The organism is Parvibaculum sp. (genome assembly GCF_040882025.1).
GTDB lineage: Bacteria > Pseudomonadota > Alphaproteobacteria > Parvibaculales > Parvibaculaceae > Parvibaculum.
The window spans coordinates 1-53,582 of sequence record NZ_JBBECC010000202.1; the positions used below are offsets into that span (position 1 = coordinate 1).

The 53,582-nt window shown below is 61.5% G+C and carries 51 protein-coding genes, 1 tRNA gene and 1 riboswitch; of the genes, 34 read left to right on the forward strand and 18 right to left on the reverse strand.

What is annotated here, in order from left to right; genetic code table 11:
- Positions 1-180 precede the first annotated feature (180 nt).
- The 3 genes from WEB61_RS15280 to WEB61_RS15290 are packed head-to-tail and all read right to left on the reverse strand — an operon-like array spanning position 181 to position 2,475.
- Positions 181-708 (reverse strand): hypothetical protein, encoded by a 528-nt coding sequence (locus WEB61_RS15280; protein WP_368065201.1) that lies wholly within the window; start codon positions 706-708, stop codon positions 181-183.
- A complete protein-coding gene (locus WEB61_RS15285; protein WP_368065202.1) occupies positions 705-1,607 on the reverse strand; it encodes a metal-dependent hydrolase in 903 nt (300 codons plus the stop codon). The genes WEB61_RS15280 and WEB61_RS15285 overlap by 4 nt, the downstream gene beginning before the upstream one ends.
- Before the next feature lie 28 nt (positions 1,608-1,635).
- Complete coding sequence (locus WEB61_RS15290; RefSeq protein ID WP_368065203.1) at positions 1,636-2,475, reverse strand: SDR family NAD(P)-dependent oxidoreductase; 840 nt, start codon at positions 2,473-2,475, stop codon at positions 1,636-1,638.
- A gap of 170 nt (positions 2,476-2,645) precedes the next feature.
- On the opposite strand from WEB61_RS15290, the gene WEB61_RS15295 reads away from it, so the two are divergent.
- From WEB61_RS15295 to phoB, 8 genes are all read left to right on the forward strand, one after another.
- A complete protein-coding gene (locus WEB61_RS15295; protein WP_368065204.1) occupies positions 2,646-3,863 on the forward strand; it encodes an acyl-CoA dehydrogenase family protein in 1,218 nt (405 codons plus the stop codon).
- Between the two features lie 57 nt (positions 3,864-3,920).
- Positions 3,921-5,180: an ATP-binding protein gene (locus tag WEB61_RS15300; protein WP_368065205.1), complete on the forward strand. Its 1,260-nt coding sequence runs from the start codon at positions 3,921-3,923 to the stop codon at positions 5,178-5,180.
- A 190-nt stretch (positions 5,181-5,370) separates the two neighbouring features.
- The gene (locus WEB61_RS15305; protein ID WP_368065206.1) at positions 5,371-6,351 is read left to right on the forward strand and encodes a PstS family phosphate ABC transporter substrate-binding protein; all 981 of its coding nucleotides are present in this window, start codon (positions 5,371-5,373) and stop codon (positions 6,349-6,351) included.
- Positions 6,352-6,486: 135 nt separating this feature from the next.
- Positions 6,487-9,105, forward strand: coding sequence for an ABC transporter permease subunit (locus tag WEB61_RS15310; protein WP_368065207.1), 2,619 nt, complete (start codon positions 6,487-6,489; stop codon positions 9,103-9,105).
- A gap of 25 nt (positions 9,106-9,130) precedes the next feature.
- Positions 9,131-10,876, forward strand: coding sequence for a phosphate ABC transporter permease PstA (pstA, locus tag WEB61_RS15315; RefSeq protein WP_368065208.1), 1,746 nt, complete (start codon positions 9,131-9,133; stop codon positions 10,874-10,876).
- A 22-nt stretch (positions 10,877-10,898) separates the two neighbouring features.
- Complete coding sequence (pstB, locus tag WEB61_RS15320; RefSeq protein WP_368065209.1) at positions 10,899-11,732, forward strand: phosphate ABC transporter ATP-binding protein PstB; 834 nt, start codon at positions 10,899-10,901, stop codon at positions 11,730-11,732.
- A 76-nt stretch (positions 11,733-11,808) separates the two neighbouring features.
- On the forward strand, positions 11,809-12,525 hold the full coding sequence (phoU, locus tag WEB61_RS15325) for a phosphate signaling complex protein PhoU (protein ID WP_368065210.1): 717 nt from the start codon (positions 11,809-11,811) through the stop codon (positions 12,523-12,525).
- Between the two features lie 94 nt (positions 12,526-12,619).
- Positions 12,620-13,315 carry a phosphate regulon transcriptional regulator PhoB gene (phoB, locus tag WEB61_RS15330; RefSeq protein WP_368065250.1) on the forward strand — a complete coding sequence of 232 codons (696 nt, stop codon included), beginning with the start codon at positions 12,620-12,622 and terminating at the stop codon, positions 13,313-13,315.
- Positions 13,316-13,406: 91 nt separating this feature from the next.
- Here phoB and WEB61_RS15335 read toward each other — a convergent pair whose 3' ends face one another.
- Positions 13,407-13,925 (reverse strand): GcrA family cell cycle regulator, encoded by a 519-nt coding sequence (locus tag WEB61_RS15335; RefSeq protein WP_368065251.1) that lies wholly within the window; start codon positions 13,923-13,925, stop codon positions 13,407-13,409.
- A 230-nt stretch (positions 13,926-14,155) separates the two neighbouring features.
- Here WEB61_RS15335 and WEB61_RS15340 point away from each other — a divergent pair, with 230 nt between their 5' ends.
- The 6 genes from WEB61_RS15340 to WEB61_RS15365 all read left to right on the forward strand — a co-directional run bounded on the left by WEB61_RS15340 (position 14,156) and on the right by WEB61_RS15365 (position 19,405).
- Positions 14,156-14,977, forward strand: coding sequence for an ABC transporter permease (locus WEB61_RS15340; RefSeq protein ID WP_368065211.1), 822 nt, complete (start codon positions 14,156-14,158; stop codon positions 14,975-14,977).
- Positions 14,978-14,988: 11 nt separating this feature from the next.
- Complete coding sequence (locus WEB61_RS15345; protein ID WP_368065212.1) at positions 14,989-15,396, forward strand: MliC family protein; 408 nt, start codon at positions 14,989-14,991, stop codon at positions 15,394-15,396.
- A 331-nt stretch (positions 15,397-15,727) separates the two neighbouring features.
- A complete protein-coding gene (locus WEB61_RS15350; RefSeq protein ID WP_368065213.1) occupies positions 15,728-16,939 on the forward strand; it encodes an aspartate aminotransferase family protein in 1,212 nt (403 codons plus the stop codon).
- Positions 16,936-17,865, forward strand: a complete 930-nt coding sequence (argF, locus tag WEB61_RS15355; RefSeq protein ID WP_368065214.1) for an ornithine carbamoyltransferase — start codon at positions 16,936-16,938, stop codon at positions 17,863-17,865. The genes WEB61_RS15350 and argF overlap by 4 nt, the downstream gene beginning before the upstream one ends.
- The gene (locus WEB61_RS15360) at positions 17,862-18,812 is read left to right on the forward strand and encodes an Hsp33 family molecular chaperone (RefSeq protein WP_368065215.1); all 951 of its coding nucleotides are present in this window, start codon (positions 17,862-17,864) and stop codon (positions 18,810-18,812) included. Before argF ends, WEB61_RS15360 begins: the two co-directional genes overlap by 4 nt.
- On the forward strand, positions 18,809-19,405 hold the full coding sequence (locus WEB61_RS15365) for a hypothetical protein (RefSeq protein WP_368065216.1): 597 nt from the start codon (positions 18,809-18,811) through the stop codon (positions 19,403-19,405). Before WEB61_RS15360 ends, WEB61_RS15365 begins: the two co-directional genes overlap by 4 nt.
- Positions 19,406-19,414: 9 nt before the next feature.
- On the opposite strand, the gene argE is transcribed toward WEB61_RS15365, so the two are convergent.
- The 3 genes from argE to metZ form a co-directional block, all read right to left on the reverse strand.
- A complete protein-coding gene (argE, locus tag WEB61_RS15370; protein WP_368065217.1) occupies positions 19,415-20,593 on the reverse strand; it encodes an acetylornithine deacetylase in 1,179 nt (392 codons plus the stop codon).
- Between the two features lie 91 nt (positions 20,594-20,684).
- On the reverse strand, positions 20,685-21,077 hold the full coding sequence (apaG, locus tag WEB61_RS15375) for a Co2+/Mg2+ efflux protein ApaG (protein WP_368065218.1): 393 nt from the start codon (positions 21,075-21,077) through the stop codon (positions 20,685-20,687).
- 154 nt (positions 21,078-21,231) lie between these two features.
- Positions 21,232-22,431: an O-succinylhomoserine sulfhydrylase gene (gene metZ / locus WEB61_RS15380; protein WP_368065219.1), complete on the reverse strand. Its 1,200-nt coding sequence runs from the start codon at positions 22,429-22,431 to the stop codon at positions 21,232-21,234.
- Between the two features lie 40 nt (positions 22,432-22,471).
- A riboswitch (SAM riboswitch) is annotated at positions 22,472-22,551 on the reverse strand.
- A 543-nt stretch (positions 22,552-23,094) separates the two neighbouring features.
- Here metZ and WEB61_RS15385 point away from each other — a divergent pair.
- On the forward strand, positions 23,095-24,255 hold the full coding sequence (locus WEB61_RS15385) for a 2'-deoxycytidine 5'-triphosphate deaminase (protein ID WP_368065220.1): 1,161 nt from the start codon (positions 23,095-23,097) through the stop codon (positions 24,253-24,255).
- On the opposite strand, the gene WEB61_RS15390 is transcribed toward WEB61_RS15385, so the two are convergent.
- Together WEB61_RS15390 and WEB61_RS15395 are read right to left on the reverse strand one after the other, a co-directional pair.
- Positions 24,256-24,897 carry a GNAT family N-acetyltransferase gene (locus tag WEB61_RS15390; protein ID WP_368065221.1) on the reverse strand — a complete coding sequence of 214 codons (642 nt, stop codon included), beginning with the start codon at positions 24,895-24,897 and terminating at the stop codon, positions 24,256-24,258.
- 115 nt (positions 24,898-25,012) lie between these two features.
- Entirely contained in the window at positions 25,013-25,744 is a 732-nt protein-coding gene (locus tag WEB61_RS15395; RefSeq protein WP_368065222.1) for a dienelactone hydrolase family protein, read from the reverse strand.
- A gap of 226 nt (positions 25,745-25,970) precedes the next feature.
- Here WEB61_RS15395 and WEB61_RS15400 point away from each other — a divergent pair, with 226 nt between their 5' ends.
- The gene (locus tag WEB61_RS15400) at positions 25,971-27,119 is read left to right on the forward strand and encodes an alpha-hydroxy acid oxidase (RefSeq protein ID WP_368065223.1); all 1,149 of its coding nucleotides are present in this window, start codon (positions 25,971-25,973) and stop codon (positions 27,117-27,119) included.
- On the opposite strand, the gene WEB61_RS15405 is transcribed toward WEB61_RS15400, so the two are convergent.
- Positions 27,116-28,060 carry a radical SAM protein gene (locus tag WEB61_RS15405; RefSeq protein WP_368065224.1) on the reverse strand — a complete coding sequence of 315 codons (945 nt, stop codon included), beginning with the start codon at positions 28,058-28,060 and terminating at the stop codon, positions 27,116-27,118. The genes WEB61_RS15400 and WEB61_RS15405 overlap by 4 nt on opposite strands.
- An 89-nt stretch (positions 28,061-28,149) precedes the next feature.
- Between WEB61_RS15405 and WEB61_RS15410 the strand changes: the two genes are divergently transcribed.
- From WEB61_RS15410 to WEB61_RS15420, 3 genes are all read left to right on the forward strand, one after another.
- Positions 28,150-29,169, forward strand: a complete 1,020-nt coding sequence (locus tag WEB61_RS15410; protein WP_368065225.1) for a DUF2804 domain-containing protein — start codon at positions 28,150-28,152, stop codon at positions 29,167-29,169.
- Between the two features lie 43 nt (positions 29,170-29,212).
- Positions 29,213-29,286, forward strand: a tRNA-Gly gene (locus WEB61_RS15415).
- 412 nt (positions 29,287-29,698) lie between these two features.
- A complete protein-coding gene (locus WEB61_RS15420) occupies positions 29,699-30,175 on the forward strand; it encodes a transposase (protein ID WP_368065226.1) in 477 nt (158 codons plus the stop codon).
- A gap of 54 nt (positions 30,176-30,229) precedes the next feature.
- On the opposite strand, the gene WEB61_RS15425 is transcribed toward WEB61_RS15420, so the two are convergent.
- The 3 genes from WEB61_RS15425 to WEB61_RS15435 all read right to left on the reverse strand — a co-directional run bounded on the left by WEB61_RS15425 (position 30,230) and on the right by WEB61_RS15435 (position 32,949).
- Entirely contained in the window at positions 30,230-30,604 is a 375-nt protein-coding gene (locus tag WEB61_RS15425; protein WP_368065227.1) for a response regulator, read from the reverse strand.
- 140 nt (positions 30,605-30,744) lie between these two features.
- A complete protein-coding gene (locus WEB61_RS15430; RefSeq protein ID WP_368065228.1) occupies positions 30,745-31,128 on the reverse strand; it encodes a PleD family two-component system response regulator in 384 nt (127 codons plus the stop codon).
- A gap of 111 nt (positions 31,129-31,239) precedes the next feature.
- Complete coding sequence (locus WEB61_RS15435) at positions 31,240-32,949, reverse strand: TadG family pilus assembly protein (RefSeq protein WP_368065229.1); 1,710 nt, start codon at positions 32,947-32,949, stop codon at positions 31,240-31,242.
- 264 nt (positions 32,950-33,213) lie between these two features.
- Here WEB61_RS15435 and WEB61_RS15440 point away from each other — a divergent pair, with 264 nt between their 5' ends.
- Positions 33,214-34,275: a hypothetical protein gene (locus tag WEB61_RS15440; protein ID WP_368065230.1), complete on the forward strand. Its 1,062-nt coding sequence runs from the start codon at positions 33,214-33,216 to the stop codon at positions 34,273-34,275.
- A gap of 122 nt (positions 34,276-34,397) precedes the next feature.
- Here WEB61_RS15440 and WEB61_RS15445 read toward each other — a convergent pair whose 3' ends face one another.
- A complete protein-coding gene (locus WEB61_RS15445) occupies positions 34,398-36,074 on the reverse strand; it encodes a ShlB/FhaC/HecB family hemolysin secretion/activation protein (protein ID WP_368065231.1) in 1,677 nt (558 codons plus the stop codon).
- Between the two features lie 645 nt (positions 36,075-36,719).
- Between WEB61_RS15445 and cpaB the strand changes: the two genes are divergently transcribed.
- The 11 genes from cpaB to WEB61_RS15500 all read left to right on the forward strand — a co-directional run bounded on the left by cpaB (position 36,720) and on the right by WEB61_RS15500 (position 47,281).
- Positions 36,720-37,655 (forward strand): Flp pilus assembly protein CpaB, encoded by a 936-nt coding sequence (gene cpaB / locus WEB61_RS15450; RefSeq protein ID WP_368065232.1) that lies wholly within the window; start codon positions 36,720-36,722, stop codon positions 37,653-37,655.
- Positions 37,656-37,695: 40 nt separating this feature from the next.
- Entirely contained in the window at positions 37,696-39,066 is a 1,371-nt protein-coding gene (locus WEB61_RS15455; RefSeq protein WP_368065233.1) for a type II and III secretion system protein family protein, read from the forward strand.
- A gap of 7 nt (positions 39,067-39,073) precedes the next feature.
- Positions 39,074-40,264, forward strand: a complete 1,191-nt coding sequence (locus WEB61_RS15460) for a CpaE family protein (protein WP_368065234.1) — start codon at positions 39,074-39,076, stop codon at positions 40,262-40,264.
- Positions 40,261-41,484 (forward strand): CpaF family protein, encoded by a 1,224-nt coding sequence (locus tag WEB61_RS15465; protein ID WP_368065235.1) that lies wholly within the window; start codon positions 40,261-40,263, stop codon positions 41,482-41,484. Before WEB61_RS15460 ends, WEB61_RS15465 begins: the two co-directional genes overlap by 4 nt.
- Positions 41,485-41,500: 16 nt before the next feature.
- Complete coding sequence (locus WEB61_RS15470) at positions 41,501-42,427, forward strand: type II secretion system F family protein (RefSeq protein WP_368065236.1); 927 nt, start codon at positions 41,501-41,503, stop codon at positions 42,425-42,427.
- Positions 42,364-43,383 carry a type II secretion system F family protein gene (locus WEB61_RS15475; protein WP_368065237.1) on the forward strand — a complete coding sequence of 340 codons (1,020 nt, stop codon included), beginning with the start codon at positions 42,364-42,366 and terminating at the stop codon, positions 43,381-43,383. Before WEB61_RS15470 ends, WEB61_RS15475 begins: the two co-directional genes overlap by 64 nt.
- Positions 43,380-44,096, forward strand: a complete 717-nt coding sequence (locus tag WEB61_RS15480) for a tetratricopeptide repeat protein (protein WP_368065238.1) — start codon at positions 43,380-43,382, stop codon at positions 44,094-44,096. The genes WEB61_RS15475 and WEB61_RS15480 overlap by 4 nt, the downstream gene beginning before the upstream one ends.
- Entirely contained in the window at positions 44,096-44,350 is a 255-nt protein-coding gene (locus tag WEB61_RS15485; protein ID WP_368065239.1) for a hypothetical protein, read from the forward strand. Before WEB61_RS15480 ends, WEB61_RS15485 begins: the two co-directional genes overlap by 1 nt.
- An 88-nt stretch (positions 44,351-44,438) precedes the next feature.
- A complete protein-coding gene (locus tag WEB61_RS15490) occupies positions 44,439-44,630 on the forward strand; it encodes a Flp family type IVb pilin (protein ID WP_368065240.1) in 192 nt (63 codons plus the stop codon).
- A gap of 20 nt (positions 44,631-44,650) precedes the next feature.
- Positions 44,651-45,139 carry a TadE/TadG family type IV pilus assembly protein gene (locus tag WEB61_RS15495; RefSeq protein ID WP_368065241.1) on the forward strand — a complete coding sequence of 163 codons (489 nt, stop codon included), beginning with the start codon at positions 44,651-44,653 and terminating at the stop codon, positions 45,137-45,139.
- Positions 45,140-45,148: 9 nt separating this feature from the next.
- Entirely contained in the window at positions 45,149-47,281 is a 2,133-nt protein-coding gene (locus WEB61_RS15500; protein ID WP_368065242.1) for a sensor histidine kinase, read from the forward strand.
- Between the two features lie 12 nt (positions 47,282-47,293).
- On the opposite strand, the gene WEB61_RS15505 is transcribed toward WEB61_RS15500, so the two are convergent.
- Positions 47,294-48,070, reverse strand: a complete 777-nt coding sequence (locus WEB61_RS15505; RefSeq protein WP_368065243.1) for a response regulator transcription factor — start codon at positions 48,068-48,070, stop codon at positions 47,294-47,296.
- Between the two features lie 376 nt (positions 48,071-48,446).
- Between WEB61_RS15505 and WEB61_RS15510 the strand changes: the two genes are divergently transcribed.
- Positions 48,447-48,620: a hypothetical protein gene (locus WEB61_RS15510; protein ID WP_368065244.1), complete on the forward strand. Its 174-nt coding sequence runs from the start codon at positions 48,447-48,449 to the stop codon at positions 48,618-48,620.
- Positions 48,621-48,671: 51 nt separating this feature from the next.
- Here the strand turns inward: WEB61_RS15510 and WEB61_RS15515 are convergent, their stop codons facing one another.
- The 3 genes from WEB61_RS15515 to WEB61_RS15525 form a co-directional block, all read right to left on the reverse strand.
- Positions 48,672-49,079, reverse strand: a complete 408-nt coding sequence (locus tag WEB61_RS15515; RefSeq protein WP_368065245.1) for a Rap1a/Tai family immunity protein — start codon at positions 49,077-49,079, stop codon at positions 48,672-48,674.
- 129 nt (positions 49,080-49,208) lie between these two features.
- Positions 49,209-50,624: a cytochrome P450 gene (locus tag WEB61_RS15520; RefSeq protein WP_368065246.1), complete on the reverse strand. Its 1,416-nt coding sequence runs from the start codon at positions 50,622-50,624 to the stop codon at positions 49,209-49,211.
- A gap of 34 nt (positions 50,625-50,658) precedes the next feature.
- The gene (locus WEB61_RS15525; RefSeq protein ID WP_368065247.1) at positions 50,659-51,507 is read right to left on the reverse strand and encodes a metal-dependent hydrolase; all 849 of its coding nucleotides are present in this window, start codon (positions 51,505-51,507) and stop codon (positions 50,659-50,661) included.
- 118 nt (positions 51,508-51,625) lie between these two features.
- Between WEB61_RS15525 and WEB61_RS15530 the strand changes: the two genes are divergently transcribed.
- Together WEB61_RS15530 and WEB61_RS15535 are read left to right on the forward strand one after the other, a co-directional pair.
- A complete protein-coding gene (locus WEB61_RS15530) occupies positions 51,626-52,690 on the forward strand; it encodes an AraC family transcriptional regulator (protein WP_368065248.1) in 1,065 nt (354 codons plus the stop codon).
- Positions 52,691-52,776: 86 nt separating this feature from the next.
- On the forward strand, positions 52,777-53,526 hold the full coding sequence (locus tag WEB61_RS15535) for a hypothetical protein (protein ID WP_368065249.1): 750 nt from the start codon (positions 52,777-52,779) through the stop codon (positions 53,524-53,526).
- Positions 53,527-53,582: the final 56 nt, after the last annotated feature.

Below are 53,582 nucleotides of genomic sequence, written 5' to 3' on the forward strand. Positions count from 1 at the left end.
CCTGCCACGGCCCGCCCGGCCGGAGATAAATCGCACTTGTCCCCGGGGATAAGTGCCCCTTCGTCTCGGGGATAAATTCGTTTGTGACAGTTTTATGACAGTTCCGTGACAGAGGGGGTCATAACGGGAAAATAACGCTGTCACAATCGGGTAAAAACCGCCTGATCCTCCGTACCGGGACTATCCTTTTTCGGCCTTCAGATGCCGCCACACGCCCAGCACCGCCAGCCCCAGCATGATATGCACCGCGATCACCGGCGGCCAGCCAAACAGGTAGATCACATCGTTCGCCAGCCCGCCCTTGAAGGGTCCGCCGCCAAACGCAAGTCCGCGCGTGCCGAACAGCGCGTTGAAGATCGGCGGGATCGTGAACAGCCACGCCGTCACCAGCGCCGACCAGAAGAACCAGGTGAACTGTTTCCGCGTCAACCGCATGAACGTTCCGCCGAGACCGAGCGCTATCAGCATCAGCCCTTGCGTGATCCCTTCCATATGCGCCATGCGCCAGGCGCGTCCGTCGTCGGGAATCGAAACCGGAATGTCGATCGGCAGCGGCCACAACACGACGCGGCCGAGCAGTGCGACGAACCAGATCCAGCCGATGACGATCGCCAGCACGAACAAGCCGACGCCGTTGAAGAACAGCAGCGCGCGCATCCGCGCCGCCATGTTGGTCGTGCCGGCGGATGCCGATGGCTCTAGGCTCATTTTGTTTCTCCAGTGGAAAGGGCAACGGGTTCCGGCGCGTCGAGGCGGCGCGTGTCGAGCCGTCCGGCGCCGTCATTATCGGCCTTGAAGAGGCGCGCCCAGGAAAGCGCCCAGGCGGGATCCTTCACCTGGCGCGGATTGTAGAACGGCACCAGGATGCGCAGCATCTTCGGTGTCAGTCGCGCGAAAATCCGTAGAAGGAGCAGTGCCAGCGCGACGCGCGAGCGCCGGTCGTGCCACAGCCCGTCTTCCTTCAGCAGCGCCTGATAGCCGCCGCGCGTGCGCCACATGATGTGTATTGTCGCATAGAGAAGCCCATGGACGCGGCGGAAATAATTGCCGGCCAGATGGTCGAACACATCGTAAGCGACATTCTTGTGCTCGATCTCCTCGACGAAATGCCACAATATCAGCGAAGCGACGCCGCTCTCGCTGCCGCCGAAAAGGAATTTCCGGTCCTCGATCAGCATCCGCCCGAGCGCCAGCGCCATCGATTCGAAGCCCTCCGCATAGGCCAGGTTGAACGCCAGCGAGCGCGTCTCGCCGAGCTTGCGGTAATCGGACGCAAGCGCCGCTTCAATCTTTTCGATCGAGCTGTAGCCGCGTGCCTTCAATTCATTGTTGAATTTGCGATGCTGTTGGAAATGCATCGCCTCCTGCGCCACATAATCGTCGAGCGCGGCAAGCAATGCTTCGTCGCGGATTTGCGGTCGCGCTTCGCGCATCGTCTTGATCAGATAGGGTTCGAGATAGGGCATCGCCAGCGACGCCGCATTGACGATCTGCGAGAATTCGGGCCGGCCTTTGTTCCAGTGGCCGCTCATCGCCGGCGGATAGGCAAAGCCCATGCGCCGCACCGTCATGCGCGCCGCGCCGTCGCTTGCTGTCGTCTCGCTCATCGATGCCTCCCCCCTCGTCAGTGCTTGGCTAATTCGTCTCCGCCTGTCCGGTCAGCGGGCTGCCCGCGCGGCGGAACATGATCCGCCCGTAGGAAACCGGCATCAGCCGTTGCAGCCAATCGACAATTTTAGCATCGAACCCGATCAGGATGCGCGGTTTGTTGCGCGCGATCCCCTTGGCGATCACTTCGCCCGCGCGTTCCGGCGTCGTCCGCGCAAGTCTGTCGAAGCCCGATGCGGCGTCCTCGCGCACCGTTGCCTGCGTGCTCTGCAGAAAACGGGCATTACGGACGATATTCGTTTTGATCCCGCCCGGATGCACGCAGGACACGTTTATCTCTGTGCCTTTCATCTCGTGCCGCAGCGCTTCGGTGAAGCCGCGAATGGCGAACTTCGCCGAGTTGTAGGCGGCTTGCGTCGGCACCGAAATCAATCCGAAAATGCTCGACACATTGACGATGTGGCCGCCGCCCTTCGCCTGCAGTTGCGGCAGGAAGGCTTTCGTTCCGTAGACCATCCCCCAGAAGTCGATATTCATCACCCATTCGAAATCGTCATAGGAGAGTTCGTCGACGCGCGCGATCTGCGCGACGCCGGCATTGTTGACGACGATATCGGCGCCGCCATGCGCCGCCTCGATCTCGTGTGCGAAGGCGTAAACCGCGTCGCGGTCGGCGACGTCGACGAGATAGGTCGTGACCTTCGCCCCCAGCGCCTCGATCCGCGCCGCGGTCTCGGCAAGTCCCGCCCGGTCGAGATCGGTGATCGCCAGCCGCGCGCCGCGTTTCGCCAGCGCCAGCGCCGTCCCCCGTCCAATGCCGCTCGCCGCGCCCGTCACCACCGCCAGTTTGCCGCTGATCTCCGTCATCTGTCTGCCGTCCTTATCGCAATAACTGAAAAGCCGAATTGGCCTTAAACTATGGCAATTCAGAAAAATGTCACGGCTTTCGACGGCCCTTTCCGCATCGCGTTGGACCTCGCCCGCCCGGCCCCCTTATGCTGGCGCAAACGCAATCGAAAAGAGGGAGGGAACTTCAAATGCAGGTACAGCCCATTTCCGGTCTCGACGACGGCATCAACGAGATCAGGCTTCGCACCGCCAAAATCGTCACCGCCGACATCATCCCGGCCGAGCCCGTTCTCTACAAGGGCGGCGAGGAAGCCGAAGCCGTCCGCACGAGGATCAAGACGAAGGTCAAGGAGGAAGGCCTCTGGGCGCCGCACCTGCCGGAAGATTATGGCGGCATGGGCATCGGCTTTCTGAAGCACGCCTATATGAACGAGATCATGGCCTGGTCGCCTTTCTCGGCGCGGCTCTTCGGCGTCGTCGCGCCGAATTCCGGCAACCAGAAAATCCTGCTGAAATACGGCACGCCCGAACAGAAGAAGAAGTGGCTGGAGCCGCTCATTGCCGGCGACATCGAAAGCTGTTTCTCGATGACGGAACCCGATCAGCCGGGCTCCGATCCTTACGCGATCCAGACCCGCGCCGTGAAGGACGGCGATCACTGGGTCATCAACGGCCACAAATGGTTCACCTCCAACGGCCGCCGCGCCGACATCGCCATCGTCATGTGCCGCACCGAAGAGAAGGACGGCAAGGGCGGTGTGAAAGACAAGATGACCCAGATCATCGTGCCGATGAAGACGCCGGGCGTGAACATCATCCGCTCCGTTCCCGTCTGGGGCCACACCGGCGGCGATCATTGCGAAATCAAATACGAGAATGTGCGCGTGCCGGTCGACAACCAGTTGGGCCGCACCGGCACCGGCCATCAGGCGGCGCAGGACCGTCTCGGTGAGGGCCGCGTCTTCCACTGTATGAATTCGATCGGCCAGATGTGGCGCGCCTTCGACCTGATGTGCAAACGCGCCATCAGCCGCAACGTGCATGGCGGCAAGCTCGAAACGAAACAGTTCATCCAGGGCTTCATCGCCGACAGCTACATGGACATTCAGGCCGCCCGCCTGATGACCATTCACTGCGCCCACCGCATGGAGGAAGGCGCGAGCGCCCGCGTCGACATTTCGGCGATCAAGGTTTTCGTGCCCGCCGCCTTCGAGCGCGTCGTCGACCGCGCGATCCAGGTTCACGGCGCGCTCGGCGTTTCCGGCGATACGCCGCTTGCCGGCATGTATCAGGGCGCCCGCACGCTGCGTCTCGCCGACGGGCCGGACGAGGTTCATCGTATTGTCATCGCGAAAAGTGTCCTCAAGTGCTACCACGAAGGCATGAGTTGGGATTTCGGAGCCTGAAGAAAACGAATGGCGGCGGCGGAAGACGGATCGGGATGGCGACGGGGCAGGATGTGGTTGCGTGACTTCTGGGCGCGCTGGACCGGCACACGCACCTTTGTCGTGACGGCTGCCGTCATCTTCCTCACGCTGACGCTGACCGGCGCCCTTCACGTCACGGCCGCTTTCGTTTCCTTTCTGCTGCTCGCGGGCGTCGCGGTCGCCCGCGCCATCGCCATGGGCGAAACGGCACCGATCCGCATCCAGTCGCGCGCGGATGACGGCGCGCCGTCAGCCTTCGAAGCGGGTCCCGCGCTTGCCATTCTGCATCGCCTGCCCGATCCGCTTTTCGTGCTCGACGGCACGGGCCGCGTCACCTTCGGCAACCGCGCGGCCGAGCCGCTCATCGGCGCCGCGGCCGCCGGCAAACATGTGGCGACTGTGTTGCGCGTCGCGCCGCTCATCGCGACGATCGAAAGCGTGATCGCCGACGGCGTTGCGCGCTCGGTCGAATATGCGATGCCGGTTCCCATCGAGCGGCATTTCAGCGCCTTCGTCGTGCCCATCGCAGCCGCCGGCGCCGGCGAGCCGTCGCTCTATCTCGTTCTGCTGCACGATCTGACGGACGCCAAACGGGTCGAGGCGATGCGGGTTGATTTCGTCGCCTTCGCCAGCCATGAGTTGAAAACGCCGCTCGCCTCGCTTTCCGGTTTCATCGATACCCTGCGCGGTCACGCGAAGGACGATCCGGAGGCGCGCGAAAAGTTTCTGGAAATCATGGCCGACCAGGCCGGCCGCATGCGCCGCCTGATCGAGGATTTGCTCTCGCTCTCGCGCATCGAGTTGCGCGAACACATGCGGCCCTCCGACGCGGTCGATCTTCTGGGCGTCGTCAGCGATGTGACCGACGGGCTCACGCCGGCGGCGGAGCAATATGGCGTCGAGCTTGCCGTCACCGCGCCGGCCGGCCTGCCGCGCGTGCGCGGCGATCGCGAGGAGCTCGCCCAGGTCGTCCAGAACCTCGCCGACAACGCCCTGCGCTACGGCCGCGCGGGCAAGCGCGTCGAGATTTCGCTCGCGCCGGACGAGAAGCTCGGCCGCCCCATGGTGCGGCTTTCGGTGCGCGATTTCGGCCCCGGAATCGCAAAGGAACACCTGCCGCGCCTCACCGAACGCTTCTATCGGGTCGACGCCGCCGCCTCGCGCGCGAGGGGTGGAACGGGATTGGGACTGGCGATCGTGAAACACATCGTCAATCGTCATCAGGGGACTCTGCAGGTCGAAAGTGAAATCGGACAAGGTTCTGTTTTTACAGTCCTTTTTCCAGTTGCCGTCTGAAGCGGGCAGGCCGAAAGCGCCCGACTGTCACAAAACTGTCATGTAACTGTCGTAAAGCTTTCGTGACACTCCGCTAGCGTCCGCCGGCCTGAAGGTTAAGCCACTTCAAAAAACCGGAACGGCTTGGGCGCGCCAGGGGGGCTTCAGTGGCTGCTTGGCGCCCGGCATTCACAAGACTGGAGAATTTACCGTGAAACTCATCACCATCAAGAAGGCGGCTGCTGCTACGGTCGCGGCATCGTTGATGCTCGGCACCGCCGCGCACAGCGCAGGCATCGATCCGGCATTGGGTGACTACAAGCCGGTGTCCGGCGTTTCGGGCACCCTGAAATCGATCGGTTCGGACACGCTCAACAACCTGATGACGCTGTGGGCCGAGGGCTACAACGCCATGTACCCGAACGTGAAGATCGAGATCGAAGGCAAGGGTTCGAGCACCGCGCCACCCGCGCTGATCGCCGGCACCTCGCAGTTCGGCCCGATGTCGCGTCCGATGAAGTCGGCCGAGATCGAGGAGTTCGAGAAGAAGTACGGCTACAAGCCGCTCGCCATTCGCGGCGCGCTCGATTCGCTCGCCGTCTACGTCCACAAGGACAACCCGATCGAATGCCTGTCGATGCAGCAGGTCGACGCGATCTTCTCGAAGACGCGCAATGGCGGCCACGACAAGAACATCGTCACCTGGGGCGATGTCGGCATGACCGGCGAATGGGCCTCGCGCCCGATCTCGCTCTACGGCCGCAACTCGGCGTCCGGCACCTATGGCTACTTCAAGGAAGTCGCGCTCTTCAACGGCGACTACAAGGATGAAGTGAAAGAGCAGCCGGGTTCCTCGACGGTCGTTCAGGGCGTGGCCTCCGACCTGCCCGGCATCGGCTATTCGGGCGTCGGCTACAAGACCGCCGACGTGCGCTCGGTGCCGCTGAAGGCGACCGCCGATGGCACCTGCTATGACGCGACCGCCGACAATGCGGCCTCGGGCGACTACCCGATCGCGCGCTTCCTCTACATCTACGTCAACAAGAACCCGAACCAGGCGCTTGAGCCGCTGCGCGGCGAGTTCATCCGCTTCGTATACTCCAAGCAGGGCCAGGAAGCGGTCGTGAAGGACGGCTACTTCCCGCTGACCAAGTTCGTGGCCGACGAAGACCTCAAGGCTTTCGGCCTCTGAGCGACAATACCGGCACCGGGGACAAGGCAACTTATCCCCGGTGCTCCCGTCCCATGCGATACTTGCGGGTGTCTCGGCGTCGCTTGAAATGACGGACAGCGGGCACACAACTTCCAGTTCAGGGGCTGAGCGACAATGAGCGATCCGGCGGCAACCCAAAGCGATGCCAAATCCTTTCTTGCGCACCGCCGCAAAAAGGAAACCAGTGCCGCCGTCCTGATCGGCGACAAGGTCGCCAACTGGGTGATCACGGTGGGCGGTTTGCTCGTCATCTTCGCGGTCATCGGCATTCTGGTCTTTCTGGTCCGCGTCGTCATGCCGCTCGCCGGCTCGGGCGAGATTGCACCGCCTATTGGCTACAAGCTCGATAGCAAGAAGGCTGTCTGGCTCAACGCCGACGAATACAGCACGATCGGCGCGCGTGTTGCGTCCGACGGTCAGGTCAGCGCCTTCCACATTCCCACCGGCCGCCCGATCTCGGCAGCGCCCTTCGACTTCGAAGGCGCTGTCGCGACCGCTGTCGGCGGCGTTATCCGGCGCGACCAGGTTGCTTTTGGCTTTGCCGACGGCACGGTCCGCTTCGCCGATTTCGGCTTCGACATTTCGGTTGTCGTGCCGCGCAACATGCCGCGCGGGCTACAGCGCCTTGACGAAACCGCGCAGCTCGCCGCGGACGGCGCCGTTTTCACCGACTTGCCGCGCGACCAGTTCCGGCGCGTCGCGCTCAGCACCAGCCTGGCCGATCCGCAGCAGATTTCCGAACATGCCATCATTGCGATCGACTATCGCGTCGGTGGCACGGTCGAACGCCCGACGCGCTCCTTTGTCACCTTCGACGCGGAAGGCGTTGGCCGCCTCAGCCGCGCCGAGACGCAAAGGAACCTTCTGACCGGCACCGAACAGGTGCGCGTCCTGACGTCGACACTGCCGCCGCTGCCGGCCGGGGTCGAGGTCAATTCGGTGGTGATGACCAGTACCGCCGACGCGGTCTATGTCGCCGGTAGCGACGGCAACATGTACCGCTTCGACACGCGCGATTTCAGTGCGCCGGTGCTCGCCGAGACGCGCCGCATCTTCGACAGCGGCGTTGAGGTGACGCGCATGGCGTTCCTGACCGGCGAACAGGCACTGGTTGTCGGCGGCTCGAACGGCGCCGTGGACGTGTTCTTCCGGCTACAACAGGAGGGCGCCCGCACCGCCGACGGCTATGCGATGGAACGGGCTCGCATTCACGAGCCCAATCCTGCCGCGATTGTCGACATCGCCGTCAGCCCGCGTTCCAAGGCGCTGGTGACGCAGGATGAGGCCGGCAACATCTGGGTCCGTCATTCGACAAGCGACCAGGTTCTTGCGCGCTTCGAAAGGACCGGCAATCCGGCGACGGCGTCGATCGCCATGATGATGGCGCGCGTCGATGGCGCGCTGGTGCTGTCCGACGAAGGCACGGTTGACTATTTCCGCTTCAAGTTTCCGCACTACGAGACGACGCTGCAGACGATTTTCGGCAAGGTCTGGTACGAGGGCTATTCGGAGCCGAGCTATACTTGGCAGTCGTCGTCCGGCACCGACGTTTTCGAGCCGAAATTCTCGCTGATACCGCTGATCTTCGGCACCCTGAAGGCGACCGTTTATGCGCTGCTCTTCGCCTTGCCGATTGCCTTGATGGGTGCCATCTATACATCGGAATTCGTTCACCGGCGTGTGCGCGCCACCGTCAAGCCGGTGATGGAAATGATGGAGTCGCTGCCGACGGTGGTGCTCGGCTTCGTCGCGGCTCTTATTCTCGCGCCCATCGTCGAAACCTGGATCGGTGCGGTTCTTCTGGCTTTCATCGCCTTGCCGCTCGGTTTGATGCTCGGCGCCTTCACCTGGCAATCGTTGCCGGTCAATGTCGCGCTTCGTCTCGACGGCATTCCGAAATTCGTCCTGATGTTCGCGGTCGTCATACTGACAGGATACTTCGCCTACAAAGCTGGCCCTGTCTTCGAGGCGGTCTTGTTCTCCGGCGACTTCAAGGCCTGGGTCAACGGCGATGTCGGCACCGGCTTTCCGATGATCTTCATCGTCCTGCTGCCGCTCTCCTTCATGTTCGTGACCTGGGCGTTCAATCGCGCCGTCGGCCACAAATATCGCGAGCGCGAGCGCGAACTCGACCGCGCCGCCGCCGGACGTCTCGACTTCATGCGTTGGGGCCTGCTGATCGCGGCGGCGACGGTGACGAGCCTGATCGTCGCGTCTCTGCTTTCCGCAACGGGGTTCGACCTGCGGGGCGGCGTGTTCGACACCTATGTGCAACGAAATGCACTGGTCGTCGGCTTTGTGATGGGCTTCGCGGTGATTCCCAACATCTACACGCTCGCCGAGGACGCGATGAACTCGGTACCTTCGCATCTGAGAGCCGCAAGCCTGGCCACCGGCGCCACGCCCTGGCAGACAGCCATGTGGGTGGTCATCCCGACGGCGATGTCCGGCATCTTCGCCGCCGTGATGATCGGCATGGGCCGCGCCGTCGGCGAAACCATGATCGTCGTGATGGCGGCGGGCAACACGCCGGTTCTCGACTGGAACATCTTCAACGGGCTGCGTACGCTCTCGGCCAACATCGCGGTCGAATTGCCCGAGGCCGTCGTCAACGGCTCGCTCTACCGCATGCTGTTCCTCGCCGCTCTGACACTGTTCGTGATGACCTTCGTCATCAACACGGTCGCCGAGATTATCCGCCAGCGCTTCCGCAAGCGCGCCTTCCAGCTCTGACAGCTATAGCCTCGGGACCGAACAAATGAGTATTGCGATCATGGGAAAAGACAAGGCGGGCGCACAGGTGGTGGCGAAAGGCCGGGTGGTGCGGAAATACACCGCCGACATTTCCGCCATCGGCGAGCCCTGGCTCTGGGCGCTGGGCGGCGCGCTGGCCATCGGCATCATCCTGATTGCCGGCTTCCTGTTCATGATTTTCTGGAATGGGGTCGCGACCTTCTGGCCGCAGCCGATCCATGTCGTGACGCTCGTGGATGGACAGATGGTTGCCGGTGAGCCGACCCGCGAAAGCACCTATCGTGTCGGACCTGAATTGCTGGCAACCTTGTCGCCGGAAGCACGTGCTGAGGTCGAGGACAGCGGCGGCTACGCCGATCGCATCCTCTACCGGACCGGCAATTACGATCTTTACAACGAGGATTTCCGCTGGGTCAGCCAGTTCGAGGTTGCATCGGTCGAAGCGCCGTCGGGCTTCTATCTGTTCGAGCGGCAGGAATGGGGCCGCTTCGTCGGCAAGATCGCGGGGCTGACGCTCGATGAGGACCGGAAGGACATTTCGTCGCTTTCCTACGGCGAAATCCGGCGCCATCAGGCCGAGGCCCGCAAGCGCTGGGATGCGATCCGATACATCGAAAAATCCGAAATCGGCCGGGTCAACCACTATATCGAGCAGGAGCGATTGAAACTGCGCAAGGCGGAATTGCGCTACGGCGTCGATGCGCCTCTCTATGCCAGTGCCGCCGCCGAAGCCGAGCCGCATATCGCCGAGCTGCAGCGTGAATTCGCGGCGCTGGCCGAACGCGCCGCGACGCTGAAGGCCGAAGATGCGCGCTATCGCATCGTGCTTGAGGAAATAGGCGGCCGTACCAAGGAAACGAACCTGTCGCAGATCGTCCGGCTCTATCCGGCCAACGATGTATCGAGCCCGCAGAAAGTCGGCATATATCTCTCACGCTGGGGCGAGTTCCTGGGCAGCGAGCCGCGCGAGGCCAACACCGAGGGCGGCGTGCTGCCGGCGATTTTCGGCACGGTGGTGATGACGCTGATCATGGTCGTGATCGTCGCGCCTTTCGGCGTCGTCACGGCGCTCTATCTGCGCGAATATGCGACACAAGGAAAACTGGTCGCGGCCGTGCGTATCGCCGTCAACAATCTCGCCGGCGTGCCGTCGATCGTTTACGGCGTTTTCGGCGTCGGCTTTTTCGCCTACACGATGGGCGCCTCGATCGACCAGCTCTTCTATCCCGAACGGCTCCCCAGTCCGACCTTCGGCACGGGCGGCATTTTGTGGGCGGCGCTGACGCTGGCGCTGTTGACCGTGCCGGTCGTGATCGTCGCCTCCGAGGAAGCACTGGCTGCCGTGCCGCGCTCGATGCGCGAGGGTTCGCTCGCCTGTGGCGCCTCGAAATGGCAGACCATCCGCTATGTCGTGCTGCCGCGGGCCTTGCCCGGCGTGATGACCGGCCTGATCCTCGCCATGGCGCGCGGTGCCGGCGAGGTGGCGCCGCTGATGCTGATCGGCGTCGTAAAGCTTGCGCCCGAACTGCCGATCGACGGGTTCGCGCCGTTCATTCATCTCGAACGCAGCTTCATGCATCTCGGTTTCCACATCTTCGATGTGGGCTTCCAGTCGCGCAATTCCGAAGCCGGAAAGCCGATGGTCTTCGTGACCACGTTGCTGCTGCTCTTCCTGATTGTCGCCATGAACTCCTCGGCCATTTACATCCGCAACCGGCTGAAGCGGAAGTTCGCCGTCGGTCAGTTCTGATCCTGAAATCGGAGTACGTTCCATGAATGCCGTTCTTGCCCGGAAAAAAGACCAGGCGCCGCAATTCGAACCGACCGCCTATCACATCGTCGAAACGCCCGAAGGCGCCGCACTCGACATCCAGAAGTTCAATCTCTGGTATGGCGAGGCGCAGGCCCTGTTCGACATCGACATGAAAATCCAGAAGGGTGCGGTGACGGCGCTGATTGGTCCGTCCGGTTGCGGCAAGTCGACCCTGTTGCGTTGTCTGAACCGGATGAACGACCTGGTCGACGACCTGACGATCACCGGCAAGGTCATGGTCGGCGGCGAGGACATCTATCGCACCGGCATCGACGTGATTGCGCTTCGCAAGCGCATGGGCATGGTGTTTCAGAAGCCCAACCCCTTCGCCATGTCGATCTACGACAATGTCGTGTATCCCCTGCGTGTCGACGGCGTGACCAACCGCAAGGTGCTGGACGAGACTTGCGAGCGCGCGCTGAAGGGCGCGGCGCTGTGGGACGAGGCCAAGGACCGGTTGAAGGAAAGCGCGCTTGGACTTTCGGGCGGTCAGCAGCAGCGTCTTTGCATTGCCCGCGCCATCGCCTCGGATCCGGAAGTTCTGCTGATGGACGAGCCCTGTTCGGCGCTCGATCCGATCGCGACCGCCAAGATCGAGGAACTGATCGACGAGCTGAAAGGGCACTACACGATTGTGATCGTGACCCACAACATGCAGCAAGCGGCGCGCGTGTCGCAGAACACCGCCTTCATGTATCTGGGCCGCCTGATCGAATATGGAAACACCGAAACGATCTTCCAGAACCCGAAGCAGAAGCGGACCAGCGACTATGTGACCGGCCGCTTCGGCTGATCTGCGACACGGAACGACGGAAAAATTTTCGGGCGCATCCGGACGGAAGCGGCCCGAGGCACAAGGAGAGCGGCACGTGACCGAACATACGCTGAAAGCATTCGAAGATGAGCTGCATGCGCTTTCCGTCAGCATCGCCCAGATGGGTGGATTGACGGAGGCCCAGCTCGGCACGGCGCTTGACGCCATCGTCCGGCGCGACACGCAGCTCGCCGAACGGGCCATCGCCAGCGACGCGGCCATCGACGATCTCGAACACAAGATCGAGGCGGCGACCGTGCGCCTGATTGCGCTGCACCAGCCGATGGCCGTCGATCTGCGCGAGGCGATTGCCGCCATCAAGATTTCGATCGATCTCGAACGCATCGGCGACCTGGCCAAGAACATCGCCAAGCGCGCGCTGGTGCTGCAGAACGATTTCGAGGGCGCCAACAGACTGATCCAGGGCATCGCGCGGATGGGGCGTCTCGCCCAGCGGCAATTGAAGCAGGTGCTCGATGCCTATGCCAATCGCGATGCGGCTGCGGCCATGGAAGTCTGGCGCGAGGACGAGGAAATCGACGCCATGTACAACTCGGTCTTCCGCGAGCTTCTGACCTACATGATGGAAGATCCGCGCACCATCGGCGTCTCGACCCACCTGCTGTTTGTCGCCAAGAACATCGAACGCATCGGCGACCACGCGACCAACATCGCCGAAACGGTCGGCTATCTGGTCACCGGCGAGTGGGTGCATGACGAAAGACCCAAGGGCGACACGACGAGCACGACCGCCGTCGGCGCCGGGAACTGAGCAAAAAGGAGGAATCATGTCCATGATGCTTGCCCATAACGGCGAAGAGGATCAGGATTCCGTCGGAAACGACCGGAACCAGTTCGAGAGGCGCATGAAACCGACCGTGATGATCGTCGAGGACGAGGAGGCGCTGCTGACGCTCCTCCAGTACAATCTCGACAAGGAAGGCTACAAGGTCGTGACCGCCTCCGACGGCGAGGAAGCGGTTTTGATGATCAAGGAGACGGCGCCCGATCTCGTGCTGCTGGACTGGATGCTGCCGAGCCTGTCGGGCATCGAGGTCTGCCGGCAGCTGCGGGCCCGAAACGAGACGCGCAACCTGCCGATCATCATGATCACGGCGCGCGGCGAGGAGGGCGACCGCATTCGCGGCCTCGACACCGGCGCCGACGACTATCTGACCAAGCCCTTCTCGATGACCGAACTGCTGGCCCGCGTCCGCGCCGTGATGCGCCGCATCCGGCCGGCGCTGACGGAAGACCTGGTGACATTCGGCGACATCGTCGTCGACCGGGCCGCCCACCGGGTACGCCGCGGCGAACGCGAGGTGCATCTCGGGCCGACCGAATACCGCCTGCTCGATCACCTGATCCAGCATCCGGGCCGCGTCTTCAGCCGCGAGCAGTTGCTCGATGCGGTCTGGGGCTCGGACGTCTATGTCGAGGCGCGCACCGTCGACGTTCATGTCGGCCGCCTGCGCCGGGCGCTGAACGACCGGGGCGAGAAGGACCCGATCCGCACCGTCCGCTCGGCCGGTTATTCGCTCGACGAACAGTTCGACGCTTGACGGCTTGCGCTTCGCGGCAACGAAAAACCGGCACACGCGATAATCGCGGTGCCGGTTTCCCTTTCCCCTCGACGCCCCGAAAGGCGCTGGCCTAGCTGACCAGCCGGTGGTCCTTGCTGCGCTGCCGCTCGCGGTTGCGCCGCGCCTGCGCCGGCTGATAGGCCATCCGCGCATGGTCGGTGCAATAGGGCGAACCGTTGTCGGCGCCGCGGCCGCAGAAATGGAAGCCCGGCCGTCCCGGATCGCCGATCGGCCATTTGCAGGTGTGCTCGGTCAACGTCAGCACGGTGGCGCGCTCGCTCGGATCGAGCAGACGTTCTTCCTCCACCGCCTCGCTGCGCGCCTCCGTTTCGCGGGCCGTGCGCTCCTCGGCGGCGCGCGCCTCGCCGGTCAGCGGGTCCGGCCGGCCGCGCAGCAGCGCCCGCGGGCCCGGGGCGCGGGTCCGCGCCGGCCGGCTCGGCGTTGCCCGGCCCGACAGGCCGAGACGATGTACCTTGCCGATCACGGCATTACGGGTGACGCCGCCAAGCTGCTTGGCGACCTGGCTGGCGCTCAGACCGTCGGCCCAGAGCTTCTTCAGCAGTTCCACGCGTTCGTCGGTCCACATGATGCTTTTCCCCTTGGGGCCCCCTCATGGCCCGGTTGGACGCCTGTCGCTGAAACCCGACCCCACTAGATTTCGTAGGCGTTAAGCAAAAATATACAATATAAAGCGCAATTGCCGCAACCGGTCGCGGCGTGACGCAGTGCCTTAACCACACAAAACAACCGCCCGGGCCGCTTGTTTGCGGCCCTCCACTCCCTTAAGTCTCCGATATCTTTCCGCGACAGGAGCGCTCCATGACCCTCACCCCCCGGCCCGCCCCGTGGCCCGCGGAAGGCGCCCGCCGCTTCGGTGCTGTCAACTGGCTCGGCATGTGGACGCTCTATCTGAAGGAAGTCCGCCGCTTCTGGAAGGTGATGACGCAAACCATCGCCGCGCCGGTCATCACGACATTGCTCTATCTGGCGATTTTCGCGCTCGCCATCGGCAAGTTCCGCCCCGACGTCCACGGCGTTCCCTTTGTCGAATTCCTGGCGCCCGGCCTCATCATGATGACGATGATCCAGAACGCCTTCGCCAACACCTCCTCCTCGCTGCTGATCTCGAAGATTCAGGGCAACATCGTCGATCTGCTGATGCCACCCCTGTCGCCGATGGAACAGACGATCGGGATCGCGCTTGCGGGTGTCACGCGCGGCCTTGTCTGCGGCGGCGCGACCGCGCTCGCCATGCTGCCTTTTGTCGAGTTGGGGCTCGCGCATCTCTGGGCGCTGCTTTTCTTCGCCACAGGCGCTTCGCTGATGCTGTCGCTGTTCGGCATTCTGGGCGGCATCTGGTCGGAGAAATTCGACCACTTGCAGGCGGTGACCAATTTCGTGCTGCTGCCGCTGACTTTCCTGTCGGGCACATTCTATTCCGTGACCCAGCTGCCTGACTTCGCCCACAGCATCACGCTCTGGAATCCGGTCTTCTACCTGATCGACGGCTTCCGCTATGGCATCACCGGCCATGCCGACGGTGCGCTCGAAACGGGCGTGGCGCTGGTCATCGGCATCAACCTCGCGCTCTGGATTATCTGTCATATGCTCTTCCGCACAGGCTTCCGTCTCAAGGCCTGAGGAGAACCGACATGCCCGCTCGCCTGCTCGCTCCGCTGCTCGCCCTTGCGCTGCTGGTGCCGCCTGGGGCCGCCTGCGCCGAAGAGGCCGGACAGCCCGGCGAAACGATGCCCGGCGAAACGATGCCCGGCGAAACGATGGATGTCAGCGGCCCGCTCCTCTCCTTTCACTGCGAAAGCGGCGCCGAGGTGCAACTGGCCGAACTGACGCTCGAAACGGGCGAGGTCCTGATCTTGCTGTTCCTTGACGGCGAGGAAATCCAGATGCGGGCCGAAGCCGTCGCCTCCGGCGCGAAATACCGTTCCCTCGACCCCGAACTGGCCCTCGTCTGGCACGGCGAGGGGGCAGGGGGCCTCCTCTATCGCGAAGAAGCGGATGGCGAGATCGAAACGCTCGAGAGGGGCTGCCGGCAGCTTTAGGGGCCGAAATCCGGCCCCAAAACCCCGATTGACAGCCCCCGGCCCCTCCGCAATACTCCGCTGCTTCCCGGACTGCCGCCCTTTTCAGGCGGCTTTTTCTATTGGGCGCGAGCCCGGCCGGAGGGGCCACAAGGTGATCGAGATGATCTTGAACGGGAAACGACGACGCTGACAGCGAGGATGCCGTGGCCATTGAGGGTTGCGGCCGCAGGAAACTGCCGTCTCGCATGGAAGGTCCGGAGCCCGTTCGTCGCGCATTGACCGCGATGTCCGCTCCTTCCTTTCCCCGAGACGGTTTTGACGGAAAAGCTGTGAGAAGGACAAGATTCCCGTGATTACTCCCGTTTTGCCGACCTATGCGCGGGCCGACCTCGAATTCGAGCGTGGCGAAGGCCCCTGGCTCGTCACGACGACAGGCGAGCGCTATCTCGATTTCGGCGCCGGCATCGCCGTCAACGCCTTCGGCCATGCCCATCCCCATCTCGTCGCCGCGCTCAATGAGCAGGCCGGGAAAGTCTGGCACACCTCCAATGTCTATCGCATCCCCGGCCAGGAAAGGCTGGCGCAGCGCCTGGTCGAGGCCACCTTCGCCGACACGGTCTTCTTCACCAATTCCGGCGCCGAGGCGCTCGAATGCGCGATCAAGATGGCGCGCAAATATCATGCGGTGGCGGGCGCGCCGGAGCGTTACGAACTGATCACCATGGAAGGCGCTTTCCACGGCCGGACGCTGGCGACGCTCGCCGCCGGCGGCCAGCAGAAATATCTCGACGGATTCGGCCCCGCGACGCCGGGCTTCCCGCAAGTGCCCTTCGGCGATTTGAAGGCGCTCAAGGAAGCGATCGGCCCGGCAACGGCCGGCGTACTGATCGAACCGATCCAGGGCGAGGGCGGCATCCGCGTCATCCCTTCGGAAGATCTGCGGCGTATCCGCGACATCTGCGACGAGGCCGGCATCCTGCTCGTGCTCGACGAGGTGCAGACCGGCATGGGCCGCACCGGCAAATTGTTCGCGCATGAGCTGGCGGGCGTGACGCCGGACATCATGGCCATTGCGAAGGCGCTCGGCGGCGGTTTTCCGGTCGGCGCCTGTCTGGCGACCGAACCGGCCGCGCGCGGCATGACGGCCGGCACGCATGGCTCGACCTTCGGCGGCAATCCGCTGGCGATGGCGGTCGCCAATGCGGTGCTCGACCTTGCGCTCGACCCGGCCTTCCTGCCGCATGTGCGCGCGCTCGGCCTGAAGCTGAAACAGAAACTCGCCATGCTGGCCGACCAGCATCCGCGCATCGTCGCAAGCGTGCGCGGCGAGGGGTTGATGCTCGGGCTGAAATGCCGGGTGCCCAACACCGATCTGGTGGCCGCGCTGCGTGGAGAACACATGCTGACGGTCGGCGCCGGCGACAATGTGGTGCGCCTGCTGCCGCCGCTCATCATCGGCGAGGCTCATCTCGACGAGGCGGTCGAGAAACTGTCGCGGGCCTGCACCGTGCTCGAAGCCGCGCTTGACGCCGAAACGAAAAAAGCGGGAGCGGCATCATGAGCCTGCGGCATTTCCTCGATCTCCATGAAGTGTCGCCCGCCGCCTTGCGCGCGATCCTCGACGATTCGGCAGCCCGCAAGACCGCACGAACAGGGCTTGGCCATGCCGAGCCCGATTCCGACAAGCCGCTCAAGGGCAAGCTTCTTGCGATGGTTTTCGAGAAGCCATCGACGCGTACCCGCGTTTCCTTCGACGTCGCGATGCGCCAGCTCGGCGGCGAGACGCTGATCCTGAACGGCAACGACATGCAGCTCGGCCGCGGTGAAACCGTTGCCGACACGGCGCGCGTTCTCTCGCGCTATGTCGACGCCATCATGATCCGTACCGCCGATCACGCGACGCTGATGGAACTGGCCACGCACGCCACCGTGCCTGTCGTCAACGGACTGACCAACCTCTCGCATCCCTGTCAGCTGATGGCCGATGTGATGACCTTCGAGGAGCATAAAGGGCCGATCGCGGGCCGCCGCGTTGCCTGGATCGGCGACGGCAACAACATGGCGACCTCGTGGATTCACGCGGCCGGCCAGCTCGATTTCGAATTGCGCATCGCCTGTCCGCCGGAGCTTGCGCCGTCGCCGCAGGCTCTCGAATGGGCGAAGAAGAAGGGTGCGAAGGTCCTCGTCACCGCCGATCCTTTCGTGGCGGTGGCCGGCGTCGATTGCGTCAACACCGACACCTGGGTCTCGATGAGCGACGACGCCGAAACGGCCGCGCGCCGCCACAACCTGCTGGCGCCTTACCGTGTCGACGCACGGCTGATGGCGGTGGCGGGCGAGGGCGCGATCTTCATGCACTGCCTGCCGGCGCATCGCGACGAGGAAATGACGGCCGGCGTGATCGATGGCCCCGCCTCCGTCGTCTTCGACGAAGCCGAAAACCGCCTGCACGCGCAGAAGGGTGTGCTGGCGTGGTGTTTTCAATGAGCGATGCCGCGACAACGGGTATCGACGATCTCGTTCAGCCGTTCCAGATCGAGGATCTTGGCATTCGCGGCCGCGTCGTCCGGTTGGGTCCGCTTGTCGACCGCGTGCTGTCGGCGCATGCCTATGCCGAACCCGTGTCGCGCCTGCTCGGCGAGGCGCTGGCGCTCGCCGCGATGATCGGCTCGGCGCTGAAATTCGAAGGCCGCTTCATTCTGCAAACCAAGGGCGACGGCCCGGTCGGCCTGCTGGTGGCCGATTATGAATCGCCGGGCAGGCTTCGCGGCTATGCGCAGGTCGACGAGGCGCGGCTGGCGGACGCGCTGGCGGCGGGCCGCGCGGCGCCGGCCGATCTGCTGGGCGAGGGTTTCCTGGCGCTGACCATCGACCAGGGCGCCGACATGGAGCGCTATCAGGGCATCGTCGCGCTCGACGCGCGGGGCCTCAGCCACTCCGCGCATGAATATTTCGCAAGCTCGGAACAGGTGGCGACGCGCATCAGGCTTGCCGCCGGCCCCTATTATCATCGCGCCGAGGGTGGACCTGAAAAGAACTGGCGCGCCGGCGCCATCATGATCCAGCACATCGCACGCGACGGCGGCCTGACCGGCTATCGCGAAGGCGAGGCCGAGGGTCCCTGGACGCAGGAAGAGGAAAACTGGAACCGGGCCGCAATCCTCCTCGATACGGTGGAGGATCACGAGCTGCTCGATCCGGAGCTGGCGCCCACGCGCTTGCTGTTCCGCCTCTTCCACGAAGACGGCGTGCGCGCCTACGAACCTTCCGGGGTCGAATTTTCCTGTCACTGCTCGCGTGCGCGCATGGAAACGGTGCTGCGCTCCTTCGGTGGCCACGAAATCGACGAAATGGTGCAGGAAGGTGTCGTCACGGCCACCTGCGAATTCTGCAGCGCGGTCTATGTCTTCACGCCCGAGGAATTGAAGGAATGACAGCCTTGCCTGCGACTGGCCGCCTCTGCCTTGTTTTGGTTCTGTTTCTTGCCGCCTGCGCCACGCCGCCCGCGCCGCCGCCCGGCGATGTTGCGTTTGTTGTGCGTGCGCCACTCAATCTCGATGTCGCGGCGATCGTGCTCGACGAGCAATATGGCTCGCCCGCGCGGCCGCCCCATGTCGAGCATCTGCACCGCCTCTCGCCGGCGGGGGTCGCCAGCGCCTGGTCGCGTTCGCGCCTCGTTGCCGCCGGCGGGGCCGGCGCGGCAATCTTCTCGATCCTCGACGGCAGTGTCGTGTCGGAGGCTTTGGAGAAAAAGGGCGGGCTGACGGGCCTCTTCGGCGATCAGCAGGACACGAAGCTGACGGCGCGCCTGAAAGTGCGCATGGCGGTCGAGCGCCCCGGCCCCGCCGGCGCGCATGGAAGCTGGACCGCCGAGGCGGAAGTCAACGCCACCCGCACCATTCTCGAAAGCGCCAGCCTCAACGACCGCGATGCGGCCTATGCGGCACTGATGCAGGATCTCGCGACGCGCTTCGACGAGGAAATGAGCGCCGAGATCAGACGCTCGATGGGAGCGGTGCTGAAATAGCGCGAACAGCTAGATCGGCCGGCCTGACACATAGTCGGCAAGGCGGCGCATGAAACGCTCGCATTCCGCGATCTGCGACAATTCGACGAATTCGTCCGGCTTGTGGGCCTGCGCGATGTCGCCCGGTCCGCACACCACCGTCGGGATGTCGGCGAGCTGGAAGAGCCCGGCCTCGGTGCCATAGGAAACGGCTTCGGCCGCGTTGCCTTGCGCGAGTTTCAGCACCAGCGTTTCGGCGGGCGAGCCTTCCTCGGGTGCGAGGCCCGGTGCCTGCGCGCGCAGCGTCGTTTCGATTTTCGCTCCGGGATGGACGGCGCGCATGCGCGGCAGCACCTCGTTTTCGGCATGCGCGTTGAAGCGCGTGACGATCTCGTCGGGATCGAGATCGGGCAGCGCCCGGTATTCCCAGAGAAAGCGGCAGGTCTTCGGAATGATGTTGAGCGCCGTGCCGCCGCGGATCGGCCCGACATTGACGGTGGTGTAGGGCGGGCGGAAACGCCCCGAGGCGTCGCCCCGTTCGCGCATCTCCTCGGCGATTTGCGTAAGAAAGCCGATCAGCTCGGCCGCATACATGACCGCGTTGACGCCCTTGTCGGTGGCGCTCGAATGGCTTTCGAGCCCGGTCACGACGGTTGCGTAGGACTGGATCGACTTGTGCGCATTGACGACCTTCATCGACGAGGGTTCGCCGACGATCACGACCTGGGGCTTGGGCATGCCGCGGATGATGCCGTCGATCATCGGCCGGACGCCGAGGCAGCCGACCTCCTCGTCATAGGACAACGCGAAATGGACCGGAATTTGCGGACCGCCCTTGAGGAATTCGGGAACGAAGGCGAGCGCCACCGCGATGAAACTTTTCATGTCGCTGGTGCCGCGCCCGTAGAGCTTGCCGTCGCGCTCGACCACGCGGAACGGATCGCTCGACCAGTCCTGCCCCTCGACCGGCACGACATCGGTGTGGCCCGACAAGACGATGCCGCCTGCCGCATCGGCCGGCCCGAGCGTCGCGAAGAGATTGGCCTTGGTGCCATCCTCATTGGTCACGCGCTGCGCGGCGACGCCGTGGCTGGCGAGATAGCCTTCCACGAACTCGACAAGGGCGAGATTGGAGAGATGGCTCGTCGTGTCGAACGAAATGAGCGTCTCGATCATCTCGCGGGGGCTGAGGCGTTGCGGCGCAGGCATGGGTTTGGCATTCCGGCAGGCATTGGGAGGGTGACACGAAAGAGATATGTCATCCTAACGCGGCCGGAACGGGGAAGCGAGGCCGGCGGCCTCAATGCAGGAGGCGCGGCGCGTAGGGGCTGTCGAGCGAGAATGCGGGGATGTCGACCTCGAAGGTCTCGCCCTCCTCATTCTCCATTTCGTAATTGCCGAACATGATGCCGGACGGCGCGCCGAGCGGTGTGCCGCTCGTATATTCGAATTTCTCGCCGGGCCTCAGCAGCGGCTGCTCGCCGACGACGCCGGGGCCGCGCACTTCATGCACATGGCCGCACGCATCGGTGATCTTCCAGTAGCGCGCGCGGAGCCGCACCGTCTCGCGGCCCTTGTTCTCGATCGTCACATGATAGGCCCAGACATAGTAATCCTGATCGGGCTCCGACTGATCCTCGAGATAGGTCGGTTCAACCAGAATATTGATGGAGCGTGTCATGGCGCTGTACATCGGGCGATCCTTGCGCGAAGGCGTCGGGTTGCCTGTGGGGGAGGGGCTTTCTGCCCCAGACCTTTCCACAGGCTTACCAGACTACCGGGCACCCTATAAATTCCCCTTAACGGCGGCGTTTTTATGTCCGTTTGGCGACTATTTCGGGTGCGCCCTACGGTCGCGCCCCCAATGCCCGCTCGAAATCCTCGACAAGGTCGGCTGTGTCCTCGAGCCCGACCGAGAGGCGCACCAGCCCCTCGCCGATGCCGAGTTCGGCCCGGGCCTCGGGCGTCAGGCGCTGATGCGTGGTCGTTGCCGGGTGGGTGATGAGGCTCTTGGCGTCGCCCAGATTGTTGGAAATCTTGACCACTTGCAGCGCATTGGCGAAACGGAACGCGCCTTCCTTGCCGCCCTCGACCTCGAAGGCGACGATGTTGCCGCCGGCCTCCATCTGGCTCATGGCGAGATTGTGCTGCGGGTGGCTCGGAAGCCCCGGATAGAAGACCCGGCCGATCCCCTTCCGGCTTTCGAGGAAGCGCGCTACCGTGTCCGCGCTCCTTGCATGCTCGCGCACACGCAGATCGAGCGTCTCGAGACTTTTCAGCATCACCCACGCGTTGAACGGGCTGAGGCTTGGCCCCGTCTGGCGCAGGAAATTGGCGAGATGGTCGGCGATGAACGCCTCGTCCGCGAGCACGATGCCGCCGAGGCAGCGTCCCTGCCCGTCGATGTGTTTGGTCGCCGAATAGACGACGACATCGGCGCCGAGTTCGAGCGGCCGTTGCAGCGTCGGCGTCGCAAAGACATTGTCGACGACGAGTTTGGCGCCGGCATCATGCGCGATTTCGGCCACCGCCTTGATGTCGATGATTTCGAGCGTCGGGTTCGACGGCGTCTCGAGAAAGAGCATCCGCGTGTTGGGCCGCACGCCCGCCTTCCACGCCTCGATGTCGCGCCCGTCGACAAGCGTCGAGGTCACGCCGAAGCGCGGCAGCAATTCGTCGACGATATAGCGGCACGAGCCGAAGAGGGCCCGCGACGAGAGCACGTGATCGCCCGCCTTGAGATAGCAGAGCATGGCGGCGGTGACGGCGGCCATGCCGGTCGCGGTCGCCCGCGCATCGCCCGCGCCTTCGAGCGCGGCCATCCGCTCCTCGAACATCCGCACCGTCGGATTCGAAAAGCGGCTGTAGATGAAGCCCGGTTCCTCGTTCTTGAAGCGCCGCTCGGCTGCCTCCATCGTCTCGTAGACATAGCCCGAGGTCAGGAACATCGCCTCGCTGGTCTCGCCAAAGGGTGTACGGGCGGTGCCGCCATGCACGGCTTCGGTACGGGCCTTCAGTTTGCGGCCGTCGCGTGTCGTCTTGCTCATCCGGGTTGCCCCCAATAAAAAACCCCGACCTGTAAAGATCGGGGCGCGCGGCCCGACCTCTTTAGCGGATTGTTTAACGTGGCCGCAAGCCGGTCGGCTCAAATCACCACGGGATCGGGGCGCATTAAAGGGGTATTGGAAATGCGCGTCAAGAGATGGTCGTCACTTCAATGCGTTCGGGTGAAGATATTTAGGGGGCCCTGAATATGTGCTGAGTATTTGTGAACATCCCGAGTGAGCTTTGCGATGTTCGAAATGGGCAGGCGTTCCATTGTTGTATTTTCGATGCGGATAGACCTGCCCGTGACATTCGACACAACGCATCTCCCCGTCTCTATGGGCAAGCGCTTCTTCGATGCCTATGAGGTGCCATTGGCCGCCGCGTCTGATTTCACATTCTATTATCATGAGAAATTTATGGCACGAAGCGACGGTCGCTCAAAGGCGCACCCCAACTCTGAGGAGGCATGGTTTTATCTCTCATGCGAAAACAGGTACCGGAAAGCAACTCTACCAAATCACTATTCGCGGTGTGAGGTACAAATCAAGAACATAGACGCGACAGCGCGGTGGCATTGGGTAAGGAAGCTCGACACTTCCCGGCCACGATGCGTGGACCTATAAGGAGCATACGAAATTCATCGCCCGGACGAGCAAGGCAACATGACCAAGGCGGCCGACGACCTCTTTCCCCATCGCGACGACGAGCCGCGCCGCCTCGGCGCCGGCCAGATGCATGCGACCGGCATCCTGCCGGCGCACGGCATCGAGGCCCTGATCCGCGAAAAGGAAATCTGGGGCGCGGTCGAAATCGAACCCTCGCAGATTCAGCCGGCAAGCCTCGACCTGCGGCTGGGCGCGGTCGCCTATCGCCTGCGCGCGAGTTTTCTGCCCGGTCCCGATCGCGGCGTGATGGAGCGGGTCGAGGAGCTGATGCTCCACAAGATCGATCTGCGCGACGGGGCGGTGCTCGAAACGGGCTGCGTCTATCTGGTGCCGCTGGTCGAAGCGCTGGCGCTGTCGGAGCGGACGTCTGCTTCCGCCAACCCGAAAAGTTCGACCGGCCGCCTCGACGTCTTCACCCGTCTGATCGCCGATTTCGCGACCGAGTTCGACCGCGTGGCCGCCGGCTACAAGGGTCACCTTTATCTCGAAATCAGCCCCCGCACTTTTCCCATTCTGGTGCGCCCCGGCTCGCGGCTGGCGCAGATCCGTTTTCGCCGCGGCACGCATACATGCACCGACGCCGAAATGAAGCGGCTGCATGAGGATCTCAAGCTGGTCGATAGCGAGGCCGATATCGACGGCGGCATTGCGCTCACCGTCGATCTTGCGCCGCCGCGCGAGGGCGACATTATCGGCTATCGCGCCCGGCGCCATTCCGGCGTCGTCGACATCGACAGCGTCGATGCCTATGACGTGCTCGATTTCTGGGATCCACTGACGGCGCGTCCGGGCCGCAACCATCTTATTCTCGATCCGGACGAATTCTACATTCTCGCCTCGCGCGAGGCGTTGCACATCCCGGCGACCCATGCCGCCGAAATGGTGCCTTTCGATCCGCTGGTCGGCGAGTTCCGCGTACATTATGCGGGCTTTTTCGATCCGGGCTTCGGCGCGCGCGAGGCCGGCGGGTCGGGTAGCCGTATCGTGCTCGAAGTGCGCTCGCACGAGGTGCCCTTCATTCTCGAACACGGTCAGATCGTCGGCCGTTTCGTGCTCGAACGCCTGACCGACCGGCCGACGCGGCTCTACGGCGCCGGCACCGGTTCCCACTATCAGCGCCAGGGCCTCAAGCTTTCGAAGCACTTCAGAACGAAGTGATCAGAGCGGCAGCACCATCCTGAGTTCCATGGCGATCCCGTGCTCGCGGCAGGGTATGGGCGTGATGGTTTCGGCCATGGGCTGGAACCCCATCGACCGGTAAAGTCCGACCGCCGGATTGTCCGACATCACATCGAGATGCACCGTGCGGAAGCCCTGGCGCCGCGCATGGGCGATGGCATTTTCGAGCAGTGCCTTGCCGGCGCCGCGTCCGCGCGCGGCGGGGGGCACCGACACGACGATGACGTAGTGGCAATCCTCCGGCACGTGCGGGTTCATGTAGCTCGCGATATCGGCGCGCTCGGCGAGCGCCGCGAGATGTGCCGCGCTCACTTTGCCCTGCTTCACGAGGCCGTCGAGAAGCGGCCACAACGCATCTTTCAGCCGGTAATGCGCCGGACCGTCATGGCCGATCAGAACGCCGCGAAAGACTCCGTCTTCAAGCGCGATCGCCGACTGCGTGTGGGAAAAGAAATTGTCGGGCGCGAGCCAGGCTGTCTCGATGAAAGGCGCGTAAACCTCTGCCTTCGGCCCGAAAATGTAATCGTAGGAGGCCGGACCGGTTGCGGCCACAAGGTCCGGAATATGCACGGCATGTTGTGCCGCAAGCGCCTTGTCGGCCGCAAGAATGTCGATGCCCATGATTGCCTCCGCTCATCCGTCACGGTTGGTCGCATGACCAATAAGCGGAGTCTTAGCGGCGGGGCGGAGGTGGTGCAACTTGTTTTTGGTCTGATGACCTAAAATATGCCGTCGTTCAGGCAAACACTTCCTCGAAAAAGCTCCGCATCGCCGCCCAGGAGCGCCGGTCGGCCTTGGCATCATAGGCAATGCCGCGCTCGGGCGCATAAGCGCCTTCGAACGTGAAGGCATGCAGCGCATGGCCATAGGCATGGAGCTGCCAGTCGGCGCCCGCTTCGGTCATTTCCTTCGCAACGCCCGTCACATGATCGGGCGGTGCCATCGGATCGTCCCAGCCGTGCAGGATCAGCACCTTTGCCGTGATCTTCGGCTGATCGCCGAGATTGGGCGGATAGAAAATCCCGTGAAAGCTGACGACACCCTTGAGGATCGGCGGCGCGGCGCGCGCCAGATCGAGAGCGCACAGCCCGCCGAAGCAATAACCCATCGCGCCGATATTTGCGGTGTCGACGGCCGGATGTTTCGCCGCCGCGTCGAGCGCCGCCATGAGCCGCTTGCGCAACAGCGCGCGGTCGGCGAGGAACGGCGCCATCAGCGCCGTGTTGTCGCCTTGCTCGTCGCCGCGCACGCCCTTGCCGTAGACGTCGATGGCGAAGGCGGTGTAGCCGAGCCGCGCCACTTCCTCTGCGCGCTGGCGCATGCCGCCATTGAGACCGCTCCAGTCATGTGCCAGCAGCACGCAAGGGTGCTTGCCCGCACCTTCCGGATGCGCGACATAGCCCTCGAAAACCGTCTCGCCGTCGCTGTACTCGACAAACGCGGTCGAGATCTTCGCCGGAGCGGACATGAAAGCCTCCCAGTATCGATTGATTGATTCGCTGAAGAGAGGATAGGGGCCGCCCAGCGCGCCCGCCAAACCTTTCCTTCGCCGCCCTATCGTCAACCGTCGAAGGACCGGTTAGATTCACCCGATGTATCTCGCCTTCCGTCTGGCCGCCGCTTTTTCTGTCAGCGCCGGGGCCTGAAGCTTTCAAAACATTTTCAAGGCGCCCTGAGCGCCGAAGCGAGTTTCGATGAGTCTTGCCAGGTGCCACAATTTCAAGGATTTCCGCGCGCTCGCCCGCCGCCGCCTGCCGTCTCCCATCTTTCACTACATCGACGGCGCGGCGGACGATGAACTGACCTACCGGCGCAACACCGAGGCTTACGAAACATGCGACCTCGTGCCGAATGTGCTCGCCGGGGTGGAGACGGTGGACATGTCGACCACCATCTTTGGCAAGAAGCTCGCCATGCCGGTCTATTGCGCACCGACCGCGCTGCAGCGGCTATTCCACCCGGACGGCGAGCGGGCGGTGGCGCACGCGGCTGAGAAATACGGCACCATGTTCGGCGTCTCCTCGCTCGGCACGGTGAGCGTGGAAGAAATCGGCGCGATGATCGACACGCCGAAAATGTTCCAGTTCTATTTCCACAAGGATCGCGGCCTGAATGACAGCATGATCGAGCGCGCCAGGGCCGCGAAATTCGACGTGATGGCCCTCACCGTCGACACCATCACCGGCGGCAATCGCGAGCGCGATCTCCTGACTGGCTTTACATCGCCGCCGCGGCTCACATTCAAGAGCCTGTTCAGCTTTGCTGCGCGGCCGCGCTGGGCGGTCAGCTATCTGACCCACCCGAAAATGGAACTGCCGCATCTGCAAGACCATGTGCAGGAAGGCACCAATCTTGCGACCTCGATCGGCAGCTATTTCTCCACCATGCTGGACCAGTCGATGAGCTGGAAGGATGCCGAAGCGATCCGCGCCAAATGGGGCGGGCACTTCGCGCTCAAGGGCGTGATGAGTGTTGCCGACGCGAGGCGCGCGGTGGATATCGGCTGCACCGGCATCATGGTGTCGAACCATGGCGGGCGTCAGCTCGACGGCTCGCGCAGCCCGTTCGATCAGCTGGCCGAGATTGTCGATGCGGTGGGCGACAAGATCGACGTGATCTGCGAGGGCGGTATTCAGCGCGGCACCCATGTGCTCAAGGCTCTGTCGCTCGGCGCCAAGGCGTGTTCGGGCGGCCGCCTCTATCTCTATGCACTGGCGGCGGCCGGCCAGCCCGGTGTCGAGCGCGCGCTCGGCCTGATGCGGGAGGAGATCGAACGCGACATGAAGCTAATGGGCTGTCGTACCGTCGCCGATCTCAACCGCGGCAATCTGCATTTTCGCTAGCCGGACGAACAGGAAGCGCCGCCGAGAACGCAGAATTTGGCGCAGTGCCGGTGATTGAGCTTCACCGGCTTCAGGCTCTCCTGAAGCGTCTCGCCCATCTCGAATTGCGGATCGTCGGGCAGCAAGGTGCAGGCGACGAAGACGGGGCGCGCCGCGCCCTTGCGCTTCACCACCATGCGGCTTGTCGCGCACATCATATCGGCCGGGTTCACATGCAAGATGTCCCAGCAGGCGGTCGTGATCTCAGGCACATCGGCCTTCTCGTCCATTTCGGGAAAAATGACCAGCGCCGACCGGTCATCCGTATCGAGACGAATATCCTCGCGCACGAAGAGCGCCGCATAGCCGCGCCGCGCTTCCTCTTCCGTCTCGCCCGGTACACTGCGGCCGGCGACGGCAATCGAAAAGCCTTCTCGGGCGAGCCAGCGCAAACCTTCCATGGATTTGCGGAAACTTCCCGGCCCCCGCTCGGCGTCGTGCAACGCCTCGCTGTGATGGTCGAGACTGATCCGCAGTGTCATCCGCTCGCCATAGCGCGCCTTGATGTCGAGCAGGCCATGCTTTATCCCCGGCCGCTGCATCGGCTGCATGGCATTGGTGAGGACCAGCACGGAATGGCCCCGCCCCAGCGCGTCGCGCATCATGGTCAGCATGTCGGGATTCATGAACGGTTCGCCGCCCGTGAAACCGATCTCGACAGCATCATGCTCAACCATGTCGAAAACATGCTTCGCATCGGATGCTGTGAGATAGGCGAGGCGGTCGTCGGTCGGGCTCGAATGCATATAGCAATTGGCGCATTCGATGTTGCAGAGCGTGCCGGTGTTGAGCCAGAGCGTTTTGAGGCCATGAAAGGCGACATGCGCGCGGGCTTCGCCCCTGGCGGTCAGCCCGGGGTCGGAAAATTTTTCGCGGGGGCGGTCGGCGGCGAGTGCTGTCATGGCGAAAACCTAGCATTCCCGGCGCGCACGCCTATTCACAAATCCGAGAGGCCGGGTAGGCTGCGGCAAAATGAACAGGGGGCGATTTCATGCAGCATGAACTGACGGCGGGCGATCTTCTGGACGGGCAGGGGCAGCTTCAGGAGACAGGTTGGGCGCGTAGGGAAATGCGTCGCTATCGCCGCGAGGCGATCCGCGCGCCTTGGTACCGGATCAAGGAGTGGGACTATTACTGCGTTCTTGACGAGGTGTGCGGCCTCGCGCTCACCGTGGCCGACAACGCCTATATGGGTTTTCTCTCCGCCTCATGGCTCGATTTCAGCAAGCCGGACACGGTCACCGAAAGTGTGACGATCCCTTTTCCACGCGGGCGCATGGGGCTTCCGGGAAGTGCCGACGCGGGCGACATCGTGCAAAACCATCCCAGGATTTCGCTCGCTTTCCGTCACGAGCCGGGCGGAAGACGTCTTTCCGTCGCTTGCCCGGGTTTTGCCGGTGGGTGCGGTCTCAAGGGAGAAATCTTCCTCGCCCAGCCGCCGATGGACCGCATGGTCATTGCGACACCCTTTCCGGGTGCGCCGCGCGCCTTCTACTACAACCAGAAGATCAACTGCATGCCGGCGGAAGGCCGGGTCGAGATGGACGGCCGCGAACATGTCTTTGCGCCCGCCAGCGCTTTCGGCCTGCTCGATTGGGGCCGTGGCGTTTGGACCTATGACAACACGTGGTATTGGGGTTCGGCCTCCGGTCTGGTCGGCGGACAATCCTTCGGCTTCAACATTGGCTACGGCTTTGGCGACACGTCGGCGGCGACCGAAAACATGGTTTTCATGGATGGTGTCGCCCACAAGCTCGACGATGTGACCTTCCATATCCCATCTGGCACCTATGACGGCGCGCCCTGGCGCTTTTCCAGCAGCGACGGCCGCTTCGAGATGGACTTCCAGCCGATTGTCGACCGCTGCGCCGCTGTTGACCTGAAAATCCTCCGTTCGATTCAGCACCAGGTTTTCGGCCGCTTTTCGGGTTTCGCCGTCCTTGACGATGGCCGCCGGATCGAAGTGAAGGATTTCCTCGGTTTCGCGGAGGAAGTGGAGAACCGCTGGTAGTCTCTTGCGCGAAACCCGCTGAAACCGTACTTAATGGCCGGTCGCGGGTGTAGCTCAATGGTAGAGCAGAAGCTTCCCAAGCTTACGACGAGGGTTCGATTCCCTTCACCCGCTCCAGTCCGGCCATCCCCAAGACCTCATCCTCCACCTGCCCAAATCCGCCTACCGACAGGCGGCGATTACACAATTCGACTTAATTCCCAATGATTTGGCGGTGCCTGTTGCGACAATCGTGTCGGAGCCGAACGGACCGTATCGAGTTGGTCCTGGAGTGCGCGGAACCATCCCCGGCGGCAAGGGAGACGAGCCGAGAGCACCTGCAAATCCGACGATCTTGAGGGCGCCCCACCCTGCACTCAAGGTCGGTCCGAATCTGCGGCTCGGCCTGCCTTCCCATCGCCGATTTGTCCGGCGCCCTCCACGGTGCCGTGGGTGCGAAGGCATTGTCGCAGTGCGGCCTCGATAGTCTGTTCGCGCTCCGCATGAATGGCAAGCGAGCAAGCGGATGTCGCAGGAGCCTCTACACACGATGCACAGCTATCGCCCGGGACGCGGAACGGAAGCCGGTGAAAATCGCCAGCATTCGGTCGCGGCAATGATCGAGTCGGACGAGTTTTGCCGGGAGCTTCTCGAAAAGGCGCGCTGGCCGGATGGGCCTGTGTGCATGAATTGCGGCGCGCATGGTGCGGCAAGCCGCTTGACCACGCGCCCGGGTCTGTGGACGTGCAAGGCTTGCCGCCGGTGCCAGTACAGCGTTACCTCCGGCACCCAGTTGCATCGCTCCCGTCTGCCCGTGTCCACCTGGGTCAAACTTTTCCACGCGGTCGAGATCAGGAACCAGAGACTCACCGCCTCGCAGGTAAGCCGTCGTTTCAGTGTTGCGTACCTGACCGCCAAGAGTATGCTTGCGCGCATCGAGGCGCTGAAACGCGACATGCCGGGAATGACGACACGGCTCGACGAGCAGCTCCGCGCACTCGCGGATGGCACGTTCCGGCAGCGCTGATGCGCATCTCGTGTTTCGTGCGGTGTGCCCGGTGAGAATGTCTGCAGGATGTGCTCAAGCCGCGTCGGTCTGCCCCAGAGCGGAATGCAGGAAGCTGGTGATTTTCGCCAGATGGACGGGCTTTCGGAACACCTCCACGGCGCCGCAATCGGCGAGGCTCGCATAGCGATAGCTATCGCTCTCGCCCGTCATCAGCATGATAATCACTTTGTGGTTGAGGTTCCGTGCGGCCTCGGCGACGCGAACGCCATCCCAGCCCGGCATGTTGACGTCGAGCATGAGAATGCGCGGGCGTTCGCCGGCAATACGCTCGACGGCCTCATGGCCGTCGCGGGCCGTGATGACATCGAACCCGTGCGCCCGCAGAAACTCGGTCATTTCCTGCAGTTGCTCCGGATCGTCGTCGGCGACAAGTACACAAGCGCGCATCCAGGGACTCCCAGCGAAAATCGTCGGCGGAAAACGTCGCCGGACGCCCCATCAGACGGCGGCGGGCTTAACTGCCGGTAAATTCGGTGTCCCGAAGCGGGCCGTTTGTGTCGAGTTTTGTGACGGTCGACGGACCGGGCTCAAGCCGGGGTCGCCATGGGATGAGAGATGAGCCTTTCGAGCTCATTGAGGTCAAACGGCTTCGACAGTGTGCCGAGGAGACGAATGTCATGCGCTTCGCAAAGTGCGGCGCCGGCACCAAGCAGGTTGTCGCGCGCACCCGACATCATGACGACGGAAATGGCGGTCTTGCGCGGATCATGCGCGAGTACCTGAAGCGCTTCGATGCCGTTGAACGCCGGCATGTGAACGTCAAGCAGAATGAGATCGGGCACAAACTCGGCAACGAGCGCAGCGAAATCCACGCGCCCCGCCCGGGTGGCTGTTTCATGACCGCGTCGTGCGAGCGCTTCCGCACATTCCTGCGCGAAGTCTTCATCGTCGTCATAAATGAGTGCGCGCATTACCCTGGTCTTTCAGTTTCGTCAGACGCTCCGGAATAGACCTCCTGCCGGTATTTGTGTGAGCCGAATTGAAGAGAAGCGTGCGGAGCGTGATCCTCTGTAGTCTGTACGTCAGATTACCAGCACCGGTGTGTTGCACCGCACGCCGTGAACGATCATGTCCATCGAGCCAAGGCGGATGCCGAGTGTCGTGAGGAGGGAATTCACGACGGGATCGAGCAGGGTCGACGTATTTTCGATGACCGGCGCAAGGGCCGCGGTAACGTCCGACAACAAGGTAGAGAGACCCGGCACAGGAAGTCCCAGCAACGTGATGTCGTCGATGTCCAGTGCTCCACCAAGATTCGAAAGAACTGAGGCATCGGATGATGTGGATTTTATGACCATGCCGTCTATATCGCTCTGCGTAAAGCCTATGTCGCTCGGACCACTGGCAGAAATCGAATAAGAGCCGCTCGCGTACAGGTCGACTACGGGAACAGTCCCTAAGAGTGGTACGTCGGTCTGAATGGTGGCGATTTTGGGTGAAGAATCTGCCGATGTGCCGTAGCGTACCGAAACCACGCCCGTCGTACCCGAAAGCGCGGCCATCGTGCTGCCGGGCATACAGGGGATACCGATGGCTGTTGCTGTACCCTCAGCCGCATTGATATAGACCGGCACTTCGATCACCGCGTTCACGAGTGAAGTAATTCCGGTGTCGACTGTTGCCGTCAATTGAATCTCGATCTGCGACGTCCGCACAAAATCACCGACCTTCCCGACCGCCATATGCGCCATCGGTTCGCCCACCTTTACGGTGCCGCTGACGGACGCCAGCGGCGGCAAATTGACGCCGGCATTGAAGCCGACCGTTTGTCCCTCGCCAGCAGCCATGGCCGTCCCGGAGACGAGGTCGAAGAGATTGAACACGAGTTCGTTGCCCGGGATCGAGCCGATGGACCCGATCGTTCTGTCGGCAAAGGGTGCGGCGTTGAGCAATTCACCGAGTTGCACCGGAACGCCGGCGACGGGCAGAAGCGCCGTCTCCAGCGCCAGCTTTGCAACGGCCGGATTGCCTTCATAGCTGTCGCTCGTCAACACTTCGACCGCAGCGTCGACCAGATCGCCAATCGTGACATTTGCCTGCAGCAGGTCGCCATAGGTGTCCGATCCCGCCTCCAGTCCGATCTCTCCCGCAAGCGCATCCATGAATGAAAGCGCGTTGATGTTGGCGCTGGCGAGCGCGTTGTAGTCGATCAGTGAAAGATTGAGATTTGTTCCGAGAAGTCCGCCGAGTATCTGGTTGGCCAGTCCGCCATTCACTTCCGCAATGCGCGTTCCCGCCGAAAAGGAGACAGTCCGCAGATACGCCGCTGTCGCCGTCGTGCTGATTTCCGTGAGATTCCCGAAACCGAAGAGGCGCGCGAAATAGGTCGGCGAGTCGGCACGCTTTGTCACGCGCACGGCGTTGAAATCCGCCTCGTCGGCACTCGGGTCGAAACGCGCCAGTGGATCGAGAGACGGGTCCGCCGTGTAGGCGCCGGGCACGACTTCAATATCCGATGTGGAATAGTCGTTCAGATCGAATATCACCTCGGCCGCCGTCTGCGCCGTTGCGATTTGCCGCACCGCTCCAAGCGCCGCCGCGTCGGTCGCCGCCTGCAGGTCGCGCCGCGCATAGAGCATCGACCCTGTGTCGATGACGATCATGGCGACCGCGAGCGCAAGGACGAGCGCGCCGGCAGCCATGACCGAAATGACGCCCTGCTGATCGCGCCGGTAGCGGTGCAGAAACTCTCGTAGTGAATACGGCATTTGCGCTCTCCGCCGTTCCGCCATCTCACGGGAACATTTCCGCACGGAAGAACATCACTTGTACAGCCTGCTAAAAAGAGCGGGGTTAACTGACGATTAAACGAACCGCTCCCTGCCTCAAGACGACGACGTCTGTTAAGCAAAGGCACACAAATACACATAACGCCACACCCTTTCATAAAGAGCCATTCTAGAAAAAAGACCGGGAGAAGTGCATGGAGCCGCCTCGTTGTAGCGTCGTGCGGGGAAGGCGCAGCACAGGGCGCCATGTGATGGGTGGAGGAGCGCGTGTCGGGAAGAACTTTGGTCGCGTCCGTCGTCTGCCTTGGTCTTGCGGCCTGCGGGACCGACAAGATTTCGATGTCCTCGGAAGTGGGTGGTGGAAGCACGAGCCGGGTCTTTGCCGCAGGCGCCGGCGGCTCGAATGGCGGTTCGGCTCCGGGTGGCGGCGGCCCCATTCCGGGCGGTGGCGCCAGTCCCGGCCTCGGGGTGACCGGTGACGGCGGCGTTCTCGACAATGTCATTGGGGCGGATCCCGTGGGCGGCTTTGTCGACAATCTGCTGGGGTCGGACAATCCGATAAGCGCGATCACCGGTTCGGGCTCGGGGACAGGCCTCGTTCCCTCTCTTGCCGGGGCGCTCGCTGGCGACCCCGATGCCGAAGTCACGGGGCTCGGTCTTGCGGGCGATGGCGGCCTCGTCGCTGATCTCACAGGTGCCGACATGCTCGGCGGACTGCTCGACTCGAATGGCGTCGTCGGCGCGAGCATTGCCGGCGGCGATGACGGGCTTATGGGTGCGTTGTTGAACAGCCAGGCCGCGTACCCGCCGCTTGCGCCGGTGGCGGGGCCGCTTGCGGCCGCCCTGCCGTCATCCGCGCTGGAGGATCCGCTGTCGAGCCTTCCGGTCTTGGGCATTTCCGGCAGCGACGGCTTGGTTGCCGACTTGGCCGGCACAGATATTGTTGGCAATCTGGTCGGTACGAGCGCACCCGCCGGCGGCGGCAACGAAGGCTTGCTTGGCAATCTTGTGCCTGCTGGCGACGCGGCGCCGCTGGCGCCGGTCGGCGACGCTGTCACCGGCGTACTCAATGTGATAGCCGGCAACGATCCGAGCCCTCTTGCGGGCCCTGGCGACCAGCTCGGCGTCCTTCCCGTTCTCGATGGTATTCTCGGGACCGGCACCGAGAGCATCGGCGATGCCCTTTCTCCGCTCACGGGAGCATTGGGCGCAGCTTCGCCCCAGGCCGGCAGCGCGCCAACTCCCACAGAGCCGACGGGACCGCTTGCACCGGTTACCGGAGCAATTGGCGGGCTGCCAGTCGTCGGCGGCCTGCTGGGCGGAAGCTAACGCCCGAACGAACCCCCCGGGGTGGCTCAGGTCGAGTCCCTCAAAGCGGAAAGGCCCGGCTCTCATGCCGGGCCTTTCTTGATCGGCAGTTCGGTTGAGCAGCAACGCCTCTCACATCCACCTCAGAAATGGATTTCCAGCGAGACGAAGAGACGGGGATCCTTGTTGTCTTGCGCGATCGGTGTGCGGTTGATCGGTTTGTCGACTTCGAGGCCGATCGACAACCAGCGGCGGTTGGAAAGCGTTACGCCGATACCGGTCGACAGCAATCGTGCGTCCTCCTGCATATCGACATCGGTATTCCATACCTTCGAATGATCGACGAATGTGTAGGGCGTGACCGACCAGCCGCCCAGCATCTCGACGTCGAAGCGGTAGCCTGCCTGGACAGAGGCGCCGACACCGCTATCGCCGCTGATCTCGGAGTTGTTGTAACCACGTGCAAAGCGAGCACCGCCAAAGGCGATCTCTTCCGAACTGAAAAGCGAGTCCGGACTATACTGCCCCTCCACCCGAAAGCTCAGCAATAGCCGCTCGGTCGCTGCGTAGTTGAGACTTGCGCCGCTTTGCAGCTTGGTAAAGCTCGGTTCGGCACCAAGCCGCGAATGCAACCTGTTATCCGGCCCCGCGCCCAATAGCGAGAACCCTTGCGTCAGCCGCAAATGGGTTCCGAGCGACAAACGCTCGTCGATTCGGGCAGCGTAGCTGGCGCCGACATGCGCGGCACGTATCGCGTCTTCGCTGAAGGTGAAGCCGTTGAGATCGCTCCGGGCATCCGTGAAATAGGCGCCGAAAAAGGCGGTGAGAGTCTGTGCCGTTGCCCGAATCACCGGGTAGCTCAGCAGAAAGTCGACCTGCTCGCTTGTGCTGACAAGGTCGATGCCCGGAGGCAGGTCGGACGCCTCCGATTTCGCGTAGGCAGCGCCGATCGATGCGCGCAGGCCGTCCGTGCCGATAAAGGTGGAGAAAGCGCCACGGAAGTACTGCTGTTTGTCGATCTCCGGCGATGCGAGTCCGGTAATGGATAGCGCGTCGCCGAAGCCAAACACGTTGTTCAGCGCGCCTGTGAGATAGGCCTGAAAGGGTGCATTGTCGAGATTGGCGCGATTGTCGACAGCGGTGGAGACGGTCACTTTCTCACTTTCGAGTGTGAGAGCAAGTGTTGCGGCACCGGAATAGACATCCATCGATTTGAGTTGTCCACCAAGCGTCACACCCGGAATGTCGCTGATGAGAAGCAGATAGCGCTCAAGTGTTGCCTTGCGGAGAGGCCGCTCCGCGACGATCCGGCGGCTGAAACCCTCGACCATTCGGCGGACCGCAGGGTCGGCGGCGTCGATCTGTATCTCGCCGACAAAGCCTTCGACGATCCGAACGATCAACACGCCGCGCTGCAGAACCTGAACCGGAATGTAGGCGCGCCCCAGCGCGTAACCGGCATCGGCATAGACCCGGTTCGCCTGATCGAGCGCTGCGCGAAGTTCGGCGGCGGTGATCTGGCGATCGAGCAATCCGGCAAACTGTGCCGCCAGGACATCCTCATCGACAGCGGTGGCGCCGACAATGCGGATACTCGATATACGAAAATTGAGCACATTCTCCGATCCATCCGGCAGGCCGAGATCTTCCTTCATCGCCGGAACCTCGCGGGGCCGCAGATCGGGAGCAGGCGGAGGCGGCGACAGCACCGTTCCGGGCGAAGGCGCTGTCAGTGGATTTGTGCCTTGAGCCAGTGCCGGGTGACAGATCAGCGCCACGCTCGATGCGGCCAGAAAAAGCTTGGCTGTGTATTGGAGCATGTTCCCTCCGCTTCGTGTCGAGGTCTCATGCCGCCGATGGTACAAGGCGTATGGGAACAATAAAGACGAGTACTGTATTTAATCTGAGTAACACGGAAACCATCCGTATACGGTTTGTCGAGATGTGTGCCGATCGTTCGACTTTCGCTGCATCCAATTTTCCACGATTTTGAGCGGTTCCTCGCGCCCGCTTCCAAGTAATCCTTTGGCTAAAAATTGGAATGGCTGGGCAAATTGTTGCCACAATCGGCGACAAGTCTGTGTGAGCTTGCTTGGAAGAAGTCGGGGGACGAGGCGATAGACCTATCTGTGTACGCTATAATTTGAGTCACAATTGACGTGTCGCTGAACTGGACCCGGGTCAAGTTTGTTTCAATTGTCGAATAAGACGCGCGATATCGGCGGAAGGCGGATATGAAATAGGTAGGTCAATATTGTTCCCCTACTGATCAGAGGGAGTATGCGAAGCGGTGCTCCGCATTGCGCAGTAATTATGTGTGGCGAAAATACTCGACAGTTTTTGGACAATGCATCCAAATAAAGGAGCCGCTTTAGGACTTTGTTGGCAAACGTGAGTTGTAAATCAAGGAAATAGTCCGGAATCCGGACCGGCTTCGGTTCGGGCGTTGGAGGCGCCATTGGTAGATGGCGACGACCGTCACGGGAGGGAATGCAGGCATGAATCTTGTGCAGCGTCTTCAGCGAAATCCAATCCTTCTTCTTGGACTGAGCATTTCCTTGATAGCTGTTGCTGTCGTGCTCATCTGGCTCAATCTTTCGGCGCGCGACGCGGCATCGGTGCAAACGGGTACGTCTCTCCAGGTTGCAGAAGGTCTGGAAGCGGCCGTGAGCGTTCTCGTTGCGGCGCACGACATTCCGCGCGGCCAGGCCGTGTCGGCGGGCGACCTGAGGCTGCATCGGATGGCCGGCCCGGCTCCATCGGGAAGTTTTTCAGATGCCTCCCCCGCAATAGGGCGCGTTGCGACAAATGACATTCGCGCTTCCCAGATCGTTTTTCGGAACAGTTTGAGCGACGAGCCGGCGGCCGCAGGCATCGCTGCGCTAATACCGGAAGGCCAACGGGCTTTCGCCCTTCGCGTGGCCGAAGAAGATATTGTCGGCGGCTTCCTGCAGGCTGGCGATCGTGTGGACGTCTTCGCGACCTTTCCCGGTGCGGTCTATGGGCAACAGGCCGGGATTGGTCAACGCGCGGGTGATCAGAGCAAGAGCGCGCTGTTGCTTCAGGATATGCAGGTACTTGCCGTCGGTGCGGCATTGTCGAGCAAGGGCACGGAGATCAACAATGGCGCGCGCACCGTCACGGTTGCGGCATCGCCAGATGCGCTCGCTCGTCTCGCTCTGGCGGGCAGGCTCGGTCACATCACGCTGGCAATTCGAAATCCCGCAGACAGAGACATGGTTCCAGCGGAGACGGTCGCCCTCGATGACCTGCGGCCGGGCGCGGCACCGGTTTCCACGGCCGAGACAATGGAAAAGAGCGGCGACGCCGGCCAGGCGACCGGCCGTCGTATTACGATTTATTCTGGCGCAAGTCAGAGCACAGTCATGGCGCCTCGCTAGTGCAGAGACACCGGAAGGACGAAAACGAAAGGACAGGAAAGTGAAGCAGTCGTTCGATCGACATCTACGTATGCCGACCTTGACGGTACTATTTGCTTTCCTGACGGCTTTTGCCTGGTTCGAGGTGGGGGCTCTGGCGGCAGATAGAAAACTTGATATTCCTGTCGGCGGTCAGCGCATCCTGAAGCTTGGACAGGTCGTGGATCGCATTGCAGTCGGTGATCCCGGGACCATCGACGTCAAGGTGGTCTCTTCGCGCGAGTTGCGTGTGCTCGGCCAGCGCGAGGGTACGACTGATCTTACCGTATGGTTTGCCGATAGCGGTGCCTCGCAATCCTATTATGTCGTGGTGGGCACCGATCTTTCCGGTCTTCAATCGGAGCTGGACAGAGACCCTGCGCTTGCGGATGTAAAAGCGGTCGAAACCGGCAAGAGTACGGTGCTGAAGGGGCAGGTCGACAGCCTTGAAGCGCAGCAACGCGCCAAGTCGACTGCCGAATCCTATGTCGGCAAGAAGGTAAATGACATGACGACGATTGCCGATCGTCGAATGGTGGCGGTCGAGGTGCGCTTCGCCGCCGTCTCAACGAGTACATTGAAGGCGCTCGGCCTCAACTTTCAGAGTCTCGGAAACAATTTTCAGTTTGCCGCTATCGGCCCGAACGCTTCGACAAGCTTCGGTTACACGCCTGGTACCGGTCTCGATCCGAACACCAGCCTGCCGCTCAGCCAGGCTTTCAACCTCTTCCTTGCATGGCCCGGCAGCGACCTTCTGGGCGTCATCAGCGCACTGAGCAGCGCCAATCTCGCGCAGCTTCTTGCAGAGCCCACACTGCTCGTGCGGAGCGGTGAGGATGCGGATTTTCTCGCCGGCGGCGAAATCCCCATTCCGGTGCCGCAATCGGGTGTTGGAAACGGCACGGTCACGATCGAGTACAAGAAGTTTGGCGTACAACTCGGCGTCGCAGCGACCGTACTCGACAACGACAGGATCGTCCTCAAGGTCAGTCCGGAGGTCAGCGAACTTGATTATACCAACGCGCTTGTCGTGCAGGGCTTCCGAATTCCGGCGCTACGCACCCGTTTGACGCGCACGACGATCGAGCTTGGAGACGGACAGAGTTTTGTGCTTGCGGGTCTCATGTACAGCACCTCAGGGAACATAGAGGAGCGTATACCCGGCATCGGCGAGTTGCCGATCGTCGGCGCCTTCTTCAAGCGCACTCAGAACGCACGTGAAAGACAGGAACTCATCATTGTTGCAACGCCACGTCTCGTCTCGCCGATGGAAGCCGGACAAGTGCCGACGTTGCCCGGTGTGGGCCAGCAGTACAACTCGGATCTCGGGCAGAACCTTCTCAATGTGAATACGCTTGACGATCATATCGTCAAGCACGGACTGATGAGGTAGCGCTCGCATGTACCGCATTCTTCTTGTGTCAGGCGACACATCGCTGATTGGCCGGATCAAGCAAGCCCTTGAGCCGATTTCGACCGTCATGTGCGCGGATCCCGCGATAGACAATGTGAAAGAGGTTGCAAGACAGTTTCGCCCGGAGGGCATCCTCGTGGACAACGATGTACGGATGGGCGCCCACACTGCCTTCGAGCGCCTCACGACGGTGCGCGAATGGTTGCCGAATCTGCCCATGATCGTGGTCGGAAACGCCTCGGGTGCACAGCTCATTCTGACGGCAATGCGTGCCGGTGCGCAGGACTTTCTCGATCGCGATGCCGCAGACGAAGATGTGAGAGCGGCGGTCACGCGACACTTCGGAACCGATGGGCCGCGCGATACAACAACCTCTCGTTTTCTGGCCGTACTGAGCGCAGGGTCGAGTGAGGAAGATGGAGATTTTGCCGTCAATCTCGGCGCCGCCGTTGCGACGGCACGGCCGGATGATGGTGTCTTGCTTGTCGATCTTGCCCTCCCGGCAAGCAACGCCGCGATTTCTCTCGGCCTTGAGCTTTCTTTTCGGATTAAGGAGGCGGTGAAGGAGATGTCGCGGCTCGATCGTGCGCTGCTTGATCTGGCGCTCGCGCGATGCCCGCGTTCCGGACTTTATGTGCTACCGCTTGCCGTTCACGGTGACGTCGACAGCTGGTCTGTAAACATTCACGACCTGCGGGCTCTTCTTGAGATCTTTCAATCGCTTTACGACGTGGTGATCGTCTCTTGCGGACCCTTCTCGAGGCAGGAAGAGCTGCTTGATCTGCCCGGCACCAGCGCACTTTTTTTCTTGCCCTGCAATCAACGTTTTACCTCGATCAAGGGCGCATCTGAAATGCTCCGGTTAGTCAAAGCGGTCCGTCCGGGCGAGGAGGAACCCGTTCTCGTCGTGCATGAGTTCGCGCCTGGTATGGCCCCGGACTCGGCAGGTATCAGGAGCGCAATCGGCGCGGACCGCGCCATCGAGCTGCCGGTACGATGGCGCCAGTTGGCGGAGAGCATCAATAGCGCCGAACCGCTTGCGCTCGCGTCTTCCTCGCCATATGCGCAACAGCTTTCGCGTTGTTTGCAGGATCTCAACCTTGTGCCGTGCGCGGAAATGGAAGACCAGAGACCGATCAAGTTGTGGGCGCGCAAGCTTCTCGGAGTGTTGCCATGAAAGCCATGCAGCCATATGTCCTCGATGCCGATCGTGCGAGTGACATAGGAATTTCTGATCGCTATCAGGAAATCAAGTTTAGGGCCTTCGGGCTGACGCTCGAATATCTTGACCAACAGGGCATGGAAGGCGAAACAATTCCGCTGGCCACGCTTCAAGATGAGATCGCACGGGCCATAGCGGTAGTGCTGATGTCGCGTGGCATTGCACTCAATACCCGCGAGCGGGCACAGCTTATTGAAGATGTCCAGAATGAAATTGTGGGCTTCGGTCCACTGGAGCCGTTGCTCAAGGACCCGACAGTCGACGATGTGATTGTCAACGGTCCGGCGCACATCTACGTCGAGCGACACGGTGAACTTGAACCCGTGCATACACGCTTCCGGGACACGACGCATCTGATGAACGTGATCCAGCGGATTGTGAGTCCCATTGGTCGTCGCGTGGATGAAGGCACACCTTATGTCGACGGGCGGCTACCGGACGGGTCGCGCGTCAACGTCATCATTCCGCCGGTTGCGCTTGATGGGCCCATCCTGTCGATCCGGAAGTTCAAGCGCATTCCGTTGACGGGCGAAGATCTCGTGCGCAGCGGAACAATGACATCGGAGATACAAAAATACCTTTCCGGTGCGGTGCGCGGGAAGCGCAATATCCTGATTTGCGGCGGCACAGGCTCCGGCAAGACGACATTGCTCAATGTGCTGAGCTCCTATATCGGCGCGAAGGAGCGGCTCGTCACAATCGAGGACGCGGCCGAACTCCAGCTTCAGCAAGCTCACGTTGTACGTCTTGAAACAAGACCGGGGTCACCCGACGGGGCGACGGAGATAACGGCACGAGACTTGTTGCGAAACGTTCTGCGCATGCGCCCCGACCGCATCATTCTGGGGGAGGTCCGGTCGAGCGAAGCGATCGAAATGTTGCAGGCAATGGGCACAGGCCACGATGGATCCATGGCAACGCTTCACGCAAATGGACCGCGCGACGCATTGGAGCGCCTCGAGATGTTGATCGGCCTGCACGGCTTCTCGGCCGATCTCCAGGCGGTACGTCGCTTTGTTGCGGGGACTGTGCATATCGTTGTTCACACGGCGCGGCAGTCGGATGGGAAACGAAAAGTGATGTCGCTATGCGAAGTGACGGGAATGGAAGGTCCGACTTACTCGATGCGTGAAATTTTCTCGTCCGAAGACGCCGACCGGAAGATGATCGTCTGAGGAGCAGGTGACAACAATGCAACAAACGTTGACCGTCTCTCTGGCTCTGCTCTGCCTCGGAGCTGGCGCCTGCGCGTTCTTTCTGCTTTGGCGGGCGCGCTTCACCTCGCATGTTGATGCCCGTCTGGGACTTCTCGTCGGGGAACCGAGAGCAAATGTCAACCGGCTGACAACGATGGGAAAATGGCCCGATGCAGTGAGCCTTCTGCCGGCTTTTGTACTTAATCGCCTGTACCGAGCAGGCATCGAGCTGTCTTCCGATCGACTGGCCGCGATCCTGATCGTCGGGCTTTGCCTCTGGATTGCGTTGACGATCGTCCTCGGATTTCCGGTTGCAATCATGATTGTTGCGACCACTTTTCTGCTCACATCCGCCATGATCGATTATCAGGCACGCCGCCGGATGAACGCTCTGTCGGACGCAATGCTGGGCTATTTCGACCGCGTTCGTCAGTTGCTCGTCATAGGAAACAGTCTTTCTGTCGCACTGGCCGGCGCGGTGCAGTCATCGCCGCCGATCGTAGGAGAGTTCTTCTCGCCTACCATCCGGCGTATCGCGAACGGAGCCGGTGTTGCTGAAAGCGTGAGCCATCTGGCGGAGGAGGTCGATCTCCACGAGCTTCGGCTTTTCAGTGCCGCCGTGGAAACAAACTTGCGTTTTGGCGGATCGTTGACGGCCATTCTGGCCAACCTGATCGACAACATTCGCCGCCGCGCCGCGGTAATGCGCGAAGTGCGCGTCAGTACATCGCAAATTCGGGCAAGCGCCTGGGTTCTTGGGCTCCTGCCAATGATCGTTGCTTCGATCGTCATGGTGCAGAGTCCCGAATATGTGCGGTGGTTCATCGATGAGCCGGTCGGACATCAGCTTCTGGTCTATTGCGCCGTATCCCAAATTCTCGGTGCCATCATGATGCGCGGTATCGTGCGCACGAGCTACTAAAGAGGAGAGAAAGTTTGCTGACCGGAGTCACGTGGACAATTGCAACGCTCGCCCTTGTTGTGGGTGCGATGGCATTTGTCTTGTCCCTCGCCCGGCTTCGCCGCCACCGCGAAGTTTCCGCGCGTCTATCTCTTCTCTTCATGCCCGAGCGTCGACGGGGAACGCCGATGGGATTTGTGCTGCGCGAACTGGAGCGTGTCGGGCGTCGGGTCGAAGGTGCCGCCGTCAATCGCGAACTTCAGGCGCTTGTCCTGCGCGCAGGGTTTTTTCAACCTGCCGCGCTTTATATTTTCGTGGCGCTCCGGTGTTTCATTGCCCTTTTTGTCTGCACGACAATTGTTGTCGCGCGGTCCAATGCTGGTGGGCCGGGCCCGACAGACCTCTTGCTTGGATTTTTTTTCGGCTACCTCTTCTACCGCTATGCGCTCATTGTATTGAAGATTTATGCAGACCTCCGAGCGGCCCGAGTTCGCCGCGAGCTGCCGCCTGTCCTCGACATAATGTTGATGACGCTTGATGCAGGTGTCAGTATCGATCAATGCATGCGTTATGTCGCAGATGCCGTCTCTCGTACCGCACCAGTCACGGGCGAGGTCCTGCGCCGTCATGTCGCCGATATCGATGCGGGCATGCCCTACGATGCGGCGCTTGATCGCCTTGGACAGCGGCTCGGTCTTGAAGAGGGTCAGGATTTTGCGGCCACGGTAAAACAAGCCATGTTCCGTGGAGGCGAGTTAGGCACAACCTTGCGCCGCTTCTCGATCGACCTGTCGGAAAAGCGCATGGCCACGGCACGCGAGCAGGTCGGGCGCAAGGCGCCCCAGCTGACGCTGGTGATGATCGTCTTTTTCATGCCGGTTCTCCTGATTGTGCTCGCGGGACCCGCGGTCGTGGACCTGACAGGCGCGCTGAAAACGGCTGGAGAGCAGCTTGCAAAAAGGGAGGCGGTACGATGAAGCAGAGTGTCATCATGTCGCTTTGTGTGCCGCTGCTTGGTGCATGCGCCGAGAACGGCTTCGATCCTCTCTCAGCCTTGGCGCCCAGCGCAGGTGAGGTACAGGAGCTCGACAGTGCCTCCACATCGCAACTCTACCTGAGCGTCGTGAACGGTCTGCTTGCGCAAGGCCGGTATCGCGCGGCGCTCGCCTATCTCGATCAATACGCGGTGAAGGAAAAGAGGACACCCCATTTCCGGCAGCTCCATGGGGAGGCCTTGCTCGGCACCGAGCAATATGACGAGGCGATTGCGGCATTCTCCTCGCTCGAGTCCACCGGGCTTGCGCCGGAGGGGTTTAATGGCCTTGGCCGGGTTAAGGCCGCGCAGGGAGACTGGCCGGTCGCTATAAGCAATTTCGAGCGTGCGGTTGCTCTGCGCCCGTCGAGTGCCGAGTTCCTCAACAATCTCGGTTATGCGCGACTTGTCGTAGGCGGCGACAGCCTTGGGAAAGCCGAATTCAACCTGCTCCAGGCGCAGGAGCTGGATCCTGCATCCGAGTCGATCCGCACCAACCTTCTGATTGCCCTCACGCTGGCTGGAAAGGATGAGGAAGCAGAGCGCCTGCTCTCCGGTATTCCTGCGTCGAAAAAACGGGCGGAGGTTCGGCGTTTTGCCGCCGATTGGGTCAAGCAGCACCAGGTAGTCGCCGATGCGGCGAAGGAGGATATGTAATGAGCAGGCTTTTCACCCATCGCATTCTGATGTGCTCAACGGCCCTGCTTTTGATGCCGGTCCTCGCTGCGTGTCAGACACTGACATCACCACCGGACGAAAAGCTTCGCACTGAAACAGTGCTTGATGCGCAGTACGCTGCCGTCGGCAAGCCAAAACCAATGCATGCCGATGAGGCCGACAGAATCTATGAGGAATACCTCAAAGGTATCGGTGAGAAACGGAGCGACGATTACCGCGGATCGCAGCAATAGTGTGCGGGCGCTGGAAACGGTTTGAAAGTCCGGAGCAGATATCCGGGAGAGCCGCCGCCTGAAACGGCGGTAAAGTCAGGAGGGTTAGATGTCTGAAAATGCAAAGACGTTTTTGCGTCAGTACATGGAAGACGAAAGTGGTATCTCGGCCGTTGAGTACGGCTTGCTCGCGGCCGGCATCGCGGTCGGACTATGGGCTTTTATGGGTGATATTGGCGATTCGCTAGGAACCATATTCAGCAATATCGAAGCGGATCTGTCAGAAGCCGCAGGCACATAGTATGCGGTCGGTTCCAGCGCATGTGTCCCTACTGGTATGATGAGCATGGTATTTCGCTTGGCGCTTCCTCAAAGGAGGGAGCGCCCGCGTCGCCATGCTTCGCGTGCGACGAGAGCGGCTCGGTTGCGATCGAGTTCGCGTTCGTCGCTGCGGTTTTTCTGGCTATTCTGTTCGGAATCATAGCCTACGGATTTCAATTCGCCACACGCATCGCACTATCCTATGCGGTGGCCGAAGGCGGTCGTGCAGCCGTGGCGGCGCTTGATGACAGCGAGCGCGAGGAGCGGGCCACTGGCGCAATCTATGCGGTGCTCGACGCCTATGAGCCGCTGATCGACCGGGACAGCGTGGCACCACCGATATTCCTCTGGGAAGATACGGCAATAGGCCGGGCCGTCGAAATTACGGTCGAATACACGGACTCCCGTTTTTCTCTTCTGCCGTTTATCCCAGCGCCGGACGGAACGATGCGAGTAACGACGACCTACATCGTGGCCGATCCGTCATAGGAGCATGTCATGGGCGCACGGGAACAGCCCGAGAGCGGCGAAACGGGCTGGGGCGTCGACGACCGGGCGGCGGCTTTCGCAGATCTTGCCTTGGCGTTTGCCAGAGCGGAAACGGCCGATTCTCTGCACACAGCGCTTGACGCTGCGGCTCGTCGTCTGGCCAAGTTTTTTGCAAGGCCGGTATCGATTTGTGAGGTCGGCCTTTCGCCTGACGAGAAGCCTTTGATTTTACGGCAGTCTTCGCTCGGCGGTCTGACTCTCGATGAGGGGAGAGAATTTTCTGACTGGTATGCGCAAGCTTGCCTCGGGAATCATGCATTGACGCCATTCCGAGGCGGCAGCTTGCGGGGTTTGCTCTCCCGCGGTGAGCCAGACCGAGACATCGGACTCCATATAGGGATCGTGCTGAAAGGCGGCGGTTTGGATGAGGAGCTGACGGCTCTTGCCCGCGGCCTGGCGGATATGGCTGCTACAACCGCCATGCGTGTCCATATGCAAAGGGCCGAGGCGCTGGAAAAGAAAAGTCTGGAGGACATGCGCACTGCGATGCGCGCCTGGCTTGAAATCGGTGTGGACGTGGCATGGGAGGCGTCCGAAGACGGTGTTCTTCGTTGCCGACGCGTCCTTAATCGGCGGGGAGATATCGCAAGCATCGTGGATGGCATGAACTTGAAATCGATCCGTGTCGATGATGACGGCCGGAATCTGCTCGATTTCACAAGGCAGCGGGGCAGCGTCCGACATGTACACGTTCGTCTGCCGGACGAGACGTCCGGCCGTCTCGCAGATGGCGAAGCCCTTTTTGTATCCTGCGCATCGTGTTACGCCATTGACGGAACGTCTTACGTCGGAACCTTTACGGTTGTCGAGCGTGGGGATCAGTCGCACAACACGCGTGAAGCTGCGGCAATGCTCGTGCAGATGCGAAGCGCCCGTGCGCGTGAGGAACAACATCGACGCGAGGCTGAAGCGATGTTGCAAGGGCTGCGCCTCTTGCTGGGTTCAAACTCATCGGCCGACAAGATGGCACAGCTTGTTTCTCTTGTCTGCGAATGCATCGGTGCAAGTGACGCCTGCCTCGTCGAACGCGGCTTCGATGGAAAAGCTCGACTTCTCGTTCCGCGGCAGCGAACGCTTTGCACTGGCGCCGATGCGGCACTCGACCTCGTTACAGGCGGCGCGACGGGAGGCGGTATGGTCGTGTATGACATCGAGCGAAGAGAAGGACGCAGCATCGCCGATGCGCTTGGTCTTGAAGGTCGGCAAATTGCCGTTCTCGCGCTGCCGCTTCGAGGAGAGGCTGCTTTTCTCGTTTGCACGACCCGCAGGTCGGCGGGCTTCGCGCCCGCAGATCTGGACTTCGCCGACAGATTCACGCTTCTGTTGCGTCAAGCGCTTCTCCTGCGCGAAGAGCAGTCTCAACTTGTTCATTCGGCCAAAATGGTGGCGCTTGGTCAGATGTCGGCAAGTATCGCACATGAACTCCGCCAGCCGCTGAACACGATATCGCTTGCGGTGCAGAATCTGGAGTATCTCCTCGATGCGCCGACATTCGACGGCGACGCGGCCGCAAAAAAGGTAAAGCGCGTGCTAGCGCAGGTGGATCGTGCGAGCGAGGTAATCGACCGGATGCGTCGTTTTGGGCGCAAGAGCATGGGAGAAAATGAGGCGTTCGCCTTGCGCGATGTTGTCGAGAACGCGGAAGCGATTATGCACCACGTCTTGCTGCGTAGCGGCGTCAAGCTGGAGATCGATGTGCCGCTAGATATCAGCGTTTATGCGGACCAGTTGCAGCTTGAGCAGGTTGTCGGAAATCTGATCCAGAACGCTATCGATGCGATCGAGGGTGTCGGGGCGAAGCACCACAACGAGGAAGGGATGATCACAATTACGGCAGCACCATCATCCGGTGAGAAAGAGAAGGTGGTTCTGCGTGTCGAGGACAATGGACCGGGCTTCAGTCCGGAAATCGCCGAGCGAGTGCTCAAACCGTTCTTCACCACGAAGCCAGCTGATCGTGGCACGGGACTCGGCCTCGCAATTTGCGATGCAATCGTTCGGGAAATTGGCGGCCGCATCGAAGTCGGCAATCATCCTGCGGGGGGCTACGTAGCGGTTACATTGCCCCGAGACACGGCTTGACGTTGTCTGCTTTCAATCGCCGCTCGGGAAGCCTGTAAAAAGATAACCCTTGCCGCGAATGGTCTTGATAACCATTGGGTGATCGGGGTTTGGCTCCAGCTTGCGACGCAACTTCACGACAATACTGTCGAGGCTGCGATCGTAAGGTTGCCATTGGCGATTGAATACGCGTCGGCAAAGCTCCTCACGCGTTTGCGGATTGCCTTCATGAGCCACCAATTCGATGAGTAAATCGCATTCCGCTGTCGTTAGTGGCACCAAAGCCCCGTCCGGCGTAGATAGCCGCCGGCGATGCGGATCGAATTTCCAGCGCGAGTTGGCTTCGTCCGGACCATCCGCCGACCCGCTCCCCCTGCGCGTGCTCGATCCGCCGGAATTTCCGGAGCGTCGCAGCAGCGCCCGGATGCGCGCCAGAAGTTCGCGCAGATTGACCGGTTTCACGACATAGTCGTCTGCGCCGAGCTCGAGACCGACAACCTTGTCAGTTGCTTCACCTTGTCCCGTGACCATGATGCAAGGTGTCAGGTGTGTCTTCCGGATTTCACGCAGCACGTCGAAACCATTATCCGAGCCGAGCAGGAGATCGAGAATGATAAGATCGAATTTGCCTTCGGAAAAAACTTTCAGTGCCGATTCTGCATCGGCAGCCTCCGCTACGGCCATGCCGTTTGCGCTGAGGTAGGATTTCATTTCCTCGCGAATTTCCGGATCGTCATCAACCAGCAGCAGCGACGCCGCGTGCGCGCCGGACGCATTCTCGGATTTGTCCTGCTCTGCCGTCATTGCCATCGTCGTTTCCTCCCGCCGAACCAAACAGCTCCAATGAAATCAAGACCAAAGTTCCCTTGAATGCGCAATCTCGGTTTTGGCCAAATGCAGGCTCACACCCCCGAAGAATACTACACTAAATCGGACGCCGGCTCACATACCTTTGGACTTGGAAAGGTTCGCGTCGGCCGATTGTGCAGCGCGCAATCTTTCCGAGTTCTTGAAAGTGCGTATCTGTTCTCCGTTTTCCATTTTGATGCGATGTGACTAGAATCACCATCATGCCTATTCACGAATCCATACAGTTTTCTACACCTTGCGAGGTGTTTTTCCCGGCAAGGTCGAACATATGTGATGCATCGGGCGCCTTGTGTAGCGTCATACCGAGGACCAGGCCATGAATTACGAATGCGAATTCAAGGACGACAGCCAGAGTCCGATCGATGACCGGATGACGGACTTAGCTGGCGCCGTCGAAAGCTTGAGCGACGACGAACTTCGGGATTTGCTGGTCGCTCTTCTCTCCGAGTGGCGCAAACGGTGCGACCTGAAACGGGCGCTTCCCAACTAGTCCCGACCAGTATCTTGTTTGCTGGCCGCTCGGTTTCGATTGGGCACCTATCTATTTGCAAGAGTACCCCCAGGCCAGACTCGTAACGAGATCGAGATTGGCCGGCAAGTCTCTGATTTGCGGACGCTGCTCCAGGAGTGCCAGAAAGAGCTGCCGGACATTCTCCGCACTTACGCCCTCGGGTGGGAGACAGAAGGTCTGCTTCCCGATATCGCGACGCACAAGTGCGTAGTGGCCGAGGAAGCCCTGAATATAGGCGCCGCAGACGCCAAGCCGCTGTCGCTCTTCGTCGGTGATGGCCTCGGCATTTGCCGGGTGGCTGCAAACCTGAGCGAGATCCGCGCCGGTCTGAAGCGCGAAGCGTTGCGCCGCATCAGCGGATCCCGCAAGAAACGTGTTTGCTGCCAAAAATCCTGAAATTGCCAAGGTGACCGCAAGAAAGTGCCGACTTTTGCACATCCTGTTCCTCCCATGTTGCGCAGCGTGTGCGTTTCCGGGAAGAAATCTATCAAGCTGAGTCAAGCAACTCGATCTTATGTTGTCGCATTTTGTCGATGAATGTCGCGATCGGCAGGCGGGTTTTGGCTTCTATCCGTCGAGGTTGCGTGGTGTAACGACAGCTTCCAGCGGCACGTTCGGCCTTAGCACAATGCGCGCCTGAGGCATCACGCGATCTGCATTAATGATTTTGATGCGAGCTCGCTGAGTAAAGGTTCCGAGAATGAGAACCGCCTCCAGCAAGGCAAAGCTTGCTCCGATACAGATGCGTGGTCCCCCGCCGAACGGAATGTAGATGTTGCGTTGCCGTCGGGCGGCTTCATCACCGAGAAATCGCATTGGATTGAAATGGTCGGGTTGGTCCCAATGCCGGCGATGCCGATGTAAAAGCCAAGGCGAGATAAGAACGCTCTCGCCCCGTTGCACGGTGATGTCGGACGTAAGCTCGACCGTTTTGATCGCTCTACGCATCAGGTTTGCAACCGGCGGATAGAGTCGCAACGCTTCATCGATTACAGCGCGCGTATACTTCAGTGCCGGCACGTCGTCGATCGTGAGCGGGCGTCCGCCGGTCACCCCGTGTACTTCCTCGTAAAGCCGATCTTGCCACTCGGGATGAAGCGTCAGCAGATACCAGACCCAAGTCATTGTTGTCGCTGTCGTTTCATGCCCTGCAAGCAAAAATGTCGCCACCTCATCGCGAACCTGATCGAAAGTCATCTCGTGACCTTCCTCGCTTTCCGATGCGGCCATCAACCGGCGCAGCAGTGTCGTCTCATCGCCATCGCTTTTGGCTTCCGACATAATGCGGTGTGCAAAGATATCGAGCTTGCGTCGCCCCGGCGCCACTACGGCCTCGATCACCCGGTCACGCAACGTCGACGGCAGAAAGGCGGAAGCGAGAAACATTGCCGGAAATGTGTCGAGCGTTGATGTCACGGTGTGAGAGATGGCATCGATATCCTTGTCGAGATTCGAGCTCAGGACCGCCTCGCCGATAATTTCAAGAGTCAATTTTGTCATCTCTCGATCGATACGGAAGATACCTTGTTGTTCCAATGAGCGACGTACAGAGCGCTCGGCTGCACGCACAAGGAGCGGTGCGAAATCACGTACGCTCGAATGTTGAAAGATTGGAGCGGCAAGCCTTCGGTTTCTACGCCACGTCGTGCCTTCGGCAGTCAGAAGGCCATTGCCCAGCAATGGCTTCAAAATGGCGAGCTGATTGTCGTCCTTGGGGAAATTTTCCGCATCGCTCACAAGAATGCGTCGGATGGCTTCGGGATCGTTCACAATCAAGCCTCGGCCGGCGCGTGCGACGCCCACCCGAAAGGCGCACGAATTTACCTCGTACCAGAAGTCGGGGTAGGAGGCGATCAAATTGGCAAGGAGATATGGCTTGAAAAGTGCGGCACCGATACCCGGAGGTGCTTTTGGCGGTATCGGCCGCGCCGGAACGATATCTTCCGGTTCCCCGGCTTCGATTTCCGCAAGCATTGCCGCCATGTCGATTATCTCCTTGTATTCTCCCTGTCGGCACTCACATCGGGTTAACGGTCGCGCCGCCGAACTCGCTCATCACGGACGAGACAAGTTCTCGGTTGTCGTGATCCCAGGGATGAAAATCCTTCTTGTAGAAATCGAGATACGGACGCATTAGTCCGCGCATTGCGCCGCGTTCTCCGAACAGAAACTTCAGTCCATTGCTCCACAGCCTTACTCGCGACCCTTCATAGTCGCGCAGCAGGAGACGCATGTTTCGGATTACATGGTTCGTGAATTCGATCGTCACGAGCACCATCGCAAGCCTGCGTCGCCATGTTCTGCCACCGATGGCAACAAAGACGTCAAAGGCAACTGACTTGTGTTCTGTTTCCTCGAGAGCGTGCCAACGCCACAACGCAGCCATTTTCGGATCCGCGTCTTCGAGACCTTCGGGGTTCCTGAAAGTTGCGTCGGCCAGAATGGCGGTCAGATGCTCGAAGGCGACGGTGCCCGCCAATTGTTGCCTTGCTGAGAGCCAGCGTCGCGCCATTGCTTGACGCCACTTGACCGCTCTCTCCATCTTTTCCAGCGGTATACCGCGCGCCCGGCATAACGCTTCGTTGTAGCGTTGATGTTCCCGGCGGTGGATAGATTCCTGTGCCGTGAAACCGCGAATCCGCCTGTCGAGTTCCGGGTCTTCGATCCTGTCGCGAAATGTCTTCACGCTGTCGATGAAGAACTGCTCGCCAAGAGGAAAGAGAATCGACATCGCATCGAAAAATGCGGTCCGGAACGGGTCATTACCGTTCCAGTTCGTGGCCAGGGCTTCGTCGATATCGAACTGCCTGTTACGCGGTACAATTTCGACATTTTCCGGCGTGCGGGAGAGGCTGGAGCTGTGCATGTTGAACCTGCTTTGTGAGGGCGTGCCTTGCGGCGTCTCTTTGACGCCTTAGATAAGGGTTTTGGTTGAACGTTGGAGGTCATGTTCGGCCAACATGGGGGTCATGAACGGACACGCGATGCGCATTGAACCGGGTTATGTCGAAATTTTTGCCGCCGTGCTGAAGGAGCTGGGCCACGAACCGATGGCTTTTCCTCTGCCGAATACAGGGCCGGTATCCGAAGACGAATTTCGCCGCATGCTGGAGAACCTCGTGTCGCTGACTGGCGAACCGTCTATAGCGCTTCGGCTGGGCGCCAATATGCATTTGGGAACCCATGGCTTGCTTGGCCACGCCATCCTGAGCAGCCGCAGCCTTCGCCAGGCCGCGGGCTTGATGATTCAGTACAGCCCGCTTCAGGGAGCGCAGGGACGGATTCAGCTCGCCTTCACGGGGGATCGCGCGATTCTGACATTTGATCCGCCTTTTACAGTCGACGGCGCACCCCATTTTTTGATCGAGCTTTTCTTTGCCGGCGTTCTTGCCGCATTGCGGCAACTGATCGGACCGCTACCGGATGAGTGCAGACTTGAGCTCGCCTACTTGCCGTCAATGCCCGACGATGTTTATCGCCGATATCTTGGGGTCGATGTCTCATTCGGAAACTCTGCGAACCGTTTCATCGGCCCCAACGATCGCATTGATCAACCCTTGTCGGCGGCGGCGATTCCCGTCGCCGAAATGTATCGGCGGCAATGCGAACGCCTGCTGCAGGACATGAACGCGAAAAGCGGGTTGGGCGGCGAGGTGCGCCGCATGATCCTAGACGCTCGGGGACGCTTCCCCGGCATGAGGGAGGCGGCGCGACGGCAGAACATGAGCGAACGTACGCTCCGAAGGCGCCTCGCGGAAGAGGATGTATCTTATCGCGGTATTGTCGACGAAGTACGCAATCATCTTGCCCGCGTATATCTTCGTGAAACGCCGTTGTCTGTCGCGGACGTTGCCTCGTTGCTCGGTTTCGACGATGTCGCAAACTTTCGCAGGGCCTTCAGAAAGTGGAACGGGTGTGCTCCGCAAGACTTCCGTATGCAGACTACGGCTCAAAATGAAACACGAAGTCTGTCATCTGACCTTCCGACATCGGACGAACAAACGCGCACTCAATTGCACACGCCTCCACACCGAAAGACGTTCGTGTGACCTAGGCTGCTTGCATCTCAACAGCTGGGAGGAGGTGCAGGTCGATGTCTGCAAACACAGCGAAAGCAGCGATCGCTATCGGCGCAATGTTTTTTGTCGCCGCGTGCAATTCGAATGGCTCGTCATTGGGCAGCGGCGGTGTTGGAGGCGGCGGCGGTGATGGTGGAGAAGAGCCCATCCCGGCGATAGGCGTGACCGGCGAAGGCGGCGTCACGGAAACGCTCGGCCTTGCAGAACTCGTCGACCCATTGCTCGGGACAGAAGGTGTTCTGGGCGGCGGCGGAGAGGGCCTTGTCGGCGGTGAGCTGCCCCCGGAAATGCAAGAGGGTTTGGAGCCAGTTGCCGAAGGTCTGGCGCCCGTCGTCGATGCGGCAGGAGAAAACTTGCCGCTTGGCATGGTGACGGAGCAAATCCCGGCCTTGGGTATTGCCGGTGAAGATGGTCTTGTTTACGACTTGGCAGGACAGGACCCGCTAAGCCTGCTTCTCGGCGGCAATGGGACGGTGCCGATGCTTGTTGGCGGCGGCAATGACGGCGCGCTCGGGGACGCCCTGCCGGAAGGCGCAATACCCGGGCTGCCTGAGGGCGGCGATGGCGGCTTGCCCGGTCTCGACGGTCTGCCGCTCATCGGCGATCTCCTCGGCGGCGGTTTACCTGATCTGCCTGGTGGCGAGGATGGTCTGCCTGGCCTCGACGATCTGCCGCTCGTTGGTGATCTCCTCGACGGCGGTTTGCCGGACTTGCCGGGCGGTGACGGCGGTGATCCGCTCGCTCCCGTCACGGACCTGGTTGGCGGCGTTGTCGGTGGCGGTCTCCCAGTCCCGGGCGCCGAATAGCAGGTAGCTCGTTCTGCCTGCAGCAATACGTGCGCGGAACCGCGGGGGCCGGGCCC

Excerpts from the sequence above, each read along its gene's own strand:
- WEB61_RS15280 (WP_368065201.1), bottom strand. The coding sequence starts at position 708 with ATGAGCCTAGAGCCATCGGCATCCGCCGGCACGACCAACATGGCGGCG.
- WEB61_RS15285 (WP_368065202.1), bottom strand. The coding sequence starts at position 1,607 with ATGAGCGAGACGACAGCAAGCGACGGCGCGGCGCGCATGACGGTGCGG.
- WEB61_RS15290 (WP_368065203.1), bottom strand. The coding sequence starts at position 2,475 with ATGACGGAGATCAGCGGCAAACTGGCGGTGGTGACGGGCGCGGCGAGC.
- WEB61_RS15295 (WP_368065204.1), top strand. The coding sequence starts at position 2,646 with ATGCAGGTACAGCCCATTTCCGGTCTCGACGACGGCATCAACGAGATC.
- WEB61_RS15310 (WP_368065207.1), top strand. The coding sequence starts at position 6,487 with ATGAGCGATCCGGCGGCAACCCAAAGCGATGCCAAATCCTTTCTTGCG.
- pstA (WP_368065208.1), top strand. The coding sequence starts at position 9,131 with ATGAGTATTGCGATCATGGGAAAAGACAAGGCGGGCGCACAGGTGGTG.
- pstB (WP_368065209.1), top strand. The coding sequence starts at position 10,899 with ATGAATGCCGTTCTTGCCCGGAAAAAAGACCAGGCGCCGCAATTCGAA.
- phoB (WP_368065250.1), top strand. The coding sequence starts at position 12,620 with ATGAAACCGACCGTGATGATCGTCGAGGACGAGGAGGCGCTGCTGACG.
- WEB61_RS15340 (WP_368065211.1), top strand. The coding sequence starts at position 14,156 with ATGACCCTCACCCCCCGGCCCGCCCCGTGGCCCGCGGAAGGCGCCCGC.
- WEB61_RS15345 (WP_368065212.1), top strand. The coding sequence starts at position 14,989 with ATGCCCGCTCGCCTGCTCGCTCCGCTGCTCGCCCTTGCGCTGCTGGTG.
- argF (WP_368065214.1), top strand. The coding sequence starts at position 16,936 with ATGAGCCTGCGGCATTTCCTCGATCTCCATGAAGTGTCGCCCGCCGCC.
- WEB61_RS15360 (WP_368065215.1), top strand. The coding sequence starts at position 17,862 with ATGAGCGATGCCGCGACAACGGGTATCGACGATCTCGTTCAGCCGTTC.
- WEB61_RS15365 (WP_368065216.1), top strand. The coding sequence starts at position 18,809 with ATGACAGCCTTGCCTGCGACTGGCCGCCTCTGCCTTGTTTTGGTTCTG.
- argE (WP_368065217.1), bottom strand. The coding sequence starts at position 20,593 with ATGCCTGCGCCGCAACGCCTCAGCCCCCGCGAGATGATCGAGACGCTC.
- apaG (WP_368065218.1), bottom strand. The coding sequence starts at position 21,077 with ATGTACAGCGCCATGACACGCTCCATCAATATTCTGGTTGAACCGACC.
- metZ (WP_368065219.1), bottom strand. The coding sequence starts at position 22,431 with ATGAGCAAGACGACACGCGACGGCCGCAAACTGAAGGCCCGTACCGAA.
- WEB61_RS15385 (WP_368065220.1), top strand. The coding sequence starts at position 23,095 with ATGACCAAGGCGGCCGACGACCTCTTTCCCCATCGCGACGACGAGCCG.
- WEB61_RS15390 (WP_368065221.1), bottom strand. The coding sequence starts at position 24,897 with ATGGGCATCGACATTCTTGCGGCCGACAAGGCGCTTGCGGCACAACAT.
- WEB61_RS15395 (WP_368065222.1), bottom strand. The coding sequence starts at position 25,744 with ATGTCCGCTCCGGCGAAGATCTCGACCGCGTTTGTCGAGTACAGCGAC.
- WEB61_RS15400 (WP_368065223.1), top strand. The coding sequence starts at position 25,971 with ATGAGTCTTGCCAGGTGCCACAATTTCAAGGATTTCCGCGCGCTCGCC.
- WEB61_RS15405 (WP_368065224.1), bottom strand. The coding sequence starts at position 28,060 with ATGACAGCACTCGCCGCCGACCGCCCCCGCGAAAAATTTTCCGACCCC.
- WEB61_RS15410 (WP_368065225.1), top strand. The coding sequence starts at position 28,150 with ATGCAGCATGAACTGACGGCGGGCGATCTTCTGGACGGGCAGGGGCAG.
- WEB61_RS15420 (WP_368065226.1), top strand. The coding sequence starts at position 29,699 with ATGCACAGCTATCGCCCGGGACGCGGAACGGAAGCCGGTGAAAATCGC.
- WEB61_RS15425 (WP_368065227.1), bottom strand. The coding sequence starts at position 30,604 with ATGCGCGCTTGTGTACTTGTCGCCGACGACGATCCGGAGCAACTGCAG.
- WEB61_RS15430 (WP_368065228.1), bottom strand. The coding sequence starts at position 31,128 with ATGCGCGCACTCATTTATGACGACGATGAAGACTTCGCGCAGGAATGT.
- WEB61_RS15435 (WP_368065229.1), bottom strand. The coding sequence starts at position 32,949 with ATGGCGGAACGGCGGAGAGCGCAAATGCCGTATTCACTACGAGAGTTT.
- WEB61_RS15445 (WP_368065231.1), bottom strand. The coding sequence starts at position 36,074 with ATGCTCCAATACACAGCCAAGCTTTTTCTGGCCGCATCGAGCGTGGCG.
- cpaB (WP_368065232.1), top strand. The coding sequence starts at position 36,720 with ATGGCGACGACCGTCACGGGAGGGAATGCAGGCATGAATCTTGTGCAG.
- WEB61_RS15460 (WP_368065234.1), top strand. The coding sequence starts at position 39,074 with ATGTACCGCATTCTTCTTGTGTCAGGCGACACATCGCTGATTGGCCGG.
- WEB61_RS15465 (WP_368065235.1), top strand. The coding sequence starts at position 40,261 with ATGAAAGCCATGCAGCCATATGTCCTCGATGCCGATCGTGCGAGTGAC.
- WEB61_RS15470 (WP_368065236.1), top strand. The coding sequence starts at position 41,501 with ATGCAACAAACGTTGACCGTCTCTCTGGCTCTGCTCTGCCTCGGAGCT.
- WEB61_RS15480 (WP_368065238.1), top strand. The coding sequence starts at position 43,380 with ATGAAGCAGAGTGTCATCATGTCGCTTTGTGTGCCGCTGCTTGGTGCA.
- WEB61_RS15485 (WP_368065239.1), top strand. The coding sequence starts at position 44,096 with ATGAGCAGGCTTTTCACCCATCGCATTCTGATGTGCTCAACGGCCCTG.
- WEB61_RS15490 (WP_368065240.1), top strand. The coding sequence starts at position 44,439 with ATGTCTGAAAATGCAAAGACGTTTTTGCGTCAGTACATGGAAGACGAA.
- WEB61_RS15495 (WP_368065241.1), top strand. The coding sequence starts at position 44,651 with ATGTGTCCCTACTGGTATGATGAGCATGGTATTTCGCTTGGCGCTTCC.
- WEB61_RS15500 (WP_368065242.1), top strand. The coding sequence starts at position 45,149 with ATGGGCGCACGGGAACAGCCCGAGAGCGGCGAAACGGGCTGGGGCGTC.
- WEB61_RS15505 (WP_368065243.1), bottom strand. The coding sequence starts at position 48,070 with ATGGCAATGACGGCAGAGCAGGACAAATCCGAGAATGCGTCCGGCGCG.
- WEB61_RS15510 (WP_368065244.1), top strand. The coding sequence starts at position 48,447 with ATGAATTACGAATGCGAATTCAAGGACGACAGCCAGAGTCCGATCGAT.
- WEB61_RS15515 (WP_368065245.1), bottom strand. The coding sequence starts at position 49,079 with ATGTGCAAAAGTCGGCACTTTCTTGCGGTCACCTTGGCAATTTCAGGA.
- WEB61_RS15520 (WP_368065246.1), bottom strand. The coding sequence starts at position 50,624 with ATGGCGGCAATGCTTGCGGAAATCGAAGCCGGGGAACCGGAAGATATC.
- WEB61_RS15525 (WP_368065247.1), bottom strand. The coding sequence starts at position 51,507 with ATGCACAGCTCCAGCCTCTCCCGCACGCCGGAAAATGTCGAAATTGTA.
- WEB61_RS15530 (WP_368065248.1), top strand. The coding sequence starts at position 51,626 with ATGCGCATTGAACCGGGTTATGTCGAAATTTTTGCCGCCGTGCTGAAG.
- WEB61_RS15535 (WP_368065249.1), top strand. The coding sequence starts at position 52,777 with ATGTTTTTTGTCGCCGCGTGCAATTCGAATGGCTCGTCATTGGGCAGC.